This window comes from Brachybacterium sp. EE-P12, assembly GCF_003711805.1.
Classification (GTDB): Bacteria; Actinomycetota; Actinomycetes; order Actinomycetales; family Dermabacteraceae; genus Brachybacterium.
Genome location: NZ_QXCP01000006.1, coordinates 339335 through 394410, shown reverse-complemented (window position 1 = coordinate 394410; position 55076 = coordinate 339335). Strand labels below are relative to the sequence as shown.

55 protein-coding genes and 3 pseudogenes (2 of these 58 running past the window's edge) are annotated in these 55076 nt (G+C 71.1%); 21 read left to right on the top strand and 37 right to left on the bottom strand.

The genetic code is table 11. The features are described 5' to 3' along the window. Both istB and istA read right to left on the bottom strand, forming a co-directional pair. Positions 1 to 602 carry the 5' portion of an IS21-like element helper ATPase IstB gene (gene istB / locus D1648_RS11305; protein ID WP_122941788.1) on the bottom strand. 190 nt of this gene lie to the left of the window's left edge, so only the first 602 of its 792 coding nucleotides appear in the window; its start codon is at positions 600 to 602; its stop codon lies beyond the left edge, outside the window. Beyond that, positions 602 to 1882: an IS21 family transposase gene (gene istA, locus D1648_RS11300; RefSeq protein ID WP_122941786.1), complete on the bottom strand. Its 1281-nt coding sequence runs from the start codon at positions 1880 to 1882 to the stop codon at positions 602 to 604. The genes istB and istA overlap by 1 nt, the downstream gene beginning before the upstream one ends. A 113-nt stretch (positions 1883 to 1995) precedes the next feature. On the opposite strand from istA, the gene D1648_RS11295 reads away from it, so the two are divergent. Next, positions 1996 to 2409: an NUDIX hydrolase gene (locus tag D1648_RS11295; RefSeq protein WP_122941784.1), complete on the top strand. Its 414-nt coding sequence runs from the start codon at positions 1996 to 1998 to the stop codon at positions 2407 to 2409. A gap of 84 nt (positions 2410 to 2493) precedes the next feature. Next, on the top strand, positions 2494 to 3204 hold the full coding sequence (gene uppS / locus D1648_RS11290; protein WP_122941782.1) for a polyprenyl diphosphate synthase: 711 nt from the start codon (positions 2494 to 2496) through the stop codon (positions 3202 to 3204). Positions 3205 to 3400: 196 nt separating this feature from the next. Here the strand turns inward: uppS (D1648_RS11290) and D1648_RS11285 are convergent, their stop codons facing one another. Both D1648_RS11285 and D1648_RS11280 read right to left on the bottom strand, forming a co-directional pair. Then, complete coding sequence (locus D1648_RS11285; protein WP_122941779.1) at positions 3401 to 3655, bottom strand: helix-turn-helix transcriptional regulator; 255 nt, start codon at positions 3653 to 3655, stop codon at positions 3401 to 3403. Positions 3656 to 3658: 3 nt separating this feature from the next. Further along, complete coding sequence (locus D1648_RS11280; RefSeq protein WP_122941777.1) at positions 3659 to 4135, bottom strand: DUF2975 domain-containing protein; 477 nt, start codon at positions 4133 to 4135, stop codon at positions 3659 to 3661. A gap of 270 nt (positions 4136 to 4405) precedes the next feature. On the opposite strand from D1648_RS11280, the gene uppS (D1648_RS11275) reads away from it, so the two are divergent. From uppS (D1648_RS11275) to D1648_RS11260, 4 genes and pseudogenes are all read left to right on the top strand, one after another. Continuing rightward, positions 4406 to 5134, top strand: coding sequence for a polyprenyl diphosphate synthase (uppS, locus tag D1648_RS11275; protein ID WP_122941775.1), 729 nt, complete (start codon positions 4406 to 4408; stop codon positions 5132 to 5134). Positions 5135 to 5381: 247 nt separating this feature from the next. Continuing rightward, positions 5382 to 5687, top strand: a complete 306-nt coding sequence (locus tag D1648_RS11270; RefSeq protein WP_241155456.1) for an NIPSNAP family protein — start codon at positions 5382 to 5384, stop codon at positions 5685 to 5687. A gap of 352 nt (positions 5688 to 6039) precedes the next feature. Next, a pseudogene (locus D1648_RS11265) lies at positions 6040 to 7225 on the top strand (Cmx/CmrA family chloramphenicol efflux MFS transporter). Further along, positions 7222 to 7467, top strand: a pseudogene (locus D1648_RS11260) (leucine zipper domain-containing protein); the annotation flags it as partial. The pseudogenes D1648_RS11265 and D1648_RS11260, both read left to right, overlap by 4 nt. On the opposite strand, the pseudogene D1648_RS11255 reads toward D1648_RS11260, so the two are convergent. From D1648_RS11255 to D1648_RS11220, 8 genes and pseudogenes are all read right to left on the bottom strand, one after another. Continuing rightward, positions 7455 to 7817 (bottom strand): annotated as a pseudogene (locus D1648_RS11255) (leucine zipper domain-containing protein); the annotation flags it as partial. The pseudogenes D1648_RS11260 and D1648_RS11255 sit on opposite strands and share 13 nt — an antisense overlap. Positions 7818 to 7959: 142 nt before the next feature. Then, positions 7960 to 8178: an AlpA family transcriptional regulator gene (locus tag D1648_RS11250; protein ID WP_241155455.1), complete on the bottom strand. Its 219-nt coding sequence runs from the start codon at positions 8176 to 8178 to the stop codon at positions 7960 to 7962. Positions 8179 to 8621: 443 nt separating this feature from the next. Continuing rightward, positions 8622 to 9584, bottom strand: a complete 963-nt coding sequence (locus tag D1648_RS11245; RefSeq protein ID WP_122941771.1) for a sugar-binding transcriptional regulator — start codon at positions 9582 to 9584, stop codon at positions 8622 to 8624. Continuing rightward, positions 9577 to 10278: a glycerophosphodiester phosphodiesterase family protein gene (locus tag D1648_RS11240; protein WP_122941769.1), complete on the bottom strand. Its 702-nt coding sequence runs from the start codon at positions 10276 to 10278 to the stop codon at positions 9577 to 9579. The genes D1648_RS11245 and D1648_RS11240 overlap by 8 nt, the downstream gene beginning before the upstream one ends. 54 nt (positions 10279 to 10332) lie before the next feature. Further along, positions 10333 to 11718 (bottom strand): ABC transporter substrate-binding protein, encoded by a 1386-nt coding sequence (locus D1648_RS11235; RefSeq protein WP_122941767.1) that lies wholly within the window; start codon positions 11716 to 11718, stop codon positions 10333 to 10335. A 29-nt stretch (positions 11719 to 11747) separates the two neighbouring features. Next, positions 11748 to 12674, bottom strand: coding sequence for a carbohydrate ABC transporter permease (locus D1648_RS11230; protein ID WP_122941765.1), 927 nt, complete (start codon positions 12672 to 12674; stop codon positions 11748 to 11750). Continuing rightward, positions 12674 to 13582, bottom strand: a complete 909-nt coding sequence (locus tag D1648_RS11225; protein ID WP_122941763.1) for a carbohydrate ABC transporter permease — start codon at positions 13580 to 13582, stop codon at positions 12674 to 12676. Before D1648_RS11225 ends, D1648_RS11230 begins: the two co-directional genes overlap by 1 nt. A 144-nt stretch (positions 13583 to 13726) precedes the next feature. Then, a complete protein-coding gene (locus tag D1648_RS11220) occupies positions 13727 to 15130 on the bottom strand; it encodes a TIGR01777 family oxidoreductase (RefSeq protein ID WP_122941761.1) in 1404 nt (467 codons plus the stop codon). A 94-nt stretch (positions 15131 to 15224) separates the two neighbouring features. Between D1648_RS11220 and D1648_RS11215 the strand changes: the two genes are divergently transcribed. Next, positions 15225 to 17447: an MMPL family transporter gene (locus tag D1648_RS11215; protein ID WP_122941759.1), complete on the top strand. Its 2223-nt coding sequence runs from the start codon at positions 15225 to 15227 to the stop codon at positions 17445 to 17447. Positions 17448 to 17491: 44 nt separating this feature from the next. Here D1648_RS11215 and D1648_RS11210 read toward each other — a convergent pair whose 3' ends face one another. Next, complete coding sequence (locus D1648_RS11210) at positions 17492 to 18052, bottom strand: MarR family winged helix-turn-helix transcriptional regulator (RefSeq protein WP_122941889.1); 561 nt, start codon at positions 18050 to 18052, stop codon at positions 17492 to 17494. Between the two features lie 162 nt (positions 18053 to 18214). Between D1648_RS11210 and D1648_RS11205 the strand changes: the two genes are divergently transcribed. Next, positions 18215 to 18586, top strand: a complete 372-nt coding sequence (locus D1648_RS11205) for a hypothetical protein (RefSeq protein ID WP_122941756.1) — start codon at positions 18215 to 18217, stop codon at positions 18584 to 18586. Beyond that, a complete protein-coding gene (locus D1648_RS11200) occupies positions 18583 to 19566 on the top strand; it encodes a CHAD domain-containing protein (RefSeq protein ID WP_122941754.1) in 984 nt (327 codons plus the stop codon). The genes D1648_RS11205 and D1648_RS11200 overlap by 4 nt, the downstream gene beginning before the upstream one ends. Here D1648_RS11200 and D1648_RS11195 read toward each other — a convergent pair. Both D1648_RS11195 and D1648_RS11190 read right to left on the bottom strand, forming a co-directional pair. After that, a complete protein-coding gene (locus D1648_RS11195; RefSeq protein WP_122941887.1) occupies positions 19448 to 20143 on the bottom strand; it encodes a response regulator transcription factor in 696 nt (231 codons plus the stop codon). The genes D1648_RS11200 and D1648_RS11195 overlap by 119 nt on opposite strands. A gap of 55 nt (positions 20144 to 20198) precedes the next feature. Then, entirely contained in the window at positions 20199 to 21371 is a 1173-nt protein-coding gene (locus tag D1648_RS11190) for a sensor histidine kinase (RefSeq protein ID WP_164518685.1), read from the bottom strand. A gap of 223 nt (positions 21372 to 21594) precedes the next feature. Here D1648_RS11190 and D1648_RS11185 point away from each other — a divergent pair, with 223 nt between their 5' ends. After that, the gene (locus D1648_RS11185) at positions 21595 to 22317 is read left to right on the top strand and encodes a DedA family protein (protein ID WP_122941884.1); all 723 of its coding nucleotides are present in this window, start codon (positions 21595 to 21597) and stop codon (positions 22315 to 22317) included. On the opposite strand, the gene dnaG is transcribed toward D1648_RS11185, so the two are convergent. From dnaG to dusB, 3 genes are read right to left on the bottom strand one after another with little or no spacing between them, the layout of a single operon-like run. Then, complete coding sequence (gene dnaG / locus D1648_RS11180) at positions 22256 to 24241, bottom strand: DNA primase (RefSeq protein ID WP_122941750.1); 1986 nt, start codon at positions 24239 to 24241, stop codon at positions 22256 to 22258. The genes D1648_RS11185 and dnaG overlap by 62 nt on opposite strands. Before the next feature lie 4 nt (positions 24242 to 24245). Further along, complete coding sequence (locus tag D1648_RS11175; RefSeq protein WP_122941748.1) at positions 24246 to 25568, bottom strand: deoxyguanosinetriphosphate triphosphohydrolase; 1323 nt, start codon at positions 25566 to 25568, stop codon at positions 24246 to 24248. Between the two features lie 3 nt (positions 25569 to 25571). After that, complete coding sequence (gene dusB, locus D1648_RS11170; protein ID WP_122941746.1) at positions 25572 to 26804, bottom strand: tRNA dihydrouridine synthase DusB; 1233 nt, start codon at positions 26802 to 26804, stop codon at positions 25572 to 25574. 200 nt (positions 26805 to 27004) lie between these two features. On the opposite strand from dusB, the gene D1648_RS11165 reads away from it, so the two are divergent. Then, entirely contained in the window at positions 27005 to 28099 is a 1095-nt protein-coding gene (locus D1648_RS11165) for an LLM class flavin-dependent oxidoreductase (RefSeq protein ID WP_122941744.1), read from the top strand. Positions 28100 to 28236: 137 nt separating this feature from the next. Further along, a complete protein-coding gene (locus D1648_RS11160; protein ID WP_122941742.1) occupies positions 28237 to 28659 on the top strand; it encodes a helix-turn-helix domain-containing protein in 423 nt (140 codons plus the stop codon). Here D1648_RS11160 and D1648_RS11155 read toward each other — a convergent pair. The 4 genes from D1648_RS11155 to D1648_RS11140 all read right to left on the bottom strand — a co-directional run bounded on the left by D1648_RS11155 (position 28637) and on the right by D1648_RS11140 (position 32623). Next, positions 28637 to 29239, bottom strand: coding sequence for a ClpP family protease (locus tag D1648_RS11155; RefSeq protein ID WP_122941740.1), 603 nt, complete (start codon positions 29237 to 29239; stop codon positions 28637 to 28639). The two genes, D1648_RS11160 and D1648_RS11155, sit on opposite strands and share 23 nt — an antisense overlap. Then, positions 29236 to 29901, bottom strand: a complete 666-nt coding sequence (locus tag D1648_RS11150) for a ClpP family protease (RefSeq protein WP_122941738.1) — start codon at positions 29899 to 29901, stop codon at positions 29236 to 29238. Before D1648_RS11150 ends, D1648_RS11155 begins: the two co-directional genes overlap by 4 nt. 110 nt (positions 29902 to 30011) lie before the next feature. Then, positions 30012 to 31052, bottom strand: coding sequence for a DUF4037 domain-containing protein (locus tag D1648_RS11145; RefSeq protein WP_122941736.1), 1041 nt, complete (start codon positions 31050 to 31052; stop codon positions 30012 to 30014). Positions 31053 to 31231: 179 nt separating this feature from the next. After that, positions 31232 to 32623, bottom strand: coding sequence for a glycine--tRNA ligase (locus D1648_RS11140; protein WP_122941734.1), 1392 nt, complete (start codon positions 32621 to 32623; stop codon positions 31232 to 31234). 135 nt (positions 32624 to 32758) lie between these two features. Here D1648_RS11140 and D1648_RS11135 point away from each other — a divergent pair, with 135 nt between their 5' ends. From D1648_RS11135 to D1648_RS11115, 5 genes are read left to right on the top strand one after another with little or no spacing between them, the layout of a single operon-like run. Next, on the top strand, positions 32759 to 33757 hold the full coding sequence (locus D1648_RS11135) for a metal ABC transporter substrate-binding protein (RefSeq protein ID WP_122941732.1): 999 nt from the start codon (positions 32759 to 32761) through the stop codon (positions 33755 to 33757). Continuing rightward, positions 33754 to 34518: a metal ABC transporter ATP-binding protein gene (locus D1648_RS11130; RefSeq protein ID WP_122941729.1), complete on the top strand. Its 765-nt coding sequence runs from the start codon at positions 33754 to 33756 to the stop codon at positions 34516 to 34518. Before D1648_RS11135 ends, D1648_RS11130 begins: the two co-directional genes overlap by 4 nt. After that, positions 34515 to 35438, top strand: a complete 924-nt coding sequence (locus D1648_RS11125; protein WP_122941727.1) for a metal ABC transporter permease — start codon at positions 34515 to 34517, stop codon at positions 35436 to 35438. Before D1648_RS11130 ends, D1648_RS11125 begins: the two co-directional genes overlap by 4 nt. Before the next feature lie 35 nt (positions 35439 to 35473). Further along, positions 35474 to 35929, top strand: a complete 456-nt coding sequence (locus tag D1648_RS11120; protein WP_122941725.1) for a Fur family transcriptional regulator — start codon at positions 35474 to 35476, stop codon at positions 35927 to 35929. Then, positions 35929 to 36543 (top strand): DedA family protein, encoded by a 615-nt coding sequence (locus tag D1648_RS11115; protein ID WP_241155453.1) that lies wholly within the window; start codon positions 35929 to 35931, stop codon positions 36541 to 36543. Before D1648_RS11120 ends, D1648_RS11115 begins: the two co-directional genes overlap by 1 nt. Here D1648_RS11115 and D1648_RS11110 read toward each other — a convergent pair. Beyond that, positions 36525 to 37358, bottom strand: coding sequence for an isoprenyl transferase (locus D1648_RS11110; RefSeq protein WP_122941721.1), 834 nt, complete (start codon positions 37356 to 37358; stop codon positions 36525 to 36527). The genes D1648_RS11115 and D1648_RS11110 overlap by 19 nt on opposite strands. Positions 37359 to 37405: 47 nt before the next feature. Next, positions 37406 to 38140: a DNA repair protein RecO gene (recO, locus tag D1648_RS11105; protein WP_122941719.1), complete on the bottom strand. Its 735-nt coding sequence runs from the start codon at positions 38138 to 38140 to the stop codon at positions 37406 to 37408. Positions 38141 to 38335: 195 nt separating this feature from the next. Here recO and D1648_RS11100 point away from each other — a divergent pair, with 195 nt between their 5' ends. Next, the gene (locus tag D1648_RS11100) at positions 38336 to 39055 is read left to right on the top strand and encodes an EcsC family protein (RefSeq protein ID WP_122941717.1); all 720 of its coding nucleotides are present in this window, start codon (positions 38336 to 38338) and stop codon (positions 39053 to 39055) included. A 31-nt stretch (positions 39056 to 39086) separates the two neighbouring features. Continuing rightward, on the top strand, positions 39087 to 39689 hold the full coding sequence (gene thpR / locus D1648_RS11095; protein ID WP_122941715.1) for an RNA 2',3'-cyclic phosphodiesterase: 603 nt from the start codon (positions 39087 to 39089) through the stop codon (positions 39687 to 39689). A gap of 40 nt (positions 39690 to 39729) precedes the next feature. Here thpR and D1648_RS11090 read toward each other — a convergent pair whose 3' ends face one another. Continuing rightward, positions 39730 to 40494 (bottom strand): methyltransferase domain-containing protein, encoded by a 765-nt coding sequence (locus D1648_RS11090; RefSeq protein ID WP_122941713.1) that lies wholly within the window; start codon positions 40492 to 40494, stop codon positions 39730 to 39732. Positions 40495 to 40575: 81 nt separating this feature from the next. Further along, positions 40576 to 41502, bottom strand: a complete 927-nt coding sequence (locus D1648_RS11085; RefSeq protein ID WP_122941711.1) for a LysR family transcriptional regulator — start codon at positions 41500 to 41502, stop codon at positions 40576 to 40578. 96 nt (positions 41503 to 41598) lie between these two features. Between D1648_RS11085 and D1648_RS11080 the strand changes: the two genes are divergently transcribed. Beyond that, positions 41599 to 42684, top strand: a complete 1086-nt coding sequence (locus tag D1648_RS11080) for a DMT family transporter (RefSeq protein ID WP_241155452.1) — start codon at positions 41599 to 41601, stop codon at positions 42682 to 42684. Positions 42685 to 42834: 150 nt separating this feature from the next. Here the strand turns inward: D1648_RS11080 and leuA are convergent, their stop codons facing one another. The 8 genes from leuA to D1648_RS11040 all read right to left on the bottom strand — a co-directional run bounded on the left by leuA (position 42835) and on the right by D1648_RS11040 (position 51213). After that, positions 42835 to 44655, bottom strand: a complete 1821-nt coding sequence (gene leuA, locus D1648_RS11075) for a 2-isopropylmalate synthase (protein WP_122941709.1) — start codon at positions 44653 to 44655, stop codon at positions 42835 to 42837. A gap of 231 nt (positions 44656 to 44886) precedes the next feature. Next, positions 44887 to 45420 carry a PKD domain-containing protein gene (locus tag D1648_RS11070; protein WP_122941707.1) on the bottom strand — a complete coding sequence of 178 codons (534 nt, stop codon included), beginning with the start codon at positions 45418 to 45420 and terminating at the stop codon, positions 44887 to 44889. Between the two features lie 637 nt (positions 45421 to 46057). After that, on the bottom strand, positions 46058 to 46702 hold the full coding sequence (locus D1648_RS18395; protein ID WP_122941705.1) for a DUF6318 family protein: 645 nt from the start codon (positions 46700 to 46702) through the stop codon (positions 46058 to 46060). Between the two features lie 191 nt (positions 46703 to 46893). Next, positions 46894 to 47877, bottom strand: coding sequence for a GTPase Era (gene era, locus D1648_RS11060; RefSeq protein ID WP_122941702.1), 984 nt, complete (start codon positions 47875 to 47877; stop codon positions 46894 to 46896). After that, positions 47867 to 49210: a hemolysin family protein gene (locus tag D1648_RS11055; protein WP_122941700.1), complete on the bottom strand. Its 1344-nt coding sequence runs from the start codon at positions 49208 to 49210 to the stop codon at positions 47867 to 47869. The genes era and D1648_RS11055 overlap by 11 nt, the downstream gene beginning before the upstream one ends. Positions 49211 to 49331: 121 nt before the next feature. After that, the gene (ybeY, locus tag D1648_RS11050) at positions 49332 to 49793 is read right to left on the bottom strand and encodes an rRNA maturation RNase YbeY (protein ID WP_122941698.1); all 462 of its coding nucleotides are present in this window, start codon (positions 49791 to 49793) and stop codon (positions 49332 to 49334) included. Next, positions 49790 to 50842: a PhoH family protein gene (locus D1648_RS11045; protein ID WP_122941696.1), complete on the bottom strand. Its 1053-nt coding sequence runs from the start codon at positions 50840 to 50842 to the stop codon at positions 49790 to 49792. Before D1648_RS11045 ends, ybeY begins: the two co-directional genes overlap by 4 nt. Further along, positions 50839 to 51213: an HIT domain-containing protein gene (locus tag D1648_RS11040; RefSeq protein WP_122941694.1), complete on the bottom strand. Its 375-nt coding sequence runs from the start codon at positions 51211 to 51213 to the stop codon at positions 50839 to 50841. Before D1648_RS11040 ends, D1648_RS11045 begins: the two co-directional genes overlap by 4 nt. 100 nt (positions 51214 to 51313) lie before the next feature. On the opposite strand from D1648_RS11040, the gene D1648_RS11035 reads away from it, so the two are divergent. Continuing rightward, positions 51314 to 51856 carry an NADPH-dependent FMN reductase gene (locus D1648_RS11035; RefSeq protein ID WP_122941692.1) on the top strand — a complete coding sequence of 181 codons (543 nt, stop codon included), beginning with the start codon at positions 51314 to 51316 and terminating at the stop codon, positions 51854 to 51856. Positions 51857 to 52108: 252 nt separating this feature from the next. Here the strand turns inward: D1648_RS11035 and D1648_RS11030 are convergent, their stop codons facing one another. From D1648_RS11030 to hrcA, 3 genes are all read right to left on the bottom strand, one after another. Continuing rightward, positions 52109 to 52897: a 16S rRNA (uracil(1498)-N(3))-methyltransferase gene (locus tag D1648_RS11030; RefSeq protein ID WP_122941690.1), complete on the bottom strand. Its 789-nt coding sequence runs from the start codon at positions 52895 to 52897 to the stop codon at positions 52109 to 52111. A 19-nt stretch (positions 52898 to 52916) separates the two neighbouring features. Continuing rightward, positions 52917 to 54038 carry a molecular chaperone DnaJ gene (gene dnaJ, locus D1648_RS11025; RefSeq protein ID WP_122941688.1) on the bottom strand — a complete coding sequence of 374 codons (1122 nt, stop codon included), beginning with the start codon at positions 54036 to 54038 and terminating at the stop codon, positions 52917 to 52919. Positions 54039 to 54110: 72 nt separating this feature from the next. Further along, on the bottom strand, positions 54111 to 55076 hold the 3' portion of the coding sequence (gene hrcA / locus D1648_RS11020; protein WP_164518684.1) for a heat-inducible transcriptional repressor HrcA. Its footprint extends 36 nt past the window's final position; only the last 966 of its 1002 coding nucleotides appear in the window; its start codon lies beyond the right edge, outside the window; it ends in the stop codon at positions 54111 to 54113.

Below are 55076 nucleotides of genomic sequence, written 5' to 3'. Positions count from 1 at the left end.
TGCTCGTAACGGGCGGCGATGAGTTGGAAGAACAGGTTCGCTGCGGTCGCGTCGAAGGGGATGTAGCCGATCTCGTCGATGATCAACAGCTTGTAGCGCCGCAGCTTCTTCAGCTCCTTGTCCAGGCCATCGGTCGCGTGGGCCTGTTGGAGGCGGGCGAGCCATCCGGTCGCGGTGTCGAACAAGACCGGATAGCCCGCGTGCGCGGCCTTCAGTCCCAGACCGATCGCGAGGTGGGTCTTGCCCACCCCGGGTGGCCCCAGGAGCACTACGTTCTCGGCCTTGGGGATGAACGTGCAGGTCGCGAGGTGCGCGAGGATGTCCCGGCGGAGCGAGGGCTGGTGGTCCATCGTGAAGTCCTCCAGCGTCTTCAGTTGCGGGAAGTGCGCGCCGCCGATCCGGATCCGAGCTCCGGACTCCTCGCGCTCGGCGACCTGCCGGGCCAGGACCGCGGCGAGGTACTCCTCGTGGCTCCAGGCCTGGTCACGAGCGGTCTCGGCGAGGTCCTCGAACACCCTGGTGATCGTCGGGGTCTTCAACACCCTCGCCAGATAGGTGATCTGTGAGCCTGGGTCCTTCTCGGGAATGGTCGTAGTGGTCATCAGCTGGTCCTTGTCGAGTGGTCGGGAGCGTGGAAGTCGATGCCGAACAGGTCGTCGTAGTCCGGCAGGGCGCGCATCTGCACGAGGTGCCCGTCCGCATGGGCCCGGGGTCCTCGATCTCTGCTGGTGGCCTTCTGATAGGCGCTACGGAGCACGGCAGCGGCCGCGACGTGCTCGGGGTCGGTGATCACCTGCCGCTTCGCCCAGCAGCGCTCATGCAGCGCCACGACCCTGCCCTCGCAGGTGACCCGGACCTGCTCGAGAGAGACGATGATGTCGACGAACCTGCCGATCACGCGGGGGTCGACGGAGTAGTCGCAGGTCTCGAACCGCACGTAGTACTCCCTGCCCAACCGGATCCGGGACCGGGTCCCGGTCGTCGGTGCCACCGGGGGCAGCACCGTCATCGCTGCAAGGTCTCTGCCCAGCACGTCGACCGGCCGGCCACCGGCCCCTGACCCGGTGGCCGGGGCCAGGGACCGCACCATCCGCTGGTTCGCGCGCAGCAGCCAGTCGCCGAGCTGGGCGTTGAAGTCCTGGGGCGAGGTGAATGCCCTGCCCGGGAGGAACGAGGTCTCCAGATATCCGTTGGTCCGCTCGACCATGCCCTTGGTCTCCGGGTCCCGTGGTGGGGCGAGCACGATCCGGGTTCCCAGGGTGCCCGCGAACGCAGCTGCCGGTGGGGAGGGGCGTCCTCTGCCGCCGATCGCGGATTCCCGGTCCCACCACAGAGTCTTCGTGACCCCGCCGAGGGAGTGGATGATCGACCACATGCCCGCCAGGATGTCGCCGGCAGTGCGGGAGGGGATCATCTGGGCTGCGATAACTTTCGAGAACGCCAGCGTCATCACCAGCACCGGCAGCATCGCGACCTGGCCGCCACCGACCGGGATCCGTGGCTCGGGGAACCACAGATCACACTGCGTGGTCTGCCCGGGATGATGGACGAGCTTGTCGACCGGGTCCGCTTCGAGGAACAGCGGCCGCAGCTCCCTGACCCGCTCCTTGAGGACCGTCAGTGAGCGCTCCCACCCGATCCGTTCCGCGATCACCGTTGCCGGCATCCTCGGGAACTCAGCGAGCAGCGCTCGGATCTGAGGCTCGACCGCATCCACAATCGAGCCCTTGAGCGCCCGCTGATACTCCGGCGGTGCGTCGGACGCCAACGCGGAACGCACCGTGTTTCGCGCGATGCCCAGACGCCTGGCGATCTCCTTGATAGGAACCTTCTCCGACCGGTGCAAACGCCGGATCTCTGCCCAATCCTCCACTGCGATCATCCTCCAAGAGTGATGCAGGGGGTCAAGATTCATCCGTCGCATAGGGGTCAGTTTTCACCCGGCGGCGACACGCCTCCGCCCGCTCTGCGTTCCGGCGGTTCAGACTGTGGGGCATGGATGAACTGGGAAGCTCGGTCCGTGTTTGCGCCTACGTCGTGTCTCGCCGGGATGGGGCGATCCTGCTGGCGCACCAGGTGTCGCCGGGACCGGCGTACGGGATGTGGACATTGCCAGGCGGCGGGGCGGAATTCGGAGAGCACCCCCGCGACGCTGCTGTCCGCGAGGTCCGGGAGGAGACGGGCTGCGAGGTGGCCATCGGCGCACTGCTCGGTGTCCACAGCGGACTCTTCGAGGCCGGCGGCGGTTCACAGCAACACGTCGTGCGGTTGCTGTTCGAGGGTGACGTGCTCGGAGAGCCGCGCGTAGCCCAGCCCGACGAAGTCAACGCCGTGGAATGGCACCCCCACCGGAGCCTTCCACCGAACACCACGGCCTGGGCTGCGCTCGGTGCCGAACTGCTGCACTGACGGAGTCGCGCTTGTCCGTGTAGATCTTGTCAACACCGCGGCGAACTCCGGTCGCGGGCGCGCGTCGAGCCCTACGGTGACGCCATGGATCGCCGCGACCGTTCCGCCCTCCCGAGGCCACGTCACATCGGGATCATCATGGACGGCAATCGACGCTGGGCGAAGGCTCAACGGCACCTTGACGCGAGCCTCGGCCACAAGGCCGGTGCAGAGCACCTCTCCAACTTCATGGCCTGGCTCAGCGTCCGGAACATCGACCACGCCAGCGCCTACGTCCTGTCCGCCGACAACATCCGCAAGCGTGACTCCCAAGAGGTCCGCTACCTCTTCACGCTGATCGAGGAGATCATCCCGCATCGGGTGGAGGCAGCTCAGAGTTGGCGGCTACACGTCAGTGGCGATCTGGACCTGCTTCCTGCCCCGGCACGAGCAGCGCTCGAGCGCGCGATCCAGGAGACGTCAGATCGCCCCCGGCATCTCACGCTCGCTATCGGCTACGACGCTCACGCAGACATCGTCTCTGCCGTTCAGCGCGCCGTTCTCCAGCTCAAAGCCGGGGAGCTCGACGGTCTCACCGTGGATGCGGTCTCGGAGCAGCTTGCCGGTGGCCCAGTGAAGGACATCGACCTGATCATCCGCACCGGCGGGGACAGTCGCACCTCGGGCTTCTTCCCCTGGCAGACCAAGAGCGCCGGGCTCTACGTCGTGCAGCACCCGTGGCCGGCGTTCAGCGAGTCCGACCTCGACGATGCGCTCAGCTACTACGCCACCAAGCGCGGCCGGGCGACAAAGTAGCGCACCCGCCGCAAGCGACCTTAACTGGACAATTCTGTCCCACTAATGGCCACCCTGCGCGACAGCTACGCCGCCGTAGGTTCCCCCGTCACACAGGGTCCAAAACCGCCAATCTGACACAGATCTGCTCACTCGGGTATACCCATTCAGGACGCGCCGTTCGGCCCGCTCGGATCTTCGCCGCCCAGACTCTTGGTCACCGGGAGTCATTGATGCCGGTATCGCCGGCATCTGCGTCCTCAGTTTCGTCGTCGATCCACTCGAACAGGTCGCCCGGCTGGCATTGGAGCACGCGGCACATCGCATCCAGCGTCGACAGGCGGACGGCCTTGGCGCGACCGTTCTTGAGTACTGCGATGTTGGCCGGCGTGATGCCCACCCGATCGGCGAACTCCCCGACGCTCATCTTCTGTCGAGCGAGTTCCACATCAATGCGACTGACGATGGCCATCGCTCAGACAACCGCATCCATCTCGACCTTGAGCGCGGTCGCTCGGACGAGTAGGCCTCTGAGGACGACGATCAGCAGGACGACAGCGAGACCGACCATCAGACTGAGCAACTCGGTCAGGACGATCCACGGAGCAGAAACACCCTGGATCGTCTGCCATGCGCTGGTGACCAGAGCGATGCACCATCCGGCACCGAGGGCGCCGAGGATGACATCGACCCACCGCCGTGCCTCAGCGTCGAAAATCTCGTCACGAGCAACGCGGCCCAGCAGCTCCCATGTGGCCAGCAGTGTGGCTTGGATGCAGGCCAGGAAGGCGATCAGCGAGATGGCCAGCTGCCAGCGTGCCCAAGCGAACTCCGGGTACGCGTCTGCCATCCACCCGGAGACCACCGGCACGACCACGACTTGGGCGAAGAGGAGGCCGAGGCCCGAGAGGACGGCAACGACTTGAAGGGTTCGAGCGAGGCCACGAGTCATGCGTTGAGTATCAATCGCTATCTATCGAAAGTCAATCGGTAGCCGCGTCCGCCCCTCGCTAGCCGTCTCAGCCACCGCAGATGGGGTGTGGGGCGGTAGGGAGCAGGCCGCGCCCGACGCCTTGGCCGTGAGTGACAGCTGCGCCAGTGAGACACCCGTACGGGATGGGTGCCCCGTCGACGGGATGCTGGAAGCGTCCGTTGATGGAGATCCTGTCGATACTGTTGCGGACACCGGTCGCCGGCGTGCTGTGCGTCCTACGGTGAGGTCATGGAACTCCGCGACGCGTCGAGCCGGCCTGCATCTCTGGCCGTCCCGCGGCCACGCCACATCGGGGTGATCATGGACGGCAATCGACGCTGGGCGAAGGCTCAACGGCATGTTGACGTGGGCTTCGGCCACAAGGCTGGGGCGGAGCACCTCTCCAATTTCATGGCCTGGCTCAGCGCACGGAGCATCGACCATGCCAGCGCCTACGTCTTGTCCGCCGACAACATCCGCAAGCGTGACTCCCAAGAGGTCCGCTACCTCTTCAGGCTGATCGAGGAGATCATCCCGCACCGGGTGAAGGCGGCTCAGAGTTGGCAGCTCCACGTCAGTGGCGATCTGGACCTGCTTCCTGCCTCGGCCCGAGCAGCGCTCGAGCGCGCGATCCAGGAAACGTCCGATCGGCCCCGGCATCTCACGCTCGCTATCGGCTACGACGCTCACGCAGACATCGTCTCTGCCGTTCAGCGCGCCATCCTCCACCTCGCGACCGGGGAGCTCGACGACCTCACCGTGGAAGCGGTCTCGGAGCAGCTTGCCGGTGGCCCAGTGAAGGACATCGACCTGATCATCCGCACCGGCGGGGACAGTCGCACCTCGGGCTTCTTCCCCTGGCAGACCAAGAGCGCCGAGCTCTACGTCGTGCAGCACCCGTGGCCGGCGTTAAGCGAGTCTGACCTCGACGATGCGCTCAGCTACTACGCCACCAAGCGCGGCCGGGCGACAACGTAGCGCACCCGCGGTAAGCGACCTCAACTGGACAGTCCTGTCCCGTTAAGGGCCACCCTGCGTGACAGCTACGCCGCCGTAGGCTCCCCCGTCACACAGGGTCCAAAACGGCAGTTCCGTGACAGATCTGCGCCGTGGGGTATACCCATTCGGGATGCCATACGTGTGGTCAGCGAGACCACTGGGAGCCTCGGCAGTCCCATCCCACCGGGCGCACGTGTTCTAGTGTGGCGTCATGATCACTTGCGTCGTGGAATACACGATCGACCCCGCGAAGGCCGCCGAGTTCGAGCGGTTCGGACGCGCGTGGATGGCACTGGTCAACAAGCATGACGGAATGCATCACGGATACTTCCTGCCAAGCGAGGGCGCCAGCGATCGAGCGATGGCACTGTTCTCGTTCGACTCGTTCGCAACCTATGAGGCGTACCGTGCACGATTCGGCGTCGACCCCGACTTCATCGCTGCCGATAGAATCAGAGACGACAGCGGCTGCGTGCTCCGTTATGAGCGCACGTTCATGCGTCCGGTGCTCCCTGATCCTGCCGGGTCGTGACTTCGAGCGAGCGGCTTCGCGGACGGGTGCGCCATCGCCACAGGGCCCGCTCGACCGACGCAGACCCTGGGGTCGGCTACTAGTTGTTGCGGGGCAGGACGTTGATGACGATGCCGCGGCGCGCGCAAAGGATGTGCAGTGTTGAGGGAGCGTCGGTAGGGTGAGGAGCATGGCGTGCCCTGAATCAGACACTCAGGGGGCTTTCGGTCACACCGTCAGCCCCCCAGACCTCCTGAGTCCTTAACCCGCCGCCTGCGCCTGTGCGCTGAGCGGGCTCTTGGGCAGCTCCCTGGGCGCTGGCCGTGGTGACGAGACGTTTCCCTCTTTTCGTTCTCGTTCCTCGGAGCCCTCCATGCCCTTCGCCCTCTACCTGCTTGCCCTGGCTGTCTTTGCCATGGGCACATCTGAGTTCATGCTTGCTGGCCTCGTGCCAGACATCGCCGCCAGTGTCGGTGTCTCTGTCGGCACAGCTGGGTTACTCACCTCTGCCTTTGCGGTCGGGATGATTCTCGGTGCGCCCGCCATGGCAGCTCTCACCCGTCGGTGGCCCGCCCGGACCACCTTGCTCGGGTGCGTGGTCATCTTCGCTGCCTGTCACGTCGTCGCCGCCACTGCCGAGACCTTCTCCGTGCTGTTCGCAACTCGTGTGGTTGCTGCGGTTGCTAACGCCGGGTTCCTGGCCGTTGCACTCAGCACCGCGACCCGCCTCGTGGCCCCCAGCCGGAAGGGCCGCGCTCTTGCCATCCTCCTCTCGGGCACCACGATCGCCATGGTCGCCGGTGTTCCCGCGGGGGCTCTACTTGGCACGGCGCTGGGATGGCGGGCCACGTTCTGGGCGGTAGCCTTCCTGTGCGTTCCTGCTGCAATCGGCATCCTCACCGGGATCCGTCCACAGCCGAGAGACACGCAGGACGAAGCCAACGATGGCCTGTCTCTCGCCTTCGAGTTGGCGCAGCTCCGCGTGCCCCGCCTTTTCACGGCGATGCTGCTCGCTGCGCTGGTCAATGGCGGGGACTTTCGCCGCGTTTACGTTCCTCGCGCCGGTCGTGACCGGGACAGCGGGTCTGGGCCAGGTGTGGGTACCGGTGGCTCTGGTGTTGTTCGGCATCGGGTCCTTCATGGGAGTCAGCATTGCCGGGCGACTGTCTGACCAGCACCCGCGAACGCTCCTCGTTGTGGCCGCGCCGCTCCTGTTAGTTGGGTGGCTGTTGCTCGCGGTGCTTGCTGGGCACTCCGTGCCGCTGCTCGTCCTGGTGTTCCTGCTGGGAATGCTGGCATTCGCTGTGGGAAGCACCATGATCGCTCGAGTGCTCTACGCAGCATCGGAAGCGCCCACCATGGGTGGTTCCTACGCGACTGCCGCTCTCAACATCGGGGCCGCTGCTGGTCCGGCGCTCGGAGCGGTAGCGCTCGAGAGCTCGAGCAACCTTGGTCCCGTGTGGGCAGCGACCGCGCTGACTGCTCTCGCACTCCTCGTGATGCTGCCCACGCTGCGCATGATCGCCCCGCGGGTACGGAATGTGGAGGCTGCCAAGTGACGCACGCTAATGCTCCGTTGAGCCTTGAAGGTCGACGCCGGCTCGTGAATCGGTGCCTGACCCGGCCGATCGCGCACGTAGCTGCCGAGATGGGCATCTCACGCGCGTGCGCTTCGAAGTGGGTCAACCGGTGGAGACGCCATGGCGAAGCCGGGCTCCAAGACCGTGCTTCGACGCCCCACCACAGCAGTACCGCGACAGCCGCCTGTGTCATCCAACAGATCGAGGTCTGGCGGCGGGAGATCCCGAGTCGTTCCAGCCAGCGCCCGATGGTCCGGACGCAGTAGTGGTGGCCGTGGGAGGCGAGCTCGAGGGCGATGCGGCGGGCCGACCATTTGTGCTCTCGCCGCCAAGCGTCGATGAGTTCGAGGACCTCGATCGGTGGCCGCGAGGGTCTCCGTGCTGGGGCGCTGGTGCGGTCTTCCAAGGCTTCGGCACCGTCGGCGCGGTAGCGGTGGACCCACTTCGTCAGAGTCGAGCGGGCGACGCCGGCTTCGGCAGCGACGTGGGCGACGGGTCGGCCATCATCTTCGACACGTTTGACCAGGCGGAGTCTTCCGGCAGGGGTCAGCGGGGAATTACGGTGAGTCATGGAACGGGTCTCTTCCAGCAGATGGACGGCTTCAGCACCACCCATCGTGCCGGTCAGGGACCCGTTCCTTCATCCCCGCTCCGTGACTACAACGTCATGACCCGCAACATCTAGGCGCGAGCATGAGCCGGCCGGCCCCGCGTCAGCCGGCCACCTTCCGCTCCTGCTCCGCAACCCAGTCGTTCACGCTCGAGACGCGATAGCGGACTCGGCCTCCGACCTTGACGAAGCCGGGACCCATGTCGAGACTGCGCCAGTTCGCGAGGGTCCCGGTGGACAGACCGAGGGCCTCGCCGACCTCCTGTGCGGTGAGCAGCTCGTCCATCCTGACGATGTCCGGTGCCTGCGCCTTCCGAGCCATGGCGGCCTCCCGTGTTAGACGGAGCCGCGTATCGACCCCTTGTGCTCACGTAAGTGGGCGGGGGATCACGGAACATGTCGCGATGGCAACGGCAGGTACTCGTTTCACCTGGTGAGGACCGCACACTCACGAGAGGTCACGAGGCATCACACCTGACGCGCCGCCACCCTGCAGTGCCCGGCGACCGCTTCGTCCTGACGGTGCCCGGCGAGTTACCTGTAGTAGAGCCGCTCTACACCAAGGTACGAGTTAAGTATGAGTTTTAGTGGGAAGCACCGTGAAAACCGATGAACCTTCATGATGGTAGGTGAGGCCACCTGACGACTACACCCCAGGTCATAGCGCCTGCGCAGGCTCACTCCCTGGAACTTCGTAGAGACTGGCTCGGTAATCCGTCGGTCGCGGGTTCAAGCCCCGCCTGGGCCACCGGAGAGCGCCGGCGCTCATCTCTCCGCCGCGAGTGCCAGCTCCGCGGTGCGGACGTCGGTGATGAGCACGTTCACCAGTCCCGATCGCAGGGTCGCGAGGACCGCCTGCTGCTTCCACTCCCCTCCTCCGATCGCGACCCGCAGCGGCACGGCGCGCAGCTCCTCCTCGGAGATGCCGATGAAGCGCCCTTCGAGCCCGCTGACGGTGCGCCCCTGGATGTCCAGCAGCGTGGTGCCGATCTCCGCGACGACGCCTCGCTCCTCGAAGCCGGCGCGCTCCCCGTTCTCGCCGAGGATCTGGGCGAGCAGTGAGGAGCGCGGCCAGCCCCCGATGGTGAGGAACGCCTTCCGGACGTGGCGGAACCTCCGCATCGTCCCCGTGATCGCGGGGTGGTGCAGGATCGGCGCGGCCTCGGGGTCGATGAGGATCGGCACGTACAGCGGGAAGGTCGCGCCGCCGGCGGCACGACCGATGGCGGAGACCACCTCGGCGCCCTCCTCGAGCCGCGGCCAGCCGATGCCGGTCAGCTGGACCACATCGGCGCTGGGCAGCTGGTCGATCTCGCGGGAGGCGCGGGCGAGGGTGCGGCCGGGCGCGACGCCGAGCACGTCGTCCTCCTCCACCGTCTCGCTGAGGTAGCGCGCGGTGACCGAGGCGAGCGCCTCGCGCACCTCCGCGTCGTCCGTGGAGCGGGTCGCGACCACGAGCGCGGAGCGGAGGCCGAACTGCCGGGCGATGCGCGCGGAGAGGTCCGCGTCGATCGGCACCGGCATCGTCGGCCGCACCTCGATGAGGCCCAGCTCGCGGGCGCGCCGGACCATGCGGGCGGTGGCGAACCGGGACCTGCCGATCTCCTCGGCGATCTCGTTGAGCGGGCGGCCGTGGGCGAGGTTCTGCATGGCGACGTGGACGTGCAGGATCTGCTGGTCCAGGGGCAGCTGTGCCCCGGACCGCAGGGCGCGGCCTCGCTCAGCCATCGCCCTCCCGCACCTCTCGCCGCCACCTGATCGCCTCGGCAGGGTCGTCGGCCGTGATGCCGTCGGCGCCGTGGCGCATCGCCTCGCGCATGTCCTCGAGCGTCCGCACGGGCCAGAGGTGCAGCTCGAGCCCGCGTCCCCTGATCGCCCGCACGTGCTCCTCGGTGAGACCGGACAGGCCCAGGCACAGCCGCTGGGCCGAGGTGTGCTCGACGAGCCCCTGCCAGCCGCCCTCGAACGTCTCGGCGCGGGCCATGTCCTTGCGGATCACGCCACGGGGCACACCGGGGATCTTCTCGGCGGCCTCATGCAGCGCGTCCTCCTTGAAGCTCGTGAGCATCGTGCGCGCGGCGTGCTCGGGGTGCTCGGCAAAGTACGCGGCAAGGTACGGCACCGTCTCCGGGGCCTTGATCTCGAGCTGGATGAAGGTGCTGGTCGCCTCGTACATCTCCTGGAGCGTCACGACGCCACGGCCGGAGTCGAGCACGACCTGCTGCAGCTGGGCGAGCGTCAGCTCCCCGGCGGGTCCGCGGGAGCGCGCCGAGTCATCCCCGGCGGTGCGGTCCAGCGTCGCATCGTGCAGCAGGAACAGCTGCTCGTCGGCGCTCAGGCGCACGTCGAGCTCGATCTCGTCGACCCCGATCCTCTCGGCCAGCGCGTAGCCCTCGAGGCTGTTCTCGGGCGCGTGGGCCATCGCTCCCCGATGCCCCACGATCAGCGGCGTCCCTGTCGTCCCGTTCACTGCGCGTCACTCTCCCACTCGTTGCTCGTACTTCTCCCGGACCCGGTCCACGGCCGGCTCCAGCTCCTTCTCCATCCGGGTCAGCACCTTCTCGGCGTCCTCTCCGGCCGAGTAGACGGACTGGATGGCGTTCTTGGCCTCGACGATCATCTCGGGGACGAAGCGTCGGGCGATGTCGGGCCCCTGCGCGATCGCCAGCTGGTCGATGGCGACCTGGTAGCGGGGATCCTCCGCGGAGCGCTGCGCGATCTCCTCCGACTCGACGGCGTCCTTCGTGCAGGGCACGTACCCGCTGCCGAGCGTCCAGTCCACCGATGCCTGCCCGCTGGAGAGGAACTTGATGACCTCCCAGGCGGCCTGTTTCCGCTCGGCGGAGGCGTAGCGCATGATCGACAGCCCGCCGCCGCCCGTGGGCACACCGGTGGTGACCTCCTGCGGCAGGAAGCCGCAGCCGAAGTCGAAGGTCGCGGCCTCCTTGATCCCCGAGAGGGTGCCGGTGGACTGCAGCACGGTGGCGCAGGCGCCGGAGGTGAAGTCGCCCGTGGCGTCCGCGGCGAGATAGCCGTAGCCGTCGTCGTGGATGAACTTGCGGTCGTACTCGAGGGCGGCGATCGACTCCTCGGTGGTCAGCGTCATGTCCAGTCCATCTGAGTAGGCGCCGCCGAAGGCCCGGATCGCCCCGGAGAAGTACCAGTCGTCCCCGCCGATGTATGCCCGCATCCGCACCCGGTTGCCGTCGAACTCGAGGCCGTCGACCTCCTTCGCCCACTCGGACCACTCGGTATAGGTCTCCGGGGCCCGGTCCGGCAGCCCCACGGCCTCGAAGATCTCGCGGTTGTAGTAGAACAGCGGCGTCGAGCGGCCGAAGGGGACCCACCAGATGTCGTCCTTGACGGTGCCCTCGTCGAGGAACCGCTCGTCGAAGGCGTCGGTGTCGAAGGAGGTGTCGAAATAACCCGTCAGCGGCTCGAGGGCCTCGGCGAGGTAGAACCGGTTCCACACCACGTCGCTGAGCACGACGATGTCCGGCACCTGCCTGGCCTGCAGGCTCGCGGAGAGCTTGGACTCCACGCCGTCGTAGCTGTCGAAGATCTGCACCTCGGCATAGATCTCGTCCTGCGCGGCGTGGAAGGCGTCGATGTTGGCGGCGATCACCTCGGCGTTGTGCGCGGTGTAGGCGCTCCAGATCACGACCCGCTGTCGGTCCTCGAACTCGGCGGGCACATGACCGCCGGGCTGCTCGAGCACCAGGCCCTCGGTCTCGCCGAGCCCGAAGCATCCGCCGAGCAGCGGCGTGCCGGCTGCGAGCAGCCCTGCGCCGAGCAGCTGCCTGCGCGACGGGGAGGCTGCGGCGGGACGCGCACGAGAGGTGCGGGCACGATCGTCGGCCATGGTTCTCCTCGAGAGTCGATGCACGGCGCTCACCGTCCGCTGCCGGCGGCCGCGCCGGTGAGGCCGGAGACGATGTAGCGCTGCGCGCACAGGAAGACGAGCAGCATCGGCAGCACGACGATGAGAGTGCCGGACATCAGCACGCCCCAGTTGGTGAGACCGTCGTTGGACTTGAGGTACATCAGGCCGATCGGCAGGGTGCGCATGTTGACGGAGTTGGTGATGATCAGCGGCCACACGAAGTTGTTCCACTCATCGATCACCGCGACCAGCGCGACTGTGGCGACCGCCGGGATCGACATCGGCAGGGTGAAGGAGAGCAGGCGGCGCAGGTGTCCGCAGCCGTCGACCTCGGCCGCCTCGAAGACCTCGGCGGGCAGGGACATGAAGTGCTGGCGCAGCAGGAAGGTGCCGAAGGCGGAGGCGACGCCGGGCAGGATCAGGCCCGCATAGGTGTTGATCAGGCCGAGGTTGCCCATCGTGATGTAGTTGACCAGCAGCGTCACGTGGCCGGGGACCATGAGCGCGCCGAGCATGATCACGAACAGCCATCTCTTGCCCGGGAAGGGCAGGAAGGCGAAGGCGTAGGCCGCGAAGATCGCCAGCAGCACCTTGAGGGTCGCGCCGACCACGGTGACGATCAGCGAGTTCTTCAGGAAGTCCCCGAACGGGGCGATCCGCCAGGCCTCGCGCACGTTGTCGAACGTGAGCTCGGAGGGCAGCCACGTCATCGGCCAGGTGTAGATCTCGCCGTTCGTCTTGAACGAGGTGGTCAGCAGCATGTACAGCGGGATCAGGAAGACCAGCCCCACGGCGATCAGCAGCAGGTGTCCCCACCAGGAGCGCTTGGGGGCGTGGGAGCGGCGTGCCCAGCGGCGGGAGGGCGTCGCCCGCCGGGCATCGTCGGCGAGCGGGCCGCGAGGGTCCGCGGGCCGGGTGGTCGTGGGGTTCGTCATCAGTAGTGCACCCTCTTCTCCACGAACCGGAACTGCAGCGCGGTGATGAGCATCAGCAGCACGAACATCACCGTGCCCGCAGCCGCGGAGAGGCCGACGTTCGAGCGCAGGAAGGCCTGCTCGTAGATGAACCAGCTCAGCGTGGTGGTGGCCGACGCGGGGCCTCCGCTGGTCATCACCGCGATGATGTCGAAGGCCTGGAAGGCGCCGATGGTCTGCGTGATCACCAGGAAGAACGTGGTGGGCGAGAGGAGCGGGAGCATGACCCGCAGGAAGGTCTGCACCGGTCCCGCACCGTCCAGCCGCGCCGCCTCGAGCACATCGGTGGGCAGCCCCTGGATCCCGGCGAGGTAGACGATCGAGACGAAGCCGACGCCCTTCCAGATCGAGACGATCAGCAGCGCGGGCAGGGCCCAGTCGGCGTCGGTGGTCCAGTCCGGGGAGTCGGCGCCGAAGGCCTCGAAGACCACGCGCGCGAGGCCGTAGTTCGGGTCGAAGATGAACAGCCACACCACGGCGATCGCCGCGCCGGAGACCACGTGGGGGGTGAACACGATGCCGGTGACGGCGGAGGTGCCGGGCAGCTTCCGGGAGAACAGCAGGGCCAGCAGCACCCCGAGCACGAGGCTGATGCCCACGACGACCACCACCCACACCACGGACACCCACAGCACCTTGTGGAAGGAGGGCGAGGCCAGCATCGAGGTGTAGTTCGTCAGCCCCACGTACAGCGGTTCGGGAGAGATGAAGTCCCAGCTCGTCAGGCTCAGGTAGAGGTTCGCGAGGATCGGCCAGTAGGCGAAGACCGCGATCAGGGCCAGATTCGGGAAGGCGAACAGGGCGAACAGCGCGTAGCCGCGACGGCGCCGTGCCCGACGGGCCGGGCGCTCCGGGGCGCGCAGTGTCATGGAGGGTCCTTCCGGAGCGGCGGTGCTCCTGCCGGCGGCGCCGCGGAACGGCGTGGGGCTGATCTGTTCCGCGTCCACCCTAACCAGTTCGCTCGGACGTGCCGGCGCACTGCTCATATGTGCACCGGAGCGAGGAGAACCTCCTCAGACCCGTTCCGCGCTGCGGCGCAGCAGATGACGCAGCGCTCCCTCGAGCTCGGGGTGGGCGAGCTCGTGCCCGCTCGCAGCGAGCCGGTCCCCGCACACGTCCTGGTCGGTGCGGATCAGCTCGTCTGCCGCGTCGCGTCCGAGCGCGAGCTGCGGCCCGGCGGCCGGGACGGGCAGCAGGGCGGGCCGGCGCAGCACCGTGCCGAGAGCACGAGCGAACTCCCCAGCGGTGACGGTGCCGGCGGCGACCGCGTTCAGGGGCCCCTCCGCCGTGCTCGAGAGCGCCGCATGGGCATGGGCTCGCACCATGTCGTCGAGCGTGATCCAGGAGAGCCGGGCATCGCGGACGGTGAGTCGCCCGCCGACGCCGGCGAGGAAGAGCGGGAGCTGGGGCAGCAGGGATCCCCCGCCGTCGGAGAGCACGATGCCGGTGCGCAGCAGCGCGACGCGCAGACCTGCGGAGCGGGCGGGCTCGGTCGCGGCCTCCCAGTCCCGCACCACCTCCGCGAGGAAGCCCGTCCCCGGAGTCGAGGTCTCCTCGAGCCGCTCGCCCGGCCGCCGGGGTCCGTAGATGCCGATCGCGGAGGCCTGGACCAGGGCGGAGGGTCCGTCGTCCATGCCGGCGAGGGTCCGGGCCAGAAGATCCGTCCCGGCGAGGCGTGAATCGCGGATCTCCCGGCGCGCGGAGGCGGTCCAGCGGGTCGCGATCGAGCGGCCGCCGAGGTTGACGACCGCATCCACGTCCTCGAGATCGGCGGGGTCGAGCCGGCCTCCTGAGGGGTCCCACGCGATCTCCCCGGGGCCGGCCGCCCGGCCCCGGACCATGCGCAGCACGGTGTGACCGCCGGTGGTGAGGAGGGCGGCGAGCTGGGTGCCGATGAGCCCGGAGGCGCCGGCGATCGCGATCGTGCGCCGCGGGGTGCCGTCCCAGCGAGCGTGGAAGGCGAGGTCGTCCCGCAGCTGACGTGCCCGGAAGGCGAGCAGCTCGCGCACGGAGCGCTCGACCAGAGTCTCGAGGGCGGAGAGGCCACGGGGCAGCTCGATCTCGAGCCGATCCGCCATCGTCGTGCCGGCCTCCGCCGCTTCCACGGCGTGCTCGTGGCGCCAGGTGCGCCAGGGCCCGCGGACCTGCCGGTCGACGAAGCGCAGCTCCCCCTCGCCGAGACCGGGACAGGGCTCCTCGGCGTGACGGAGCAGCCATCGAGGACGCAGCGCAGCGGGCAGCACGGCAGGGCCGAGGCGGACGGGGACGAGCCGACCGGCCCGGACCCCGCCGTCGTCCGGATTCTCGGGGCCGCCGAGGCCGGGCGGGGTGAGCCGGACGAGGGCTCCGGGACGCTCCATCCACTGCCGTACCCTCTCCGGCGAGGCGGCGAGCTCGTGCCGGGTCTCGATCCGCATGGGTCTGCCTTCCGCTGTCGACTCACCCCGAACATACATCGCCGCTCTAACGATCTGTGAGACAGTGCTAGCGTCGAGCTCGGACGGAGGGTCCATGGAATCCAGCACGCACGACGCCCGCCCCGACGGGCACACCCATCGTCGCCGACGTCGGCTCCCTCGCCTGCTGCGCCTCGTGCTGCCGCCGCTGCTGATCCTCGTCTGGCTCCTCGGCGCTGCCGTGGGCGGGCCCTACTTCGGACGGGTCGACGAGGTCTCCTCCAACGACGCGGCCGCCTATCTTCCCGATTCCGCGGAGGCGACCGAGGTCTCCCACCTGGCGCCGGAGTTCACGGGCTCGGACGCGATCCCCGCGATCATCGTGATCACCTCGCCCGAGCAGATCGACGAGGACACCACGGCGCAGATCACCGACGCCCTCGAGGACCTCTCCTCCCTGGAGGGGGTGGGCTCGGAGATCTCCCCCGCCCTGCCCTCGGAGGACGGCCTGGCCGTCCAGGCCTTCGTGCCCCTGGACCCGGACGCGGATCTCGGCGCGGTCACCGCCGACGTCGCCGACACCCTGGACGCGGACCTCCCCGACTCCCTCGACGCGCACGTCACCGGGCCCGCGGGGTTCTCCGCAGATCTCGGCGAGGCCTTCGCAGGGATCGACGGCCTGCTGCTCGGGGTCGCTCTCTCGGCGGTGTTCGTCATCCTCGTGCTCGTCCACCGCTCCCCGCTCCTGCCGCTGATCGTGCTCGCGACGGCGATGTCGGCCCTGTGCGTGGCGCTGCTGGCGATCTGGCACCTGGCGGACGCCGGGGTGCTGCTGCTGTCGGGGCAGACGCAGGGCATCCTGTTCATCCTCGTGATCGGCGCGGCGACCGACTACTCGCTGCTGTACGTCGCGCGATATCGCGACGAGCTGCGCTCCCATCGAGATCGCGCCGAGGCGACCCGCGCGGCGCTGCGCGGCACGATCGAGCCGGTCCTCGCCTCGGGCGGGACCGTGATCGCGGGACTGCTGTGCCTGCTGCTGTCGGACCTGCGCTCCAACAGTGCACTGGGCCCCGTCGCAGCGCTCGGGATCCTCAGCGCGATGCTCGCGGCGCTGACGCTGCTGCCCGCGGCGCTGCTGCTGTGCGGGCGCGTCGCGTTCTGGCCGCGCCGCCCCCTGCCGCACGACGAGGCGGGCACCGCACCGCAGAGCGAGGCCGACGAGGACACGGTCCTGGCCGCCCACGGGGCATGGGGTCGGGTCGCGGCCGCAGTGCGTCGCCGTCCGCGCCCGCTGTGGATCCTCACCGCCCTCGTGCTCGGCGCGGCATGCCTGGGCCTTCCCCAGCTGGAGGCCTCCGGCGTCGCGCAGTCCGATCTCGTGCTCGGCGAGTCCTCCGCCCGCGACGGACAGGTCGCCCTCGGCGAGCACTTCCCTGCGGGCGCCGGCTCGCCCGTGCAGGTGATCACCGACCAGGACGACCTCGACGCCGCGGCGGCGGTGCTCCTGGCCGACGACGACATCGACGCGGTCACCGTCAGCGCCGAGGACGCCCCCAGCGGCTCCGCAGCCGTCACGGAGGACGGCGTCCAGGCCGCCGGCCCGCCCGGGACCCCCGCCCCCGAGCCGACCGTGGTCGACGGCCAGGTGCTGCTCCAGGGCACGCTCGCCGACGCCCCGGACTCCGCGGCCGCCGAGCGGACGGTGCGCTCGCTGCGGGCGGAGCTCGCCGCGGACGGTTCCCAGGCGCTCGTCGGCGGGGTCACCGCGACCGCGATCGACACCAACGACGCCTCCGTGCACGACCGGAACCTCATCATCCCGGTGGTGCTGGCGGTGATCCTCGCGATCCTCATGGCGCTGCTGCGCGCCGTGCTCGCCCCTGTGCTGCTGATCGCGACGACCGTGCTCTCCTTCGGATCGGCGCTCGGGATCTCCGCGCTCGTCTTCGACCACGTGCTCGACTTCCCCGGCGCGGATCCCGCGGTGCCGCTGTACGGCTTCGTGTTCCTGGTCGCGCTCGGGATCGACTACAACATCTTCCTCATGACACGGGTGCGGGAGGAGACGCTGCGCCACGGCACCGCCGAGGGAGTGACCCGGGGCCTGGCCGTGACCGGCGGGGTGATCACCTCGGCAGGGCTCGTGCTCGCGGCCACCTTCGCGGCGCTCGGGGTGATCCCGATCCTGTTCCTCGCCCAGATCGCGTTCATCGTCGCGCTCGGAGTGCTGCTGGACACCTTCGTGGTGCGCACCCTGCTGGTCCCGGCACTCGTGCTCGACGTCGGCCGGTCGGTGTGGTGGCCCTCGCGGCTGTGGCGCCGCGGCGCGGACTGAGCGACGCGCGCCGACCGGGGCGGGCTGGGAGGCGCCCCGGCGGATCAGCTCTCGGGCGGCACCGGCGACGACGCGGTCGAGGGAGGCGAGGCCGGTGAGAGCGGGGCGGAGGAGCTGCTCTCGGTTTCCAGCACCTGCGCGATACCGCGCAGGAACGCGGCCGTCTCGCGCCGGGCGCTCTCGGGCACCAGCTCGGCGGTCTCCTGCATCCGCCGGTGCATCCCGGTGAGACGCTCGCGCACCTGGGCGTGCCCGTGCGCGGTGGCGAGGACCACGCTCGAGCGGCCGTCGTGCGGGTGAGGCGCGCGGCGGAGATGGCCCGAGGCGGTGAGGCGGTCCAGCAGCTTCGAGGTGGAGGCCCCGGAGATCCGCAGCAGCCGCGCGAGCGCCAGCGGGGTCAGCGGCTCCTCGCGCCGCTCGTGGGCGATCACGTGCCGCAGGGCGGCGAGATCGGTGGTGTTCATGGCCATCTCGGCGCTCATCCGTCGGCGCAGGGCGGTGTGGGCCGCCTGGTAGGCGCGCAGCGCGGAGAGCAGCTCGACCGCGGAGCCGTGCTCGGGATACCAGTAGCCCTCGTGGCCGTCGCCCGGCTCGGTCTCGTCCACGTGCACCGCCTCGTCCTCGTTCCTCGTCCCTGGAGCGTAACGCCCCGCCACCTCGCGAGCGTCCCGCGAGGTGCAGGAGCGACCGTCCGGGTGAAGGGCATGACCTTTCGCCCCTCCCGACGGATACTGGCAGGAGGATCCATCACCGAGGAGGAATCCATCATGGTCGCGCTGACCCCCATCATCACCCGTTCCATCGATGCGGCACGGGGCTCCGGCACCGGCTTCCACTCCGAGGGCGTCGTGCGGCGCGCCACCCTCCAGCAGACGATCCTGTCGCTGACAGAGGGGACCCAGCTCACCGAGCACGAGTCCGAGGTGCCCGCCTCGATCTACGTGCTGCACGGCGCGATCCGCGTCGAGGCGCCCGAGCCGTTCGTCATCCAGCAGGGAGAGCTGCACGAGCTGCCGGAGCTGCGCCGGAAGGTCGTGGCCGTCGAGGACACGGTGCTGCTGCTGTCCGCGGCGGTCGCCGAGGGGCTCGAGGGAGCCCTGCACGACTACGTCCTCGCCCCGGATCTCTCCGAGGAGTGAGCACCCGGCCGAGCCCGCCGGCGCCGGGTCCGCGGAGCACGCCGCGCTCCGGCGCCGAGGGCGGGGCGCCGGAGGACTACCTGCGCCTGCACGCCGCCCGCGCGCTCGAGGCGATGCGGCGACGCGGGGGCGACCTGCCCGTCGAGGTCGTCCACGACTCCCGCACCTCGCTGCGCAGGCTGAGGGCGACCGTGCGCACCCTCCCCGCCCTCGTCGCGGACCCCACCGCGGTCGACGCCGCGCTGCAGGAGGTGGCCCTCGTGCTCGGGGCGGTGCGGGACGTGGACGTGCTCTCCGAGCTGCTGCTCCCGGCCGCCGACGAGCTCACCCCTGATCCCGCCGCCGCACCGCTCCGCGCCCTCCTCGAGCACGAGCTCGCCGCACGCCGCGCCGCGGCGCTGGCAGCGCTCGCCCCGGCCGCGGAGGCTCCGCGCTGGCAGGAGGCGGCGACGCTGCTGCAGGACTGGTCGCGCACTCCCCCGTCCCTGCCGAGGCTCGACGTCGCCCAGGCCCTCGGCGAGGCCGAGGCGCTCACCCGTCGGCGTCTGCGGGCTGCGGGCGCGGATCCCGCCGCGCTGCATTCGGCGCGCAAGGCCGCCAAGCGGTGGCGGTACGCCGCGGAGCTCCTCGCCGCCGAGCCCGCCGCCGCTCACCACCGGGAGCGCGCGGAGGCGGTGCAGGAGGAGCTGGGCCTGATCCAGGACCTCGAGATCGCCCTCGGCCTGCTGGACGAGCTCGAGGCGGAGGGCGCGGGAGTCGGGGCGGCTCACGCCGCACCCGCCGCGGTCACCTCCGCGCCTGAAGCGCTGCGGGGCCTGGCCGTTCTCCGCGCGGCGCTCGCCGCCCGTCAGCGGGACCTGGTCAACGAGGTCGCCGCCCGGACGCATCGGCCGCTCCCGGAGCCCCCTCGAGGCCGTGTCGCGACTCGAGGAAGCGCAGCACCGCCAGCACACGGCGGCTGCCCTGCTCCTGACCGCTGAGATCGAGCTTGTCGAAGATCGCGCTGCCCGCCTTCTCGACCGTGCTCACGGACAGATGCAGCCGCTCGGCGATCCCCCGGTTCGAGAGCCCCTCGGCCATCACCTCGAGCACCTCGAGCTCGCGCGGGCTGAGACGCTCCACGGCCCGTCGCTGCTCGGGGCTGCGCAGCAGGGCGCGCACCACCGCCGGGTCGATGACGGTGCCGCCCTCGGCGACGCGCCGCACCGCGTCGAGGAAGCCGTCGATCTCGGTGATGCGGTCCTTGAGCAGGTAGCCGATGCCCGTCGTCTCCGCGCCCAGCAGCTCGGTCGCGTACTCGCGGGCGACGTGCTGGGAGAGCATCAGCACCCCCACCTCGGGCAGCTCGCGCTTGATGGCGAGGGCCGCCACCAGCCCCTCGTCGGTGTGGGTGGGCGGCATGCGCACGTCGACGATCGCGATCCGCGGGCGATGGCGACGGACCTCCTCGAGCAGCTGCTCTCCGTCGCCGACGGCGGCGAGGACAGTGTGCCCCTCGTCCTCCAGGAGGCTGCGCACGCCCTCGCGCAGCAGCACGGCGTCGTCGGCGAGGACGATCCCGTCACGCGGCTGCGCGGGCTCTCGGGCATCGGGTGCGTCGGGGGTGTTCGGCTCAGTCACTGGGGATCTCCGCGGTGATGGCGGTGGGACCGCCGGCGGGGCTGTCCACCTCGAGGGTACCGTCCAGCGCCGCGACCCGACGGGCCAGGCCCTGGAGCCCGCCGCCCTCCGGGTCCGCGCCGCCGATCCCGTCGTCGCGCACCACGAGGCGCACGCCGCGGCGGCCGTGCAGCGGCGCGGTGCGCACCTCGACCTCGACCTCGGAGGCCGCCGCATGCTTGACCACGTTGGTGACCGCCTCCCGGGCGACGAAGTAGGCGGCCGACTCCACCGCGGGCGGCAGCTCGTGGCCGATCGCCGTCTCCAGCCGCACAGGCAGCGGGCTCGTGGCGGCGATCCCGTCGAGGGCGGAGGCGAGGCCGTGCTCGTCCAGCGCGGTGGGGTACACCCGCCAGGCGACCTGGCGCACCTCCTCGATCAGCTCCTGGGACTGGGCGTGGGCCTGGGCGAGCAGCGCGGCGGCGCGCTCGGGATCCTGGCTGCGCCGGGCGCGGGCGAGCGTGACCGACAGGGAGACCACGTTCTGCTGCACGCCGTCGTGCAGGTCCCGTTCGATCCGTCGGCGCTCGTCGTCGATCGCGAGGACGACGCCGCGGCGGGTGACCAGCAGCTGGTGCAGGCGCGGCTCGAGGGCGTCCGCGCGCGCGACCGCCGTCCAGCGTCCCAGCACGGCGGCGAGCAGCCAGGCGACGCCCTCGGCGTACAGCGCTGTGACCAGCAGGCTCCCCGGCCCCAGCACCAGCATGACCAGCGGCGCCGGCCGGCTGAGCACCCACAGGTCGAAGCTCAGCGTGACGAAGGAGCCGGACAGGGACTGGGCGAGGCTGCCCAGCACCACGGCGATCGCGAGCATCAGCACCTCGAGCATGAGCCAGCCCGCGAGCGTCATCAGCAGCGCCCACAGCGGGATCCGCGCGCCGACGAGGACGTGGTCCTCGGGCTGCTCCGGCCGGAGCTGATAGGAGCGGCGCAGGCGCCGCATCTCCAGGTCGCGCACGCGATCCAGCAGGCCCTGCCGACGCAGCAGCGAGACCAGCCAGGCCAGCAGCAGCAGCGGGCCGAGCACCAGACCGCCCAGCGTGCCCAGCACCTGACGCACGGCCCGGCGCAGCAGGCGCAGGGGGCCGCGCGGCACGGCGGCGCCGGGGCGGGAGGGCAGCGACATCGGGTCTCCGGGATGATCGGGAGGGCGGCGGCGAGAGGCGGCCGGGCCTGAGGCGGCCGACGCTACCAAGCGCGGCGACGCCGCCCCAGGGGGTTTCCTGCAGGGTCCGGGCGCAGGTCCCCGCCGGGAACCGCACGGCCTGCAGGGCGGTGCCCGGCACCTGCCGGCGCCTAGCGTCGGAAGGGTTCGACCAGGTGTTCGCCCACTACCCCGGAGACGCAGCATGGACAGCATCCTCGCCCTCGCCGAGACGCTCATGGCCTCGCCCTGGCTGCTCCTGCTCGTGCTGGTCCTCGCCGTGGGCGACTCGCTGGTGCCGATGGTGCCGGCGGAGACGGTCGTGCTCACCGCGGGGACCTTCGCCGTCACCGGCAGCCCCTCCGCCGCGCTGCTGGTCGTGGCGGCGTGGGCGGGGGCACTGCTCGGGGACGTGCTCGCCCATCATGTCGGGCGTGGAGCCGGCCCGTGGGCACGTCGGCTGCGCGAGCGCCGGATCGCGGGAGCGGTGATCGGGAGGACGGAGGCGGCGCTGCGCACCCGCGGTGCCGTGATCATCCTCGGGGCCCGCTTCGTGCCCGGTGCGCGCACGGCCGTGAACCTCACCGCAGGTGCGACCGGCATGCCCCGCCGCACCTTCGTGCTGTTCTCCTCCCTGGCCTCGCTCACGTGGTCGCTGTACTACGTGGGCATCGGGATGCTGGGCGGGCTCGCCTTCGCGCAGAACCCGCTCCTGGGCGTCGCGCTCGGGATCGGCCTCGCCCTCGCGCTCGGCGGGGCCCTCGAGCTGGTGCGGAGGATCAGGGCCCGACGGGCCGCCGCGGCCGGGCCGCGGCGCGCTGCCCCTGCCAGGACCGGGTGTGCTTCCCCAGCCGGGACGAGCCGGGTCAGTCGCTCGGACCGCGCAGCGCGCGGCGCCTGCCCTGCACCTGCGCGAGGCGCGACATGATCTCCTGGTACCGCTCGGCATCGGAGGGGTCGGTACGCTGCAGGCGCTGCTTGAGCACCGAGTACTCGCGGGTGATCGACAGCTCGCTGAGCCGGTCCAGCAGCGAGACCCCGAGCCGGCCCAGCGCCTCCTCGCTGCGGGCCGGGAGGTCGAGGTTCGCGATCTCGACGATCAGCGGCCGCACCGTCTCCCCGGCGATCTCGAGGACCTGCTCGAGATAGCGGGCGGCGGGCAGCTCCCCTGCGACCGCGTCCAGGAGCGTGCCCGCGGCGAGCATCACATCCCACACGCCCTGGAGGGCGGGGACGTGGAAGGAGTCGTCGGGCAGGGCCGCCACCCGCTCGGCGTCCAGCAGCCTGGGCGCCTGCAGCATCACCGCGAGGGACTGGGTCTCCACGAGTCCCACCGGGTCGCGCGGGCTGACCACGTCGGCCAGGCGCGGCATGGGCACCGCCTGCTCGCCTCCGTCGGCGCCGTCGGCGCCGGGACCACCCGGCCGCTCCCCCGCTCGCTCCAGCGGCGTCTCCTCGGCCCGGTGCCCTCCCCGGCCCTCGGCGCGGGCGGCGTCGTGCACGGCGCGCAGCACGGTGCGCTCCTCCATGCCGAGCCAGCCGGCGAGGCGCCGCGCGTACTCGGGTCGCATCGCGCGGTCCCGGATCCGGGCCACGACCGGTGCGGCCATCCGCAGCGCGGTCACCTGCCCCTCGACGGTGTCGAGGTCGACCTGCGAGATCGCGGTGCGGATCGCGAACTCGAACAGCGGCCGACGGGTCTCGATCAGCTCCCGCACCGCCTCGTCCCCGCGCTGGATGCGCAGGTCGCAGGGATCCATCCCGCCCGGTTCGACGGCGACGTAGGTCTGGGCGACGAAGCGCTGGTCCTCCTCGAAGGCGCGCAGCGCTGCCTTCTGCCCGGCGGCGTCGCCGTCGAAGGTGAAGATCACCTCGCCGGCCAGGCCCTTCCCGTCGGTGTTCAGCCGCAGCCCGGCCGAGGGGTTCGAGTCCCCCATCACGCGGCGCACGATCTTCACGTGCTCGGCCCCGAACGCGGTGCCGCAGGAGGCCACGGCGGTGGTGACCCCTGCCAGGTGAGCGGCCATCACGTCGGTGTACCCCTCGACCACGACCACCCGGTGCTGGGAGGCGATCTCCTTGCGGGCGAGGTCCAGCCCGTACAGCACCGAGGACTTGTGGTAGATCGCGGTCTCGGGGGTGTTGAGGTACTTCGGGCCCTGGTCGGACTCGAGCAGCCGCCTGGCGCCGAAGCCGATGGTCTTGCCGGTGATGTCGCGGATCGGCCACACGAGCCGGCCGCGGAAGCGGTCGTAGACGCCGCGCTGCCCCTGGGAGACGAGACCGCTGGCGGTGAGCTCCTCCTCGGTGAAGCCGCGCCCGCGCAGCACCGAGGTCAGCGAGTCCCAGCCCTCGGGGGCGAAGCCCACGCCGAAGCGCTCGGCGGCGGCCTGGTCGAAGCCGCGCTCGGTGAGGAATCGCCGTCCCACCTCGGCGATCGGGGCGGAGAGCTGCTCGCGGTAGAACTCCTCCGCGATCGCGTGCGCGTCCATCAGACGGCGTCGGGTCCCGAAGTCGGGACGGTCCCCGCGACCGCCCTCGCTCTCCTCGTAGTGCAGCTGGACGCCGTAGCGCCCCGCGAGCAGCTCGACAGCCTCGACGAAGCTGAGGTGGTTGATCTTCTGGACGAAGGAGATCACGTCCCCGCCCTCGCCGCAGCCGAAGCAGTGCCAATGGCCGAGCTGAGGGCGGATGTTGAACGAGGGGGTCTTCTCGTCGTGGAAGGGGCACAGCCCCTTCATCGAGCCGATCCCGGCGGTGCGCAGGGTGACGTGCTCGGAGACCACCTCGTCCAGGCGGGAGCGCTCGCGCACGAGGTCCACGTCGGCGCGTCGGATCAGTCCCTGTGCCACCCGCTCAGAGCTCCGATCCGAGTCCGGGCAGGGGCATGTCCGCCGCGGTGACATGCGTGAGGGTGCGATCGAAGAGCACCTCGTGCAGGCGACGGGCGGTGACGTCGGTGTAGGAGGCGATCTGGTCCACGATCACGCGACGGCGCGCGTCGTCGTCGGCCGCCTGCTGCCACAGCTCGGCGAACAGGGGGCTGAGATGCTGGGTGCCGGTGTGCCACAGCCGGGAGTAGAGATCGCGGATGATCTCCTCCTGCGCCTCGTAGACGGGCTGCTGGGAGGCGGAGGACATCACGTACGCGGCCGCGAGCCCCTTGAGCACCGCGATCTCGAGATGGGTCTGCTCCGGCACGATGACGTCGCCGCCGTAGCGGGACAGCGGGGCGGTGTCGTGCTCGGCGCGGGTCGCGGTGATCGCGGCGTTCGTGAACCGGCCGATGAGCTGGCTGGCCATGTCCTTCAGCGCCGCGGCGGAGCGCATCGACCCGTCGAAGGCGGACAGCCACGAGGGCTCCGCCTCGAGGCGCGCGAGCGCCTCGTCCAGCGCGTCGATGCTCTCGTGGGGCATGTACCAGTCCTGGACCACGTAGAGCGCGGCCGCGCGCTCCATCGGCTCGCGCAGCCGGCCGAGATCGATGGTGCGCCCGGTGATCGCGTCCTCGATGTCGTGGACGGAATAGGCGATGTCGTCGGCGAGGTCCATGACCTGCGCCTCGAAGCACTTCCGTCCTGGCACGGAGCCCTCGCGAGCCCAGGCGTAGACCTCGTGGTCGTCGGCGTAGGTGCCGAACTTGGGCGAGGAGGGGTCGGGGCCCTCCCCGCGCGCCCACGGATACTTGATCGCCGCGTCCACGCAGGCGCGGGTCAGGTTCAGACCGTAGGGCCGCTGCTCGCCGATCACCTTGGGCTCGAGCCGGGTGAGCAGCCGCAGGGTCTGGGCGTTGCCCTCGAAGCCGCCGAAGTCGCGGGCGATGTCGTCGAGGACCTTCTCGCCGTTGTGGCCGAAGGGCGGATGGCCGAGGTCATGGGAGAGGCATGCGGCGTCCACGACCTCCGGATCGCAGCCGAGCTCGGCCCCGATGTCGCGTCCCACCTGCGCGACCTCGAGGGAATGGGTGAGGCGGGTGCGCACGAAGTCGTTCGCTCCCGCGCCGAGCACCTGGGTCTTCGCGCCGAGGCGGCGCAGGGCCGAGGAGTGCAGCACGCGGGCGCGGTCGCGCTGGAAGGGCGTGCGGGTCCTCGACTTCGGGGGCTCGGGGACCCAGCGCTCGAGGTCGTGGTCGGTGTACCCGGCCGGGGGCACGGCCGTGGCGGGGGTCTGCGTGGTCATCGCTCAGCCGCCCGAGATGTCGAGCTCGGCCTCGTGGAGGCGGGCGCGGTGCTCGTCGGACAGGGCGCGGGAGTCCATCCAGCCGGCGGGGACCGTGGCGTTGCGGGGATGACCGGTGCGGCCGCGGGGGCCTTCGACGTCGGTGCCCGGGTAGGGGGCGGAGAGGTCGAGCTCGGCGAGCTTCTCGTCGAGGTCGGCGAGGGACTCCATGGTCGCCAGCCGCCGGCGCATGTCGCCGCCGACGGGATAGCCCTTGAAGTACCAGGCGACATGCTTGCGCAGGTCCTTCACCCCGCGATCCTCGCTCTCGTAGAACTCGGTGAGCAGCTCCGCGTGGCGGCGCAGGATGCGGGCGACGTCCCCGAGGCCGGGGCGGACCCGCTCGGCGCTGCCGGAGAAGCCGGCCGCGAGATCCGCGAAGAGCCAGGGGCGGCCCTGACAGCCTCGGCCCACGACGACACCGTCCGCGCCGGTCTCGTCCATCATCCGCAGCGCATCCTCGGCGGACCACACGTCGCCGTTGCCCAGCACGGGGATGTCGGTGACGGTCTGCTTGAGGTCCGCGATCGAGGTCCAGTCGGCGGTGCCGGAGTACTGCTCCTTCACGGTCCGGCCGTGGAGGGTGATCGCGGCGGCGCCGACCTCCTGGGCGATGAGGCCCGCGTCGCGGTAGGTGAGGTGGTCGTCGTCCACGCCCTTGCGGGTCTTGACGGTCACGGGCACGTCCTCGGCCGCGTCGACCGCGGCGCGCAGGATGCGGGTGAACAGCTCGTCCTTCCAGGGCAGCACCCCGCCGCCGCCGCGGCGGGTGACCTTGGGGACGGGGCAGCCGAAGTTCAGGTCGATGTGGTCGGCGCCGTCACGCTCGAGGATCATCTCGATCGAGCGGGCCACGACCGCGGGGTCCACGCCGTACAGCTGCACGGAGCGGGGCCGTTCGCGGGAGTCCATGCGCAGCAGGCGCCAGGACTCGGCATGGTCCTCGATGAGCGCGCGGGTGGTGACCATCTCCGTGGGGAACAGCCCGCCGTCGTCCAGGCTGTGCAGCGCCCCGAACTCGCGGCAGAGCACGCGGAAGGCCATGTTGGTCACTCCCGCCATGGGGGCGAGCATCACCGGGGTGTCGACGGTGAGGTTCCCGATCGTGAGGGGTCGCCGAGCCCGCTCCGGGCCGGGGGCCGACGAGGGGCCGGCGGGGGCTGGAGCGGTGGGCGGGGTCTCGATCAGAAGCGTCATCGTCCCTGGATTGTCCCATCCTGGGCGGACGTTCGGGAGGCCCTGGGAGGTGATGTGCATCGAGCCGCGGTGGGGAGGACCGCTCCGGGTCCTCGGTCCCCTTCCGGGCGAGCCCGGGCGAGGGAGAATGGGGCATCGGCACCACTCCCCGGCGCCGGATGCCGCCGATCGCCGAGGACATCACCCGAAGGAGGCGCGGCATGATGACATCCCCCGCTGACCGATCCCCTTCAGATCCCTCGGGCGCGACCCGCGCGGCCGACGCGACCGCCGCCGGGCTCGCCGCCCCGCGCATCGCCGTCGTCGCCCAGGTGGACCACGGCGATCTGGACGCAGGGTCCTCGCTGTTCCGCGCCGCCGAGGCGCTCGGCTACGACGCGGGCTATGTGCGAGTGCGGCACCTGCAGCAGGCCCTGTCCTCGCCTCTGCTGTTCCTCGCCGCTCTCGCCCAGCGCACCGAGCGCATCGAGCTCGGCACCGCAGTGATCCCGCTGCGCTTCGAGAACGCCGGCCGGCTCGCGGAGGACCTGGCCACCGCGCATCTGCTGACCGGCGGGCGGCTGCGTGCCGGCCTCGGCCCCGGTTACTCGGCGCACGACGCGATGTACGCCCGTGCCTTCGGGACCCAGCACGGCGACCACCGCGACCACGTGGACCGGATCCTGCACGACCTGCTCTCCTTCGTCGACGGGGAGATCGTCGCAGGCGCCGATGCGCATGTCGAGGAGGTCGAGCCGGGGGCACCGCTGCGCCTGCAGCCGCAGGCACCGGGGCTGCGCGAGCGCCTCGCCTATGGGGCGGCGAGCCCCGAGCGCGCCGCGATGGCGGGTCGACTGGGCCTGGGCCTGCAGCTGGCGACCATGGCTCCGGACGACGGCTCCGGGCGGTCCTTCGAGCAGCTCCAGCTCGAGGCGCTGCGCGCCTATCGCGAGGCCTCTCGCGCCTCCGGGAACGGCGAGGGCCGGGTCATGGTCAGCCGGCAGATGCTGCCCGTCCGGGACGAGGCCGAGCTCGAGCGATACACGACCCTGATCCCGCGCGAGCGCTCCGCCGAGCCCGGGGTGCTCGCCGAGCATCGCCGCACCGAGCTCGGCGGTCGCAGCGCGGTCTACGGGAAGGTGGTGCTCGACGAGCCGGTCGCCGTCGCGCAGGCGCTGCTGGCGGACCCGGTGGTGCTCGAGGCCGACGAGATCGCGCTCGTGCTCCCCGCCGGCTCCCCGCTCGAGGACAGCACCCGGATCCTCGACACCTTCGCCCGGCACGTCCTGCCGCATCTGCTGGTCGCCCTGCCCTGAGCTCGCCGTCCCTCCGAGGTGAGCCTTCCCGCCGGGGTGCGTTCTCTCCTGCCGGTGCGAGCCGTCCCGCAGCAGGGCGCTTCCGCCCAGAGCGGAGCCCCTGACGCGCCGCCCGCGGTGACCGTAGTCTCCTCGACATGGACTCTCACCTCGAGCCGCTGCTGCGGGAGCTGATGGGGGCGGAGCTGCGGGCCGAGAGGCACCGGCAGCGCCGCACCCTCGCCGAGGTCGCGGCCGCGGCCGGGGTGTCCATGCAGCATCTCTCCGATGTCGAGCGGGGACGCAAGGACCCCTCCTCGGAGCTGCTCGCCGCGATCCTCGGCGCCCTCGGTATCGAGGTCCCGCTGCTCCTGCTCCGCGCGGCCGACGCCTCCCTGCTGCACGCCGAGGACCGCAGCGGCACCGCGCGGCAGGCCGGCGCGGCCGTGCTCGACCTGCGCTCCTCGCCCGACGGCTCGCACGGCGCCGCGGCCGGGGCGCGCGGCCCCGGTGCTGTGCAGCTCCGGGGCGCACCCTCGCCGCCCGGGGCGCCGGGCGTCACCCTGCTCGCGGCCGCCTGAGCAGCACCTCGTCGGCCAGGCCGTAGTCGACGGCTGCGGACGCATCCAGCACGCGCTCGCGCTCGAGGTCCCGCCGCACCTTCTCCCGCTGCTGCCCGGAGTGCTCGGCCAGGAGCGTCTCGAGATCGCCGCGCAGCCGCTGCACCTCCTCGGTCGCCAGGATCAGATCGGGCACCGCCCCGCGGCCCTGCGCCTCGAGCGGATGGAGCACCACCCGGGTGTGCGGCAGCACCCAGCGCATCCCCGGGGTCCCCGCGGCCAGCAGCAGCACGGGCGCGGCGATGACCTGGCCGATGCAGGTCACCGCCACGCGGCTGCGCACATAGGCGAGGGTGTCGTAGATGGCGAGCACCGCCTGCACGTCCCCGCCCGAGGAGTTGAGGTACAGATGGATCGGGGCGTCGGCGGAGTCGTTCTCCAGGTGCAGGATCTGGGCGATCACGGTGTTCGCGACGCCGTCGTCGACCGGGGTGCCGAGGTAGACGATGCGGTCGCTGAGCAGACGGGAGAAGACGTCCGCGCTGCGCTCGGCCCCGGTGTGGGTGCGCTCGATGACCGACGGGATGGTGTAGCTGCTCATCGCCCGCCGCCGATCCCCGCGGTGCGGCCCCGGGAGCCGGTCGATCCGAGCGGCAGGATCTCGCCGAGGTCGCGGGCGACGTGGTCGGCGAAGCCGTAGGCGACCGCGCCCTCGGCGTCCCAGATCCGGTCCCGCTCGGAGTCCCGGGCGATCGTCTCCTCGCTCTGCCCGGTGCGCTCGGCGGTCAGGCGGATCAGCAGGTCGCGGTTGCGGCGCAGGTCCTCGGCCTGCAGCTCGATGTCGGCGGCGCTGCCGCCGAAGCCGGCCGAGCCCTGGTGCATGAGCACCTGGGAGCGGGGCAGCACGTATCGCTTCCCGGGCGTGCCCTGGGTGAGGAGGTACTGCCCGGCGCTGTAGGCCATGCCCAGCGCCACCGTGCGCACGTCGCAGGGGACGAGGTCCATCAGGTCGCCGATGGCGAGCATCGCGGGCACCAGTCCGCCGGGGGAGCTGATCAGCAGGGTGATGTCGGCGGCGGGGTCCTCGGCGGCGAGCAGGAGCAGCTGTGCGGCCAGCGCCGCGCCGCCCACCTGCTCGAGCTCGCGATCCAGCAGCAGCACGCGCTGGTGGAGGAGTCTGGTGGCGGTCAGGCTGCCGAGGGGCTCCGGGGCGGGGCTCTCGGCGTCCTGGAGTCGGGGCGGAGGGAGGGTGTCAGTGGTCATGGCCCCAGACTGCGTCGCCGCCGGGCCCGGCGATCCCCTTCTCCGCCCCGTGCTGATCAACCCGGGACGGATCAGCGCAGAGCAGAGGATCAGAAGGGCAGGGGGCTGGCTCAGCCGCCGACGAGCCGTCGGCGCAGCGCGGGGTCGACCAGCACGCTCACGTGGTCGCTGATCTGCTCCGCGGTGCCGATCCCGGGCCGCAACGCTCGCACGTCCGGGTTGACGATCTCCTGCGCGAGCAGCTCCGGGAGCCCTCGGAGCCCCACGTGGGGGCGGTCGAAGAAGGCCTCGGTGGCGGGGTCGAGGGTGGGCAGTCCCACCCGGCCCTGGGTCGCGGCGACGTGCTCGATCGCCGCGGCGAGGGTCTGCTGCCGGGTGCGCCAGTCGGGCGCGCCGAGCACCTCGAGCACGGCCGTGCGCAAGGCGTCCCCGCCCGGGAGCGCGGCGGCGGAGCGGGCGAGCCACTTCCCGTACGGCGCCCACCGGCGATGCAGCAGATGGGCGAGATGCAGCAGGGTGCGCACATGGCGCGCGGCGATCACGGCGGAGCCGTCCTCGTCGCCGCGCAGCCCGGCGCGTCCCACGTCCGGCAGCTCCTGGCCGATGCGGGTCCAGTCCGCGCCGATCGCGTACCGGCGCACGTCCTCCGGGTACTGCGCGAGCCGCGTGCGGATCGCGGTGAGCACGCCCGGGCCGTCGTGGAGGACCGCCCCGGCCGTCACCTCGAGCGCCGCCTGTCCGGTCAGCTGGAGCCAGTCCTCGAGCTCGAGGGGCTCGGCGCCGACGAGCCGCTGCGGCACGATCCCGACCCGGGAGGCGGCGAAGTCCCCGGCGGAGGCGACCTCGACCCGCTGGCGGACCACCGGGTCCCAGGTGGTCGCGAAGCGCGTGGGGAGCCCGCGCCAGGTGGCCGGCAGCTCCCGCTCGAGTAGCGCGTCGACCTCCGCGGCCGCGCCGCCCTCGACCAGCAGCGTGAGCCGTAGCCCCCAGTCGTGGTCGCGCGACTGCTCGTCGTCGAATCCGAGCACGTCCGACCCGGAGCCCAGTCGCGCCGCGGCGTGCGGGAGCCCGGGCAGCCCGCGCTCCAGCAGCGGTGCGACGACCTGCTCGTGATAGGCGGCGGACAGCTCGAGGCCGGCGATGCGGGTCATGGGCTGCACTCTGCCACGCGCGGAGTCGCCACGTCGCCGCCCCGCCCCGCCGTGTCACGGGCCGGCCCATGGCGGCACGAGGTGGCGATATCGCCACCTCGTGCCGCCATAGGCCCGTCGGCCCCGTCGGCCCCGTCGGCCCCGTCGGCCCCGTCGGCCCCGTCGGCCGTGGGTCGTGCTCAGGCGCCGATCAGGCGCGCGGCGAGATAGGTCTCGACCTGGTCCAGGGCCACGCGCTCCTGCTGCATCGTGTCGCGCTCGCGGATCGTCACGGCCTGGTCCTCGATCGTGTCGAAGTCGACGGTGACGCAGAACGGGGTGCCGATCTCGTCCTGGCGGCGGTAGCGGCGGCCGATCGCCTGGGTGACGTCGACCTCGACGTTCCAGTGCTTGCGCAGCCGGTCCGCGAGCTCGTTGGCGCGGGGCACGAGGTCCTCGCTCTTGGACAGCGGCAGCACCGCGACCTTGATCGGCGCGAGGCGCGGGTCGAGCTTCAGGACGGTGCGCTTGTCGACCCCGCCCTTGGCGTTCGGGGCCTCGTCCTCGGTGTAGGCGTCCACGAGGAAGGCCATCATCGAGCGGGTCAGGCCGAAGCTCGGCTCGATCACGTAGGGCGTGTAGCGCTCGTTCGCGGCCTGGTCGAAGTACTGCATCTTCGTGCCGGAGGCGTCGGTGTGGCTGGAGAGGTCGAAGTCGGTGCGGTTGGCGATGCCCATGAGCTCGCCCCACTCGCTGCCCTGGAAGCCGAAGCGGTACTCGAAGTCGATCGTCGCGGCGCTGTAGTGGGCGCGCTCGTCCTCGGGCACGTCGAAGCGGCGCAGGTTCTCCTCGGCGATGCCGAGGTCGAGGAACCAGCTCCAGCAGGCCTCGACCCAGTGCTCGAAGTGCTCCTGCGCCTCAGCCGGCGGGGTGAAGTACTCGATCTCCATCTGCTCGAACTCGCGCGTGCGGAAGATGAAGTTGCCGGGCGTGATCTCGTTGCGGAACGCCTTGCCGACCTGGCCGATGCCGAAGGGCGGCTTCTGCCGGGTGGCGGTGACGACGTTGAGGAAGTTCACGAAGATGCCCTGCGCCGTCTCGGGGCGCAGGAAGTGCAGCCCGGATTCGGAGTCCACTGGGCCGAGGTAGGTCTTCACCAGGCCGGAGAACTGCTGGGGCTCGGTGAACTCGCCGCGGGTGCCGCAGTTGGGGCAGGCGACCTCGGCGAGGCCGCCCTCGGGGGCGCGGCCCTTCTTCGTCTCGAAGGCCTCGATCAGGTGGTCCTCGCGGAAGCGGTTGTGGCAGCTGCGGCACTCCACGAGCGGGTCGGTGAAGGTCGCGACGTGACCGGAGGCCTCCCACACCCGCTTGGGGAGGATGATCGAGGAGTCCAGGCCCACCATGTCGCCCCGGGACTGGACGAAGGCGCGCCACCACTGCCGCTTGATGTTCTCCTTGAGCTCCACGCCGAGGGGGCCGTAGTCCCAGGCGGAGCGGGAGCCTCCGTAGATCTCACCGGCCTGGAACACGAAGCCGCGCTTCTTGGCGAGAGCGATGACGTTGTCCAGCGTGCTGGTGGGGGCCTTGGCCACGGGGAGACTCCTGGTGACGGTGCGGTCGGAACCGCTCCAGCATAGTCATCGACGAGGTGTGAGCGTCCCCACGCGCAGGGCCGACGCGCCCCGCTCGACTTGCGCGCCGCCCCGACGCTCGTGAGAATGATTGTCATGACGCTTGCTCCCATGCTCCGCCGCCGCACGCTGCTCTCCGCCCTCGGACTCGGCGCAGGGGCCGCGCTGCTGTCCGCCTGCGGCCGGGAGGACGAGGCCGACGGGGACGGCCTGACCGTGGTGACCTCGGCCTATGCGCTGAGCTTCCTGGTCACGCGGATCGGCGGCGAGCACGTCGCCCTGACCGACCTGACCACGCCCGGCGCCGACGCCCACGGTCTCGAGCTCTCCGTGAAGCAGACCCTCCTCATCGAGCAGGCGGACCTCGTGCTGCAGATCCCGGGCTTCCAGACCGCCCTCGACGACGCGATCGCCTCCCAGGAGGGCGACAACGTGCTCGATGTCTCCTCGGTGATCACTCTGCTGCCCGCGGACGCGGGCAGCGTCGAGGAGGGCCACGCCGGGGAGAGCGAGGCCGAGCACGCCGAGCACGCGGACGAGGGCGCCGAGGAGGAGGGGCACGAGGGCCACGACCACGGCCCGAACGACCCGCACTTCTGGCAGGACCCCGTGCGCATGGCGGACCTCGGCGACGCGGTCGCCGAGCGCCTGGCCGAGCTCTCCCCCGAGAACGCAGAGGAGTTCACCGCCGCCGCGGCGGCGGTGCGCGAGGAGCTCGGGGACCTCGACGCCGAGCTGACCGCGGCCTTCGAGGAGGTCACCGAGGAGCGACGCACCTTCATCACCAGCCACGCTGCCTACACCTATCTCGCCGAGCGGTATCACCTGCACCAGGTCGGGATCTCCGGCATCGACCCCGAGACCGAGCCCTCCCCGCAGCGCCTCCTCGCGCTCGAGGACGTCGTGCGCGAGGAGGACGTCACCACGATCTTCTTCGAGGCGACCGCCTCGCCGAAGGTCGCCCAGACCCTCGCCGAGAACCTCGGGATCGACAGCGCCGAGCTCGACAACCTAGAGACCCAGCAGTCCCCGGACGCCGATTACCCTGCCGTCATGAGAAGCAACTGCACCGCCCTCACGGAGAGCTGGGCGTGAGCGAGCAGGCCGCACCGGTCGTCGAGGTCCACGGTGCGAACGTCGCCCGCGGAGCGCAGCGCGTGCTGCACGGCGTCGATCTGCGCATCGACGCCGGCGAGCTCGTCGCTCTCCTGGGCGCCAACGGCTCGGGCAAGTCCACGCTGCTGCGCGCCGTCGTGGGGGTGCTGCCCCTCGAGAGCGGCACCGCCCGCCTGCTGGGCCGCCCGGTCTCCCAGGGCCTCGCCCATGACGGGCTGGGCTACGTCCCGCAGGAGTCCGCCGACACCGGATCCATCCCGGCGACCGCGCGGGAGACCGTGGCCAGCGGCCTGCTCACCGCACGCCGCTGGTGGCCGAGCGTCCGCGATCCCCGGATCGATGCCGCGCTCGAGGCCGTCGGCATGGCCGACCTCGCCGGCCGGCCCACCACCCGCATGTCCGGAGGACAGCGCCGTCGGGTGATGATCGCCCGGGCCCTCGTGCGTGATCCCGAGCTGCTCGTGCTCGACGAGCCCTTCTCCGGGGTGGACACGCCCACCCAGGAGCTCATCGCCGCCCTCTTCCGCGACCTCTCCGCGCGCGGCACCACCCTGCTCGTGGTCCTGCACGAGACCGGTCCGCTCACCGACGACATCAGCCGCGCCGTCGTGCTCGACCACGGACGGGTGGTCCACGACGGCCCCGTGAGCGAGCGGCCGCGGCTGGACCCCGGGCACGGCCATCCGGAGGATGCCGCCCCGCTGGACGAATGCCTGGGACAGGAGATCCACCCCGCATGATCTCGACGTTGGACATCCTCACCTCCGAGCTGCTGCGCTATCCGCTCATCATCGCGGTGCTCATCGGGCTGACCGCCCCCGTCGTCGGCACCTATCTGGTGCAGAAGCGGCTCTCCCTGCTCGGCGACGGGCTCGGGCACGTCGCGCTGACGGGTGTGGCCGTCGGCTGGCTCGTCGGCGCCTGGCTCGCGGCCACCCCCGCTGACCTGCTCGCGATCCCGGGGGCACTGGCCGCCTCCGTGATCGGGGCGGTGATGATCGAGTACGTGCGCGAGATCAGCCATACCAGCCGTGATGTGGCGCTGGCGATCCTGTTCTACGGCGGCATCGCCGGCGGCGTCGTGATCATCCAGCTCGCCGGCGGCACCTCCCAGAACCTCATGGGCTATCTCTTCGGGTCCCTGTCGACCGTGACGCGCCTGGACATGGTGATCGCCCTGGTCCTGGCCGTGGTGGTGCTCGCGATCGGGGTGGGGCTGTCAGGGCTTCTGTCCGCGGTCACGGCCGACGACGAGTTCGCCCGCGCGTCCGGGCTGCCGGTGCGGACGGTGAATGTGCTGATCGCCGTGATGGCGGCGCTGACGGTGACGCTGTCGATGCGGATCGTGGGCGCGCTGATGGTCTCCGCGCTGATGATCGTGCCGGTCGCCGCCGCCCAGCACCTCGTGGTCGGCTTCGCCCGCACGATGCGCACCGCCATGGTCATCGCGGTGCTGTGCGCCGTGGGCGGCCTGCTGGTCACCGTGTACGTGGACCTGCCGCCCGGCGGCGTGATCGTGCTGCTGACGATCGGGGTGTACGTGCTGGGACTGCTCACCCGCTCGCTGCGCTCGGCGCGCCGTCGCGCCCCGGTGGGCGGCCCCGGGCCGAGCACCCCGGGCGCCGCGCCCGTGCCGCTGCGTGGTTCCTCCCACCAGTGATGGAGGTCCCGCCGCGGGTGGGAGACAATGTGGCCATGCAAAGGAACACCCGCCAGCGCGCCGCGATCCTCGAGACGCTCTCCCGGCAGGCGGACTTCCGCAGCGCCCAGCAGATCCATGAGCAGATGCGCGCCGACGGGGAGACCGTGGGCCTGGCGACCGTGTACCGGAACCTGCAGGCGCTCTCCCGTGCCGGTCGGCTGGACGTGCTCGTGGCCGGGGACGGCGAGTCCCTGTACAGGCAGTGCGAGGACACCGGCCACCACCATCATCTGGTGTGCCGGGAGTGCGGCCGGACCGTCGAGTTCCTCGCCCCGCGGCTGGAGGCGTCGATGACCGCGATCGCCCGCGAGCACGGCTTCACCGAGCTGGACCACACCCTGGAGGTCTTCGGGCTGTGCGAGGAGCATTCCCGCACCGCCGTGGAGGACGCCGAGGACGAGGAGGACGGCATCGAGGACGCCGACGCGGAGGAGGTGACGGGCCGGTGATGGACTGGGTCCAGGGCCTGCCGCTGCTGCCCGCGATCGGCTTCCTGTACGTCGTGATCTGGGCGCGCGCGGGCGGCACCTATCTGCTCGGCCGCGGGGCCCGTCGCGCGGCGAACCGGGGACGGGTCAAGACGCTGCTCGAGTCCCCGGGCGTGCAGCGGGCGACCGTGCTCGTGAACCGCTGGGGCGCGGGGGTGGTGGCGCTGAGCTTCCTCACCGTCGGCTTCCAGACCGCGGCGAACGCGGCGGCGGGCCTGACCGGGATGCCCGCGAAGCGCTACCTGCCCGCGCTCGCCGTCGGCGGCCTCGCCTGGGCCGTCATCTACGCGACCGTGGGGCTCGTGGCCGTGGCGGGATGGCTCGAGCTGTTCCTGGTCTCCCCCGCCGGCGCCGTCGCCGTGCTGGCCCTGCTGGTCCTCCTCGTCGCCCTCGTGCTGCGCCACCGTCGCCGCACCGGGGTGCGCGAGACGGTGGTCGACGCCCTCGCCGAGAGCGCCGCCGAGCCGGCGGCGCAGACCGCGTCGGCCGACGGCACCGCGAGGGCCGACGAGACCGTGACGGCCGACGAGGCGTCCGCCGGGTGCGATCGGGCGGCTCAGACCCCCGCGGACTGACCCTCCGTGCTCTCGGCCGCCGCCGCGGCGGGAGCATCCACCGCTCCCCCGTACCGCCGGTCGCGGCGCGCGTACTCGGTGACCGCCCGCCACAGCACGAGCCGGTCCACGTCCGGCCACAGCTCGGGCACGAACACGAGCTCCGCGTAGGCCGCCTGCCACAGCAGGAAGTTCGAGGTGCGCTGCTCGCCGCTGGTGCGCAGGAACAGGTCCACCTCGGGCATGTGCGGGTCGATCAGATGGCGTTGGATGGTCCGCTCGCTGATGCCGGAGCCCTTGAGCCGGCCCGCCCGCGCCTCCTCGGCGATCTCCCGCACGGCGTCGACGAGTTCGGCACGCCCGCCGTAGTTCACGCACATGTACAGCGTCATGCGGGTGTTCTCGCGAGTACGCTCTTCTGCCTCTTTGAGCTCCCGGATCACCGAGCCCCACAGACGCTGCTCCCGTCCGATCCACACGATCCGCACGCCCCAGGAGTCGAGGGTGTCGCGCTGGCGGCGCAGCACGGAGCGGGAGAAGCCCATGAGGAAGCGCACCTCGTCCGGGGAGCGCTTCCAGTTCTCGGTCGAGAAGGCGTAGGCGCTCAGGTGCGTCACCCCGATCTGGAGCGCGCCGGCGACCACGTCCAGCAGCGCCGCCTCCCCCGCCTCGTGACCGGCCGTGCGGGGCAGGCCCTGCCGGTTGGCCCAGCGGCCGTTGCCGTCCATGACCACGGCGACGTGCCGCGGGATCGTGGGGGTCGGCAGCTGCGGGGGCTGTGCGCCGCTGGGGTGGGCGAACGGCTCCTGGTACCCGTGACGGGGTGCACCGGGCATGGGGTCCTCCTGGATCGTGCGGGCCGCGGGCGGCCCCGGGATGGTGCTCAGCGTTCGACGTAGTGCAGGGAGCGGACCGAGCGCTCGAGGTGCCAGGTCACCGTGTCGGAGATGAGCCGGCCGGCCTCGTGCTGGACGGTCTCCTCCGCATCGGTGACATTCTCCCAGTCCCCGGCGAGCAGGAAGATCATGTGCTCGATCGTGGACTGGCGCACGGCGATCGCGCCGGGACGACGGCAGGGCGTGCACACCAGTCCGCCGGCGCGCACGTCGAAGGCGTGATGCGGACCCTCCGCCCCGCAGGAGGCGCAGACCCGCAGCTCGGGCGCCCAGCCGGAGACGGCGAGGGTGCGCAGCAGGAAGGAGTCCAGCACGGGCGGCGGCGCGATGCGCCCCTCGGCCAGGGCGCGCAGCGCGCCGACCAGCATGAGGAAGCCGCGCTGGGAGGGGTCGACCATCTCGTCGGTGAGCCGGTCGGTCGTCTCGAGCATCGCGCTGGCGGCGGTGAAGCGCGAGTAGTCCGCCGTGATGCCGATGGCGAAGGCCTCGATCGTGACGACCTGGGTGACGGTGTGGAGGTTGCGCCCGGCGTGCAGCTGGACGTCCACGAGCGTGAACGGCTCGAGCCGGGCGCCGAAGCGGCTGCCGGTGCGGCGCACGCCCTTGGCGACCGCGCGCACCTTCCCGTGGCGGCGGGTGAGCAGGGTGATGATGCGGTCGGCCTCGCCCAGCGGGTGGGTGCGCAGGACGATCGCGTCGTCACGGTAGAGCTTGCTGGACATGGTGCTCCGAGAGTACGCCGCGGGCCCGACGGGTCGGCGGAGGCGGGCGCCGACGTCGACGGGACCTCGCTCACCCCTGCTCCGCGTCCCACCGGTCGGTCCGCCTGGGTGCCGCAGCGGGGCCGGCGCGGCATGATGGGCGCGTCGCGCCCGCAGCGGCGGCGCGGCATCGACGACGATGACGAGGGAGGCCCGATGGGGATCTTCGGGATGCTGCGCCGCGACGATGCGGCCCGGACGACGGCACGCCAGGCGATGAAGGAGGCGCGCACCGAGAAGATCGGTGCGGAGCCCACGGGCGCCGTGCAGCGCATGATCGACACCGTCCGCGACATCGGCCTGGACGGGAAGCTCACCTACTCCTCGGCCGCGCAGGTCGCGCGGAAGGCCCAGCGCGGCCGGGCCCGCAAGCACCCCGAGCGCGCGGTGCGGCGCATCATCCGCTCGCACCGCCGGGGCGTGATGGCGGCCGGCCTCCTCACGGGCCTGGGCGGCGTGGTGACCCTGCCGGTGCTCCTGCCGACCAACGTGATGGAGTTCTACATCCAGTCCACCCGCATGGTCGGCGCGATCGCCGTGGTGCGCGGCTACGACCTCGATGACCAGGAGGTCCGTGTGCGGGTGCTCGCGGCGCTGCTCGGCGAGGAGTCCGGGGACGTGCTGAGCTCCCTCGGACTGGGGCCGGTGGCCGGCGCGGCCGTCCGGGGCGTGGCCGGGCGCCTGCCCGACTCCCCGCACTCCGCGATCGTCCAGGCCGTCGGCGGGCGGCTCATCCGTCGCTTCGGGCTGCGCTCGGCGCGGCTGTTCGGCAAGGCGATCCCGGGCCTCGGCGGCGTGCTCGGCGCGCTCTCGGACCGCAGGCAGCTGCGCCGCATCGCCGAGGCCGCGACCACGGGCTTCCCGCCCGTCGGCTGACGCGGCGGGACCGGCCACGGCAGGCGGAGCGATGCGGGTCTTCGCGGCGCTGCGACCCCCGCCCGAGGTGCTCGGCTCCCTCGAGGCGGCGCTCGAGGACGTGCGGGCGAGCTCCGGCCTCTCGCTGCGGTGGACGGATCCCGCGCAGTGGCATCTCACTCTCGCCTTCCGCGCGGACCTGCCGGAGGGGTCGGTGGAGGAGACGCTCGGCCGGCTCGCGGAGCTGGCGGCCGCTCATGCTCCGCTGCGTCTCGAGCTGGCCGGGGCCGGGGTGTTCGCCCATCGCACGCTCTGGGCGGGGGTGGGCGGGCAGACGCAGGCGCTCGCGGCGCTGATGGCGGAGCCGCTGCTGGGCGAGGACGCCGTGGAGGCCCGGACCCGGCGTCGCGCCCATCTCACCCTCGCGCGGGTCTCGGCACGGGCCCCGCGACCGCCTCGCCGGCGCCGGCGCGGGCAGGAACCGCCGCCGGACCCCACGCGGCTCGTGCTCGAGGCCGCGGTGCATACGCTGTCGGTGTACCGCAGCCCGGTCTGGGTGGCCCGGGAGGTGGAGCTGGTGGCCTCGCAGCTCGGTCAGGGACGCTCGGGCGGGCCGCTGCACGAGGTGCTCGGCGTGGTCCCGCTGGGCGGCTAGCGGCACCGGCGCGGACCCGCCTCGGCTGTGCGCATCCGTCTCAGTGGCGGCGGCCGACGGCGAAGACGCGTCGGAAGGGCAGCACGACCCCGTGCCCGTGTTCGGGATAGGCCTCGCGCAGACGAGCTTTGAACTCCTCCTCGAACTCGGTGCGGAGCGCCTCCGGCAACGCCTGCAGGGTGGGCCGGGCGCCCGTGCCGGAGACCCATTCGAAGACGGGGTCGGGGCCGTGCAGCACGTGGAGATAGACGGTCTCCCACGCGTCGACCTCGAGCCCGGCCCCCTGGAGCGCGCGCAGGTAGGTGGCGGCGTCGTACGAGGCGGGAGAGGCGATGCCCTGCAGGTGCGCGGCATAGGGCTCCTGGTCGGCGAGGTCCCGGCGGATCGTGTGGCTGGGCTCGTCGAAGTTGCCCGGTACCTGCATCGCGAACCACCCGCCGGGGGCGAGCATCCCGGCAAGCCGCGGCATCTCGTCGAGATGTCCGGGCACCCATTGGAGCGCCGCGTTGGTCACGAGCACGTCCACCTCGCCCGGCGGGGTCCAGGTGCGCAGGTCGCCGTGCACGGCGGTGAGTCCCTCGACGAGGTCGGCCCGGGCGATCATCTCCGGGCTCGAGTCCACGGCGAGCACCTCGGCCCCCGGCCAGCGCTCGGCGAGCAGGCGGGTCTGCGTCGCGGGCCCGGCGCCGAGGTCGACGACGAGGCCCGGGCGCTCGGCCCCGATCCGGGCGGTGAGGTCGAGGAACGGCCGAGCTCGTTCGTCGCCGTAGCGCAGATACTGCTCCGGGTTCCAGGTGTGCGTCATCGCGGCCCTTCTCGCTCGGGATATCTTGATCTCAAGATAACAGGCTCGGGACACCCGGACGGCTCGAACGGCTCAGGCAGCTCAGGCTCCCAGCCGTTCGAGGCCGGGGAGGTCGCCGAGGGCCCCGGCCGCCTCGAGCAGCGCCGCACGGAAGGCGAGGAGTGCGGGATGCTCGCGCGCGCCGGCCCGCGCCGCGGTGTAGAGACCTCGATGGGGATCGCCCGGCGGGCGCAGCACGCGGGTGCCGCCGAGGTGCTCGGCCGCGATGAGCCCGGGGACGAAGGCGGCGGCGTGGCCGGAGCGCACCAGGTGCACCTGCAGCAGCGGGTCGGGGGTGTCGAAGCGGACCCACGGCTCGATCCCTGCCGTGCGCAGGTAGGTTCGCTCCCAGGCGCCGGTGCGGGTGCCCTCGGGATCGAGGGCCCAGGGCATCTCGGCGAGGTCGCGGAGGCTCTGCGCATCGGCTGCGGCGCCGTGGTCGGGGACGACGAGGAGCAGGGGGTCCCGCAGCAGGCGCTCGCGGTCGGTACCGCGCCGCACCACCTGCTGCCCGCCCGGGTACTCCTCGCCGAGGATCACGTCGAAGCGGTGGGACAGCAGCCCGTCATAGGCCTCGTCGACCTCTCGTTGGGCGATCTCGATCCGCAGATCGGGATGGCGCTGCTCGAGGACGCTGACCGCGACCGGGGCCAGGGCGATGAGCGGGGTCTGGAAGGACGCGATGCGCAGCACGCCCCCGGCCTCGCCCTGGGCGGTGACGAGCTCCGCCTCGGCGGACTCCATCAGGCCGAGCATCTCCTCGGCGCGTCGGGCCAGGCGCACACCGGCGTCGGTGAGGACGACGCGCCTGCCTGACTGCTCGAACAGGGTGACATCGGCCTCCCTCTCCAGCTGGGAGAGCTGCTGGGAGACTGCCGACGGCGACATCGAGTGCTCCCTCGCGATCGCGGACATCGTCTCCAGCCTGCGCAGTTCTCGCAGCAGGAACAGCCGGTGCAGGTTCAGCATGCGCACCCCCCCCCCCCTGATTGTTCGACTCTGCTTCACGGTACACGTCGTGAACCATCGCTGGACCCGGCGGGATTCGAAGGGCACAGTGGAGGCGTGACCTCCTCTCCCACCTCCGCCCCCACGACGTCGCAGAGCGTCTCCTCCGCCCCGGGCGCCTCGGGCGGGGTGCCGCTGACACCGATCATGTTCATCCTCGCCTCCTGCTGTTCGCTCCAGTTCGGGGCGGCGCTGGCCACGCATCTGTTCCCCGCGATCGGCTCCTGGGGCACGACGTCGCTGCGGCTCGGTCTCGCGGCGCTCGTGCTGCTGCTGATCGTGCGCCCGAAGCCGCACCTCTTCACGCGCCAGCAGTGGCTCGCCGTGATCGCCTTCGGCGTGGTGGTCGGCGGGATGAACGGAGCGTTCTATGCCGCGATCGAGCGGATCCCCCTGGGCACGGCGGTGGCGATCGAGTTCCTGGGCCCGCTCGCGGTCGCAGCGCTGCTGTCCACGCGGCGCACCGACCTGCTGTGGGTGGTGCTCGCGCTGGCGGGGGTGAGCCTGTTCGGGCTCGAGTCGCTCACCGGTGCAGCGGCGCTCGATCTGCTGGGCGTCGTCTTCGCCCTGGTCGCAGCCGTGTTCTGGGGGCTGTACGTGCTCACCAGTGCCCGGGTGGGGCGCCTCGTGCCGGGACAGGACGGCCTGGCGGTCGCAATGCTGATCGGCGCTCTGGCGGTCCTGCCCCTCGGGGCGCCCGGTGCGGTGGTGGGGCTCACCGACCCGAAGCTCCTGCTGCTCGCGCTGGGCACGGCAGTGCTCGCCTCGGTGCTGCCGTACACGCTCGAGCTCTCGGCCCTGCGCCGCCTGCCGCGGCACGTCTTCGGGATCATGCTGAGCCTCGAGCCCGTGGTCGCGCTGCTCGCCGGCGTGCTGCTGCTGAACCAGGGCATCACTCCCCTGCGCGTGACCGCGGCGGTGCTGGTCGTCGTCGCGAGCGCCGGAGTCACCCTCACGGCCCGGTCCCGGCCGGAGGAGGAGCCACAGCCGGTGGACGAGGTGCCGGGCTGGGACCTGCCCACGCCCACCCACGCGACGCTCACCGGCGAGATGCCTGTGCTCACCGAGGAGGACCTGCGCGGCGAGGACGCTCCGAGCGAACGCGCCGCCGACCCTCGCTCGCCGGACACGGCCACGGGCTGAACCGCCCACGTCAGCGACGCCGGAGCAGGACCTGACACGCCCCGACCCGAAGCTCCTCGACGAGCTGTTCCACGTTTCTGGAACGTCTCGTCGAGGAGCTCCGCACTCAGGCCGCTGGCCCGAGCCTGGCCCGACCGGGACGGTCCGAGCTCAGGCGCGGGAGCGGGCGTCGCGATTCAGCGCCGAGGTGATCGCCTCGAGGGAGGCGCGGGTGATCGACCCGTCGATGCCGACACCCCAGAAGATCCGGTCGTTGATCTCGCACTCGATGTAGGACGCGGCCAGGGAGTCGTCGCCCTCGGTGAGGGCGTGCTCGGCGTAGTCGAGGATCCTCACGTCGATCTTGCGCTCGGCCAGCGCCTTGACGAAGCCGTCCAGCGGGCCGTTGCCGATCCCGGTGATCTCGTGCTCCTCGCCGTCGACGACGAGGGTGACGGTGATGCGGTCGGCGCCGTCTCCGGCGGACTCCTGCCGCACGTCGCGGAAGCTGAATCGGCCCCAGCGGCGGGACTCGTCACGGGCGGGCAGGTACTCGTCGGTGAACGCGTCCCACAGCGCCTCGGGACTGACCTCGCCGCCATCGGAGTCGGTCTTCTGCTGCACGATGCCGGAGAACTCGATCTGCAGACGGCGCGGCAGGTCCAGGCCGTGCTCGGTGCGGAGCAGGTAGGCCATGCCGCCCTTGCCGGACTGGGAGTTCACACGGATCACGGCCTCGTAGGAGCGGCCGAGGTCCTTGGGGTCCACGGGCAGGTAGGGCACGCGCCAGACCATGTCGTCGACCGCCTTGCCGGCCTTCTCCGCGTCGACCTCCATGCGCTCGAGGCCCTTCTTGATGGCGTCCTGATGGGAGCCGGAGAAGGCGGTGAAGACCAGGTCGCCGCCGTAGGGGCTGCGCTCGGGGACGGGCATCTGATTGCAGTGCTCGACGGTGCGGCGCACCTCGTCGAGGTCGGAGAAGTCGATCTGCGGGTCGATGCCCTGGCTGAAGAGGTTCAGCCCCAGGGTCACGAGGTCGACGTTGCCGGTGCGCTCGCCGTTGCCGAACAGGCAGCCCTCGATGCGGTCGGCCCCGGCGAGGTAGCCGAGCTCCGCGGCGGCGACGCCGGTGCCGCGGTCATTGTGCGGGTGCAGGGACAGCACGATGGAGTCGCGGCGGTCGAGGTGGCGGTGCATCCACTCGATCGAGTCGGCGTAGACGTTGGGGGTGGCCATCTCCACGGTCGCCGGCAGGTTGATGATCATCTTGTCCTGCGGGGTGGGCTTGATGATGTCGATGACGGCATTGCAGACGCGCAGGGCGTACTCGAGCTCGGTGCCGGTGTAGGACTCCGGGGAGTACTGGTAGGTGACGTCCGTGTCCGGGATCGTCTCCTCGTACTTCTTGCACAGCAGCGCGCCCTGCACGGCGATGTCGAGCACGGCGTCCTCGTCGGCGCGGAAGACGACGTCGCGCTGGACGACCGAGGTGGAGTTGTACAGGTGCACCACCGCGCGCTTCGCGCCGGAGATCGCCTGGTAGGTGCGCTCGATGAGGTGCTCGCGGGACTGGGTGAGGACCTGGATGGAGACGTCCTCGGGGATGCGGTCCTCCTCGATGAGAGTGCGCACGAAGTCGTAATCCGTCTTCGACGCCGACGGGAAGCCGACCTCGATCTCCTTGTACCCCATGTTCACCAGGAGCTCGAACATGCGCAGCTTGCGCTCGGAGTTCATGGGGTCGATGAGCGCCTGGTTGCCGTCACGCAAGTCGACCGCGCACCAGCGGGGGGCGCGCGCGATCCGGCGGGAGGGCCAGGTGCGGTCGGGGAGCTCGACCTGGATCTGCTCATGGAAGGGCAGGTACTTGTGGATCGGCATGCCCGAGGGCTGCTGGGCGGCGTCTCCTGAGGAGCCGACGACGGGGGTCGACGGGTCGGCCTCGGCCGCGACGGGCGCGGTGACGGAGGTGCTGGTCGTGGAGTCAGTCATGTCAGGTCCTTCTCGCTGGGGTTGCCGGTCGCCGGACAGCACGTCAGCCGCGACAGGTTCCCGGCGGTTCAGGACCCGTCGCGGCGACTAAGCAGGAGCAGCGATCCACGCACGTCCGTCACGTTAGCACCGTCACCTCCGCTGCTCGGCCAGGATCACGATGCGAACGCGTGCCGATGGGCCCCCTGGTCATCGCAACCATCGCGGCTGGGCTCTCGGGTCCTTCCGGGATCAGATCTCGCGGTTCCGCGCCTCGGGGTCCTGGGGCCCCTCGGTGTCTGCGGTGCGCTCCGGCACGATGGGGTCCTCGTCCTCGTCGAGCGGGACGTCGGGGTTCACCAGGCGCGATTCGAGGGACTTCGAGTACAGGGCGATCGGCTCGGACTCGACCTCGATCGTCCCGTCGATGTCCTCCCACTCCCCGCCGTCGACGGAGAACTGCCCGGCGAACGTCGTGGTCAGCGTGACGTCGTACCAGCCCTCCCCCGAATACGTCGCCGACACCTCCTCCGACGGGTACGGCTTGCCCGGCTTCGAGGTGGTGATCGTGTTTCCGTCCCCGAGATCCCAGTGATACGACGTCGGGATCGCCCTCACCGCCACCGGCGTGTCCAAGAGCTCCGTCTCGAGCGTCTGGACCTCTGACTCCGCATGCAGCACGTTCACCATCCCGGTCGGCAACCAGCCACGCTCAGGCCCCGCGCTCGCCACCGACGGCTCCACCGGCAGCTTCGCGAAGTCGCTCCGCGTCACCACGATCACCACGGGCTCAGGCTCCTCGATCTCGCCACCCGCGGCCGCACCGGCTGCTGGCGTTCGAGGAGTCGGAGTCGACGGCACCTGGCAGGTATACCCGTTGCTCGAATCTTCACCCGACTCCGTATCCCGCGTGATCGACTCGTATGTCACCGAACCTTCCGCTCGCGGCCCTGAGGAGCGAGGAGACGCATAAGGCACATCGTTGATCATCTCGTAATCCGGAGCAGCCACACAGGTGTTACGCGACGCCATGCATGTGTTTCCGTGACAGTTAAACTCACCATGATCCGGCTTACGTACTAGGCGAGTGATGAAGTCAGGCACCACAGGAGACGCACCCTCAACGTCGGCGGAACTAGACGCACCTTCAGGTTCCGACCCAATATTGTCAGGCGTTGCGTTTTTGTTGCCATTTTGTGAGGCTTTCTTGTATTCAGACTGCCCTAACAAAAACCCGTCATCAGTAGCCGTCCCTCGACGGCCGTCGCCAGCGTCCGCCGGGCCGTGGCCGCCTCCACCCTCCGACGACCCATCACTAGTTTCAGACTCTTCCGCGAATGCAGGTGTAGGCGCGCCTGCAGCAAATGCGAACGCCGCAAGCAGTGCAACCAAACAAGCAATCAGACGAATACGCCGACGGCCCTCACGATTCGAAAGCATCGGAACCCCATTCCCCCTGAAGCCCTTCAACGACCCACCCCTCGGCGCCCCAAACCATTCCACCTGTAGTTACATACTCTGTCTCGCCAACACTCTTCATTCCCCCATCCTCAAAGTTGGGCTCCGAGTGCTCAGAGAGGACGAAGTGGTAACTCACTTCCTGATCATAGACTTCCCCTTTAAAGGCCTGAAGAAAGTCGTCACCCACCGAAAGGTCTCCCCAATACTTTCCTTCCGCCTGAAGTATTGGCAAGTCGCTATTGAGGTCTCTACAGCCCCCGCATTGCGACCCTTCGAGTGCACGCAGCGTTTCATCATCCCCGGTCTGATGCGCCCACATCGAGACCGCAACGTAGTACCGGAACGCCTGCTCGGCACCCTCCGGCGTGTTCTCGTCCATCCCGGGATAGTCCGCAGGGTCCGGCGCAGGCACATCCGGCGCAGCATTCGGCGAGGCCTCGTCTCCCCCGCCATCGCTGGGCCCGGAGTCCCCTCCGCCATCGCTGGGGCCGCTGATGTCGATCTTCGGCGGTGGTGTGGTGACCGGGCCCTCCCCTCCCTCGCCGCAGGCGGCGAGACCGAGGAGGAGAGTGCAGGCTGCGGCGGCGCTGAGGAGGCGTCGGGGCATGGGGTGGTGCCTTCCGAGGGGTGGGACGGATCACCCCACCGTAGCCAGGCACACACGTGCGCCGCCATCGGATGCCGGTTTTGTGGACAACTCCGTCCGCTCGGGTCCACCCGCTCCGTCGGCGCCGCGGCGTCGCGCCGTCACGCCGCACCCCGAGAACAGACCCAGCCTGTTGTACCGCCCCCGCCGGATCAGAATCCCAGACGGCCCAGCTGCTTCGGGTCCCGCTGCCACTCCTTGGCGACCTTCACCCGAAGGTCGAGGTGCACCTTGCGGCCCAGCAGCGCGTTGATCTCGCGCCGCGCCCGGGACCCGACCTCCTTGAGCCGAGAGCCTCCGCGGCCGATGATGATGCCCTTCTGGCTGTCGCGCTCGACGAACAGGGTGGCCCGCACCACGAGGCGTCCCGTGCCGGGCTCGACCTCGGTGAACGCGTCGCCGTCGGGGTCGACCTCGACGACTTCCTCGACCACGACCGCGATCGAGTGAGGAAGCTCGTCACGCACTCCCTCCAGCGCCGCCTCACGGATCAGCTCGGAGATGCGGTCGTCGCGGGACTCCTCGGTGAGCTGGTCGTCGGGGTAGAGCTGGGGTCCCTCGGGCAGCTGGGCGGAGATGACATCCATGAGCACGTCGATCTGCTCGCCCTTGACGGCGGAGATCGGCACGATCTCGTCGAAGTCCATGAGCTGGTCGACGCTCATCAGGTGCTCCGCGAGCGCATCGCGCCCCACGAGGTCGATCTTCGTGACGATCGCCACGACGCGCGGCCCGCGCCGCCCGGTGCGCATCTCGACCAGGTCCTCGGCGACGAACCGGTCGCCGGGGCCGATCTTCTGGTCGGCGGGGAGGCAGAAGCCCACCACGTCGACCTCGCCGAGAGTCTCGCGCACCAGGTCGTTCAGCCTCTCCCCGAGCAGGGTGCGGGGCCGGTGCACGCCCGGGGTGTCCACGAGGATGAGCTGGGAATCCTCGCGGGTGACGATGCCGCGGATCGCGCGTCGGGTCGTCTGCGGCTTGGTCGAGGTGATCGCGACCTTCTCGCCGACGAGCGCGTTCGTGAGGGTGGACTTGCCGACGTTCGGTCGGCCGACGAGCGCGACGAAGCCCGACCGGTGCACGACCTGTCCGGGCTTGTTCTCGTCGGTGCCGGTGTGCGGTGTCTCAGCGCTCATGGGGGTCCTCCTGGTCTTTGTCGGGGCTCTCGTCGTGCGTGCTCGTCCTGCTGACGATCACGGTGGAGAGCCTCTTGCGCCGTCCGGCGGTGCGGTCGGCCTCGAGGTTGAGTCCGTGGGCGCTGGCGGTGCTGCCGGGGATCGGCACCCGTCCGGTGGTCTTGGCGAGCAGTCCCCCGACGGAGTCGATGTCGTCGTCGTCGATGTCGAGATCGAACAGCTCGCCCACCTCGGACAGGCTCGCCCGGGCGGGGACGCGGTAGCGGCCCTCGCCGAGGTCCTCGATCTCCGGCTCGCGGCGGTCGTGCTCGTCGGCGATCTCGCCGACGATCTCCTCGAGGACGTCCTCGATGGTCACGATGCCGGCCACTCCCCCGTACTCGTCCACGAGCACGGTGATGTGCACGTGGCTGGTCTGCATCTGGCGCAGCACCTCGTCGGCCGCGACGAACTCCGGGGCGAAGCGTGCCGGGCGCATGACCTCGCGGACGGGACGCTCGGGGCGGGGGTCCCAGGGTGAGTGGATGGCGCGCATGACGTCCTTGACGTACAGCATGCCTCGCAGGTCGTCGACGTTCTCCCCGATCACGGGGATCCGCGAGTAGCCGGAGCGGACGAACAGGCGCATCGCCTTCTCGGCGCTCGAGTCCACGGTGATCGTGACCATGTCGGGGCGCGGCACCATCAGCTCGCGCACCATCGTGCCGCGCAGGTCGAAGACGCCCTGGATCATGTCGCGCTCCCCGTCGCGGACGTGCTCGTCCTCGAGGGCGCGGTCCACGTTGCGGCGGGCCTTCTCGGCCCGCTCCTCCGGATCCTCCTGGCTGCCGGCCCGGGAGGCGAGGGACGCGCCGAGGTTCGCCAGCGCGCCGGCGGGCAGCCACAGCGCCCAGCGCATCACCGCGACCAGGCCGCGAGCGGAGATCAGCACCGACTCGGCACGTCGACGGCCGATGGTGCGCGGGGAGATCGCGAGCATCACCAGCGCCATGAACCCGGCGATCAGGAGGGTGGCCAGCAGCGGCAGCGCCCATCCCTCGCCGGGCCGCAGCTCGGCGTGCGCGGAGAAGCAGATCGCGGCGATCGCCGTGACCATGACCGTCTCGCCGAGCACGCGGCCGAGCGAGACCGAGGCGAGCGTGCGTCCGGCGTCGGCGTGCTGGTGCAGGATGCGTTCCCGCACCGCCGCGGGCCGCTCGGCGGTCGCCTTCTCCAGGGTGTGGCGGCTGACGGCGAGCTGGGCGGCGTCGACAGCGGTGAGCACGGCGGAGACGATCCCGCCGGCGAGGGCCAGCGGGACGAGCAGGATCAGGGCGAGGCCGAGCGCGCTCACGGGCGACCCCTCGGAGGAACGGTCGCGGGACCGGAGGTGGGGACCGCACCGCGCGGGGCCGATGGGAGGGACGGCGCGGCGCGGTGCTCGGGAGGTTGGTCAGGCTGGGTCATCGCGACGGTCAGGTGCTCGGTCGCGAGGCGAGGAAGGTGAGCAGGAGCTTGCGCTGGAGATCGAACATCTCAGTGCGCTCATCCTCCTCCATGTGGTCGTAGCCCAGCAGGTGGAGAATCGAGTGGACGGTCAGCAGGAGCATCTCCTCGACGGCGCTGTGGCCGGACTCGGCGGCCTGCTTCGCGGCGACGCTCGGGCAGACGACCACGTCGCCGAGCAGCCCCTCGGGGGCAGGGTGCTCGGGGCTGCCGGGGGTGAGCTCGTCCATCGGGAAGCTCATCACGTCGGTCGGGCCGGGCAGGTCCAGCCACTGCACGTGCAGCTTCTCCATCGCCTCCTCGTCCACGAAGATGATCGACATCTCGGTGGCGGGGTGGAGGTGCATCGCCTCGAAGACGAAGCGGCTGAGCTCGACGAACTCGCGCTCGTCGACGACGGCGGTGGTCTCGTTGCGGATCTCGATGGTCATGCGCGGTTCCCCTTGGTGGTGCGATGGCGGGCGTCGCGGTTGCCGCCGGGTCCGATCTCCCAGCGCCCGTAGGCCTCGACGATGTCGCTGACCAGGCGGTGGCGGACGACGTCGCGGGAGGAGAGGCGGCAGAAGGAGATGTCGTCGATGCCGGACAGGACGTTCTCCACCACGCGCAGCCCGCTCTGGTTCCCGCCGGGCAGGTCCACCTGGGTGACGTCGCCGGTGACCACCATGGTGGAGTTGAAGCCCAGGCGGGTGAGGAACATCTTCATCTGCTCGGGCGTGGTGTTCTGCGCCTCGTCGAGGATGATGAAGGCGTCGTTGAGGGTGCGGCCGCGCATGTACGCCAGCGGCGCGACCTCGATCGTGCCGGCCCCCATGAGCCGCGGGATCGACTCGGGGTCGAGCATGTCGTGCAGCGCGTCGTAGAGGGGCCGCAGATAGGGGTCGATCTTCTCGTTCAGCGAGCCGGGCAGGAAGCCGAGCCGCTCCCCCGCCTCGACGGCCGGGCGGGTGAGGATGATGCGGTTGATCTCCTTGCTCAGGAGCTTCTGCACGGCCATGGCGACGGCGAGGTAGGTCTTGCCGGTTCCGGCCGGGCCGATGCCGAAGGTGATCGTCGAGGACTCGATCGCCTCGATGTAGCTCTTCTGGCCGACGGTCTTGGGGCGGATGGTGCGCCCGCGGGAGGACAGGATCGTGCGTGAGAGCACCTCCTCGAGCTTGCGGCCGCTCGCCCGCTCGTCGCCGAAGAGGTTCGCGGCGCGCTGGACGGCCTCGGCCGTGACGGGCTGGCCGGTGCCGGCGAGCTCGATGAGGGAGCGCATGATGTGCTCGCCCCGACGCAGCGCGTCCTCGGTGCCGCGCAGGGTCACCTGGTGGCCGCGGACGTGCACGTCCGTGTCCGGGACCGCGTCCTCGAGCGCGGCCAGCGCCTGGTCGTTCTCGCCGAGCACCTGGAAGGGGCTGAGGTGGTCGGGGATCGCGAGCCTGCGCTCGTGGACCTCCGGGGGTCGTCCGGGGGCCGGGCTGAGGGGGTCTGTCACAGTTCTCCTTCTGCGAGCTTCCCGCCCGCGAGGACGTGCGCGTGCACGTGGAAGACGGTCTGTCCGGCGCTGGTGCCGGTGTTGAACACGAGGCGGAACTCGCCGTCGGCCTGCTCGGCGGCGACCTGTGCGGCGACGGTCGCGGTGTGGGCGAGGAGCGCCGGGTCCTCGGCGAGCTGGGTGACGTCGCGGCGGTGCTCGCGGGGGACGACGAGGACGTGGACGGGGGCCTGGGGATGCAGGTCCTTGAAGGCGATCACCTGCTCGTCCTCGTGGACCCGTTCGGAGGGGATCTCCCCGGCGACGATCCTGCAGAAGATGCAGTCGGGATCGTGACGCAGTGTGTCGTGCTCGTTGACGCTCGTACCCATGGACGCGAGTCTACGGGAGCGATGCGCCCCTCCCCGTGCCGGCGATGCATGCCACTCCGGCTTGGGGTTCACCCGAGAGATATGAGAACTTTTAAGCACTATGACGAAGCTCGGAATCCTCCTCAGCAGTGCCCGCCCGAACCGTGTCGGCGAGAAGGTGGCCCGGTGGGTCTCCGCCGCCGCCGACGACCGCTTCGATATCGACCTCATCGACCTGCGCGAGGTCGCCCTGCCCTCCTTCGACGAGCCCACCTCCCCGAAGTCCGGGGCGGAGAAGACCACTGATCACGGCCGCAGCTGGGCCGAGCGGATCGATGCGCTCGACGCGATCGTGATCCTCACCCCGCAGTACAACGGCTCCTATCCCGGCGCTCTGAAGAACGCGATCGACTTCCTCTACGGCGAGTGGGAGAACCTGCCCACCGTCCTGGTCGGCTACGGCTGGAACGCGGCGAACGAGGTGCTGCCGCTGCTGGAGACGCTGATGGGTCGCGTGGGTGCCGACGTGCTCGGCACCGTCGGCCTCGGCTTCCGCGAGGATCTCTCCGTCGAGGGCGAGCTGTTCGTCTCCGAGGAGAAGAACGCCGCGCTCGAGACGGCGCTGGCCGCGGTGGAGTCGAAGGTGCTCGCCCCGGTCGGCTGAGCGGGACTCCCCGGACACTCCCACCGAGCACACTGATATCTGGCTGCACCGCCGGAGATCGGTGTTCTCGCGTTCAGCGCGCGCGTACCGCCGGACACGCCGATGGGTGCTCGACGAGTACACGGGAATCTGGCCTGGGCGCCGGAGAACGGTGCATTCGTCGTATCGGGCACGGCGTGTCCGGCCCCTGGGCCGCGGCGCGTCGAGGTCGGGAAGCGCGGGAGCGGGTCGAGGAGGAGCGAGCGGCCGTGTTCAGCCCCAGCGGCCGACGAGCGCGCTGAGCACCGCGAGGGCTGCGGGGCCGGCGGTGGAGGAGCGCAGCACCTCGGGGCCCAGCAGCACGGTACGGGCACCGACCTCGCGCAGCGCCTCCAGCTCGGCCGGATCGATCCCACCCTCGGGGCCGACCACCACCACGATCTCCTCGATCCCGGACTCGCTCGCGCCGCGCAGCTCAGCGGCGATGCTCATCAGGCCGACGGACTCCTGCTCGTCCAGCACCAGCACGAGCGCCCCGTCCGCGGCGCGAGCGCGCAGGTCCTCGACGAGCCCGGCCGTGGTCACGGGCGCATCGACCTCCGGGATGCCGGGTCGACGACACTGCTTGACGGCGGCGCGGGCGGTGCCCTCCCACTTCGCGCGGCCCTTGACGAGCTTCTCCCCTCGCCACACGGACACGGAGCGCTTCGCGATCCAGGGCACGATCCGGTCCACGCCGAGCTCGGTCGCGGACTCGACGGCCTGCTCGTCGCGGCCTCCGGTGGCGAGGGCCTGGACGAGGGCGAGGCGGGGCAGGCGCTGCACCGCCGGGGACGGGTCCGCGAGGAGCTGCAGGTCCAGCGACTCCTTGCGGGCGGCGGTCACCTCGGCGAGCACCTGCCGGCCAGGGGAGTCGGTGAGCAGCAGCAGCTCCCCCACGCCGATCCGGGCGACCTTCGCGGCGTGACGGCCCTCGTCCCCGGCGAGCGTGACCTGATCACCCTCGCGGGCGGCGGCCAGGGCGTCGTCGAGGATCAGGAATCCGGGCGGGGTGCTGGGCATCGCGGCGGGCGCTCCCGGGTCAGAGGTTCTGGAGGCGCTCGCGGAGCTTCGCGAAGGGGCCGCTGTGGCCCTTTCGCCGGGTGGTCTCGTCGCCGCGGAGGGCCGCGAACTTCTCGAGCAGCTCACGCTCCTCCTCGGAGAGGGAGGTGGGCACGTCCACGTCCAGGACCACGCGGATGTCGCCGCGGCGCTCGCGGCGCAGCGGGGTGACGCCGAGGCCCTTGAGGAGGATCTCCTCGCCCGGCTGGGCGCCGGCGCGGACGTCGAGCTCCTGCTCGCCGTCGAAGGTGTCCAGCGGGATGGTCGCGCCGAGGGCGGCGGTGGTCATGGGCACCGCGATGGTGGTGACGAGGTCGTCCCCGACGCGCTCGAAGATCTCGTGGTCCTTGACCGACAGCTCGACGAAGAGGTCTCCGGAGGGGCCGCCGGCCTCGCCGGTCTCGCCCTCGCCGCGCAGCTGGATGCGGGTGCCGTTCTCGACGCCGGAGGGGATGCGCACGGTGACGCTGCGCTCGGTGGCGGTGCGGCCGTGGCCGGAGCAGGCGGTGCAGGGGCTGTCGATGACGTCGCCGTGGCCCTCGCAGGTGGGGCAGGGCGCCATGGTCACCATCTGGCCGAGCAGGGACTGCTGCACGCGCTGGACGTGGCCGGAGCCGTTGCAGGCCGTGCAGCGCGTGGGGCTGGTCCCGGGCTCGCAGCAGGAGCCGGAGCAGCGCTCGCACAGCACGGCGGTGCGGAAGGTGACCTCCCGCTCGGTGCCGAAGACGACCTCGCGCAGGTCGACCTTCACGCGGCGCAGGACGTCGCCGCCGCGGCGCTGGCGCGGGACGGGGCCCTGGCTGCGGCCGCGCATGCCGGAGGCGCCGGCGAACATGTCGAAGATGTCGTTGAAGTCGAAGCCCCCGCCGCCGCCGGGGAAGCCGCCCATGCCCGGGCCGCCGCCCATGTCGTACTGGCGGCGCTTGTCGGCGTGGGAGAGGGTCTCGTACGCCTGGGAGACCTTCTTGAACTTCTCCGCGGCCTCCGGGTCCGGGTTCACGTCCGGGTGGAGGGTGCGGGCGAGCTTGCGGTACGCCTTCTTGATCTCCTCGGTCGAGGCGTCGCGGGAGACGCCGAGCAGCTCGTAGTAGTCGTCGTTCACAGGCGTGGGTCCTTCACAGGGGATCGGAGGTCGGTGACGGCCGGCGACGGGCGCGTGGGCCCGCCGGCGCGGTCATTCGAGGAATCGGGAGACGTAGCGGGCGATGGCCTGGACCGTCGAGATGCCGGCGGCGTAGTCCATCCGGCTGGGGCCGAGGATCGCCAGATGCGAGCCGGCGCCGTAGCCCGCGCCGACGAGCGCGGCCTGGTGCAGCGCCCGCTCGTGCAGCTCGGAGCCGATGCGCACCTGGACGTCGCCCGGGGAGACGTGCATCTCGGTGAACAGACGCAGCAGCACCAGCTGCTCCTCGAGCACGTCCAGCAGTGGTTCGACGTCGCGGGCGAAGTCCTGGGCGGAGCGGGCGATGTTCGCGGTGCCCGCCATCATGATGCGGTCCTCGGCGCGGGTCGCCGCGAGGGCCGCGAGGGACTCGGCGACCTCGGCGGCGGCGGGCCGCTCGGGCACCGGGAGCGTCTCGAGGAAGTCGGTCAGGGGTGCGGCGAGATCGGTGACCTCGCGCCCCGCGACGGCCCGGTTCAGCTGGTCGCGCAGCACCGCGTAGTACTCGGCGGGGCGGCCGGCGATCACCGGCACGGTGCGCTGGTCCACGCGGCCGGACTCGGTGATCAGCACGACCAGCAGCAGCGAGTCGGCGACCTTCACGAGCTCGACGTGGCGGATGCGGGCCTGCCGCCGGGCCGGGTACTGCACCATTGCGACCTGCTGGGTGAGCTGGGCGAGCAGGCGCACGGTGCGGGCCAGGAGCTCCTCGACGTCGCCCGCGTCCTCGAGCAGGCTGCGGATGGCGCGCTTCTCGGCGGGAGAGAGCGGCTTCACGGTCGCGACGTGGTCGACGAAGGCGCGATAGCCCTTGTCCGTGGGGACGCGGCCGGCGGAGGTGTGGGGCTGGTGGATCAGCCCCTCCTCCTCGAGGACGGACATGTCGTTGCGGACGGTCGCCGCGGAGACGCCCAGCTCGTGACGCTCCAGGAGCGACTTCGAGCCGACGGGCTCGCGGGTGGAGACGTAGTCCTCGAC

Excerpts from the sequence above, each read along its gene's own strand:
- istA (WP_122941786.1), bottom strand. The coding sequence starts at position 1,882 with ATGATCGCAGTGGAGGATTGGGCAGAGATCCGGCGTTTGCACCGGTCG.
- D1648_RS11295 (WP_122941784.1), top strand. The coding sequence starts at position 1,996 with ATGGATGAACTGGGAAGCTCGGTCCGTGTTTGCGCCTACGTCGTGTCT.
- uppS (WP_122941782.1), top strand. The coding sequence starts at position 2,494 with ATGGATCGCCGCGACCGTTCCGCCCTCCCGAGGCCACGTCACATCGGG.
- D1648_RS11285 (WP_122941779.1), bottom strand. The coding sequence starts at position 3,655 with ATGGCCATCGTCAGTCGCATTGATGTGGAACTCGCTCGACAGAAGATG.
- D1648_RS11280 (WP_122941777.1), bottom strand. The coding sequence starts at position 4,135 with ATGACTCGTGGCCTCGCTCGAACCCTTCAAGTCGTTGCCGTCCTCTCG.
- uppS (WP_122941775.1), top strand. The coding sequence starts at position 4,406 with ATGGAACTCCGCGACGCGTCGAGCCGGCCTGCATCTCTGGCCGTCCCG.
- D1648_RS11250 (WP_241155455.1), bottom strand. The coding sequence starts at position 8,178 with ATGGCTCGGAAGGCGCAGGCACCGGACATCGTCAGGATGGACGAGCTG.
- D1648_RS11245 (WP_122941771.1), bottom strand. The coding sequence starts at position 9,584 with ATGGCTGAGCGAGGCCGCGCCCTGCGGTCCGGGGCACAGCTGCCCCTG.
- D1648_RS11240 (WP_122941769.1), bottom strand. The coding sequence starts at position 10,278 with ATGGCCCACGCGCCCGAGAACAGCCTCGAGGGCTACGCGCTGGCCGAG.
- D1648_RS11235 (WP_122941767.1), bottom strand. The coding sequence starts at position 11,718 with ATGGCCGACGATCGTGCCCGCACCTCTCGTGCGCGTCCCGCCGCAGCC.
- D1648_RS11230 (WP_122941765.1), bottom strand. The coding sequence starts at position 12,674 with ATGACGAACCCCACGACCACCCGGCCCGCGGACCCTCGCGGCCCGCTC.
- D1648_RS11225 (WP_122941763.1), bottom strand. The coding sequence starts at position 13,582 with ATGACACTGCGCGCCCCGGAGCGCCCGGCCCGTCGGGCACGGCGCCGT.
- D1648_RS11220 (WP_122941761.1), bottom strand. The coding sequence starts at position 15,130 with ATGCGGATCGAGACCCGGCACGAGCTCGCCGCCTCGCCGGAGAGGGTA.
- D1648_RS11215 (WP_122941759.1), top strand. The coding sequence starts at position 15,225 with ATGGAATCCAGCACGCACGACGCCCGCCCCGACGGGCACACCCATCGT.
- D1648_RS11205 (WP_122941756.1), top strand. The coding sequence starts at position 18,215 with ATGGTCGCGCTGACCCCCATCATCACCCGTTCCATCGATGCGGCACGG.
- D1648_RS11190 (WP_164518685.1), bottom strand. The coding sequence starts at position 21,371 with ATGTCGCTGCCCTCCCGCCCCGGCGCCGCCGTGCCGCGCGGCCCCCTG.
- D1648_RS11185 (WP_122941884.1), top strand. The coding sequence starts at position 21,595 with ATGGACAGCATCCTCGCCCTCGCCGAGACGCTCATGGCCTCGCCCTGG.
- D1648_RS11175 (WP_122941748.1), bottom strand. The coding sequence starts at position 25,568 with ATGACCACGCAGACCCCCGCCACGGCCGTGCCCCCGGCCGGGTACACC.
- dusB (WP_122941746.1), bottom strand. The coding sequence starts at position 26,804 with ATGACGCTTCTGATCGAGACCCCGCCCACCGCTCCAGCCCCCGCCGGC.
- D1648_RS11165 (WP_122941744.1), top strand. The coding sequence starts at position 27,005 with ATGATGACATCCCCCGCTGACCGATCCCCTTCAGATCCCTCGGGCGCG.
- D1648_RS11160 (WP_122941742.1), top strand. The coding sequence starts at position 28,237 with ATGGACTCTCACCTCGAGCCGCTGCTGCGGGAGCTGATGGGGGCGGAG.
- D1648_RS11155 (WP_122941740.1), bottom strand. The coding sequence starts at position 29,239 with ATGAGCAGCTACACCATCCCGTCGGTCATCGAGCGCACCCACACCGGG.
- D1648_RS11150 (WP_122941738.1), bottom strand. The coding sequence starts at position 29,901 with ATGACCACTGACACCCTCCCTCCGCCCCGACTCCAGGACGCCGAGAGC.
- D1648_RS11145 (WP_122941736.1), bottom strand. The coding sequence starts at position 31,052 with ATGACCCGCATCGCCGGCCTCGAGCTGTCCGCCGCCTATCACGAGCAG.
- D1648_RS11135 (WP_122941732.1), top strand. The coding sequence starts at position 32,759 with ATGACGCTTGCTCCCATGCTCCGCCGCCGCACGCTGCTCTCCGCCCTC.
- D1648_RS11125 (WP_122941727.1), top strand. The coding sequence starts at position 34,515 with ATGATCTCGACGTTGGACATCCTCACCTCCGAGCTGCTGCGCTATCCG.
- D1648_RS11120 (WP_122941725.1), top strand. The coding sequence starts at position 35,474 with ATGCAAAGGAACACCCGCCAGCGCGCCGCGATCCTCGAGACGCTCTCC.
- D1648_RS11115 (WP_241155453.1), top strand. The coding sequence starts at position 35,929 with ATGGACTGGGTCCAGGGCCTGCCGCTGCTGCCCGCGATCGGCTTCCTG.
- D1648_RS11110 (WP_122941721.1), bottom strand. The coding sequence starts at position 37,358 with ATGCCCGGTGCACCCCGTCACGGGTACCAGGAGCCGTTCGCCCACCCC.
- recO (WP_122941719.1), bottom strand. The coding sequence starts at position 38,140 with ATGTCCAGCAAGCTCTACCGTGACGACGCGATCGTCCTGCGCACCCAC.
- D1648_RS11100 (WP_122941717.1), top strand. The coding sequence starts at position 38,336 with ATGGGGATCTTCGGGATGCTGCGCCGCGACGATGCGGCCCGGACGACG.
- thpR (WP_122941715.1), top strand. The coding sequence starts at position 39,087 with ATGCGGGTCTTCGCGGCGCTGCGACCCCCGCCCGAGGTGCTCGGCTCC.
- D1648_RS11090 (WP_122941713.1), bottom strand. The coding sequence starts at position 40,494 with ATGACGCACACCTGGAACCCGGAGCAGTATCTGCGCTACGGCGACGAA.
- D1648_RS11085 (WP_122941711.1), bottom strand. The coding sequence starts at position 41,502 with ATGCTGAACCTGCACCGGCTGTTCCTGCTGCGAGAACTGCGCAGGCTG.
- leuA (WP_122941709.1), bottom strand. The coding sequence starts at position 44,655 with ATGACTGACTCCACGACCAGCACCTCCGTCACCGCGCCCGTCGCGGCC.
- D1648_RS18395 (WP_122941705.1), bottom strand. The coding sequence starts at position 46,702 with ATGCCCCGACGCCTCCTCAGCGCCGCCGCAGCCTGCACTCTCCTCCTC.
- era (WP_122941702.1), bottom strand. The coding sequence starts at position 47,877 with ATGAGCGCTGAGACACCGCACACCGGCACCGACGAGAACAAGCCCGGA.
- ybeY (WP_122941698.1), bottom strand. The coding sequence starts at position 49,793 with ATGACCATCGAGATCCGCAACGAGACCACCGCCGTCGTCGACGAGCGC.
- D1648_RS11040 (WP_122941694.1), bottom strand. The coding sequence starts at position 51,213 with ATGGGTACGAGCGTCAACGAGCACGACACACTGCGTCACGATCCCGAC.
- D1648_RS11035 (WP_122941692.1), top strand. The coding sequence starts at position 51,314 with ATGACGAAGCTCGGAATCCTCCTCAGCAGTGCCCGCCCGAACCGTGTC.
- D1648_RS11030 (WP_122941690.1), bottom strand. The coding sequence starts at position 52,897 with ATGCCCAGCACCCCGCCCGGATTCCTGATCCTCGACGACGCCCTGGCC.